General features: G+C 64.8%; 47 protein-coding genes and 3 tRNA genes (1 of these 50 running past the window's edge). 19 read left to right on the top strand and 31 right to left on the bottom strand.

Features of this window, described 5'->3' with window-relative positions:
• Window positions 1-498: 498 nt before the first annotated feature.
• On the top strand, window positions 499-1428 hold the full coding sequence (locus tag VFZ97_14445; GenBank protein ID HEX6394634.1) for a glycosyl hydrolase: 930 nt from the start codon (window positions 499-501) through the stop codon (window positions 1426-1428).
• A 36-nt stretch (window positions 1429-1464) separates the two neighbouring features.
• On the opposite strand, the gene VFZ97_14450 is transcribed toward VFZ97_14445, so the two are convergent.
• The 3 genes from VFZ97_14450 to VFZ97_14460 all read right to left on the bottom strand — a co-directional run bounded on the left by VFZ97_14450 (window position 1465) and on the right by VFZ97_14460 (window position 6639).
• Window positions 1465-3057: a glycosyltransferase family 2 protein gene (locus tag VFZ97_14450; GenBank protein HEX6394635.1), complete on the bottom strand. Its 1593-nt coding sequence runs from the start codon at window positions 3055-3057 to the stop codon at window positions 1465-1467.
• Window positions 3054-5351 (bottom strand): glycosyltransferase, encoded by a 2298-nt coding sequence (locus VFZ97_14455; GenBank protein HEX6394636.1) that lies wholly within the window; start codon window positions 5349-5351, stop codon window positions 3054-3056. The genes VFZ97_14450 and VFZ97_14455 overlap by 4 nt, the downstream gene beginning before the upstream one ends.
• A gap of 220 nt (window positions 5352-5571) precedes the next feature.
• The gene (locus tag VFZ97_14460) at window positions 5572-6639 is read right to left on the bottom strand and encodes a cellulase family glycosylhydrolase (protein HEX6394637.1); all 1068 of its coding nucleotides are present in this window, start codon (window positions 6637-6639) and stop codon (window positions 5572-5574) included.
• 310 nt (window positions 6640-6949) lie between these two features.
• Here VFZ97_14460 and VFZ97_14465 point away from each other — a divergent pair, with 310 nt between their 5' ends.
• Window positions 6950-8272: a lysyl oxidase family protein gene (locus VFZ97_14465; protein ID HEX6394638.1), complete on the top strand. Its 1323-nt coding sequence runs from the start codon at window positions 6950-6952 to the stop codon at window positions 8270-8272.
• 174 nt (window positions 8273-8446) lie between these two features.
• On the opposite strand, the gene VFZ97_14470 is transcribed toward VFZ97_14465, so the two are convergent.
• The 9 genes from VFZ97_14470 to VFZ97_14510 all read right to left on the bottom strand — a co-directional run bounded on the left by VFZ97_14470 (window position 8447) and on the right by VFZ97_14510 (window position 22423).
• Window positions 8447-8713, bottom strand: a complete 267-nt coding sequence (locus tag VFZ97_14470; protein ID HEX6394639.1) for a hypothetical protein — start codon at window positions 8711-8713, stop codon at window positions 8447-8449.
• Window positions 8714-8940: 227 nt separating this feature from the next.
• On the bottom strand, window positions 8941-9960 hold the full coding sequence (locus VFZ97_14475) for a putative zinc-binding metallopeptidase (GenBank protein ID HEX6394640.1): 1020 nt from the start codon (window positions 9958-9960) through the stop codon (window positions 8941-8943).
• Window positions 9961-9970: 10 nt separating this feature from the next.
• Window positions 9971-10873, bottom strand: coding sequence for a transglutaminase family protein (locus tag VFZ97_14480; GenBank protein ID HEX6394641.1), 903 nt, complete (start codon window positions 10871-10873; stop codon window positions 9971-9973).
• Window positions 10874-10877: 4 nt separating this feature from the next.
• Window positions 10878-13403 (bottom strand): circularly permuted type 2 ATP-grasp protein, encoded by a 2526-nt coding sequence (locus tag VFZ97_14485; GenBank protein HEX6394642.1) that lies wholly within the window; start codon window positions 13401-13403, stop codon window positions 10878-10880.
• A gap of 22 nt (window positions 13404-13425) precedes the next feature.
• Window positions 13426-16662, bottom strand: coding sequence for a transglutaminase family protein (locus VFZ97_14490; GenBank protein ID HEX6394643.1), 3237 nt, complete (start codon window positions 16660-16662; stop codon window positions 13426-13428).
• Between the two features lie 15 nt (window positions 16663-16677).
• Window positions 16678-17634: an alpha-E domain-containing protein gene (locus VFZ97_14495; protein ID HEX6394644.1), complete on the bottom strand. Its 957-nt coding sequence runs from the start codon at window positions 17632-17634 to the stop codon at window positions 16678-16680.
• Window positions 17635-17674: 40 nt separating this feature from the next.
• A complete protein-coding gene (locus VFZ97_14500) occupies window positions 17675-19183 on the bottom strand; it encodes a circularly permuted type 2 ATP-grasp protein (protein ID HEX6394645.1) in 1509 nt (502 codons plus the stop codon).
• Between the two features lie 638 nt (window positions 19184-19821).
• Complete coding sequence (locus VFZ97_14505) at window positions 19822-21309, bottom strand: carboxyl transferase domain-containing protein (protein HEX6394646.1); 1488 nt, start codon at window positions 21307-21309, stop codon at window positions 19822-19824.
• 679 nt (window positions 21310-21988) lie between these two features.
• Window positions 21989-22423, bottom strand: coding sequence for a type II toxin-antitoxin system VapC family toxin (locus VFZ97_14510; GenBank protein HEX6394647.1), 435 nt, complete (start codon window positions 22421-22423; stop codon window positions 21989-21991).
• A 651-nt stretch (window positions 22424-23074) separates the two neighbouring features.
• Here VFZ97_14510 and VFZ97_14515 point away from each other — a divergent pair.
• A tRNA-Arg gene (locus VFZ97_14515) sits at window positions 23075-23147 on the top strand.
• Between the two features lie 15 nt (window positions 23148-23162).
• Here VFZ97_14515 and VFZ97_14520 read toward each other — a convergent pair.
• A complete protein-coding gene (locus VFZ97_14520) occupies window positions 23163-24347 on the bottom strand; it encodes a ScyD/ScyE family protein (protein ID HEX6394648.1) in 1185 nt (394 codons plus the stop codon).
• Window positions 24348-24534: 187 nt separating this feature from the next.
• On the opposite strand from VFZ97_14520, the gene VFZ97_14525 reads away from it, so the two are divergent.
• The 5 genes from VFZ97_14525 (at window position 24535) to VFZ97_14545 (ending at window position 27897) form a co-directional block, all read left to right on the top strand.
• On the top strand, window positions 24535-24900 hold the full coding sequence (locus VFZ97_14525) for a hypothetical protein (protein ID HEX6394649.1): 366 nt from the start codon (window positions 24535-24537) through the stop codon (window positions 24898-24900).
• Window positions 24901-24965: 65 nt separating this feature from the next.
• Window positions 24966-25670: a sugar phosphate isomerase/epimerase gene (locus VFZ97_14530; GenBank protein ID HEX6394650.1), complete on the top strand. Its 705-nt coding sequence runs from the start codon at window positions 24966-24968 to the stop codon at window positions 25668-25670.
• A gap of 144 nt (window positions 25671-25814) precedes the next feature.
• Entirely contained in the window at window positions 25815-26009 is a 195-nt protein-coding gene (locus VFZ97_14535) for a hypothetical protein (protein ID HEX6394651.1), read from the top strand.
• Between the two features lie 62 nt (window positions 26010-26071).
• Entirely contained in the window at window positions 26072-27100 is a 1029-nt protein-coding gene (locus VFZ97_14540) for a Dyp-type peroxidase (protein ID HEX6394652.1), read from the top strand.
• On the top strand, window positions 27097-27897 hold the full coding sequence (locus VFZ97_14545; GenBank protein ID HEX6394653.1) for a family 1 encapsulin nanocompartment shell protein: 801 nt from the start codon (window positions 27097-27099) through the stop codon (window positions 27895-27897). The genes VFZ97_14540 and VFZ97_14545 overlap by 4 nt, the downstream gene beginning before the upstream one ends.
• A 12-nt stretch (window positions 27898-27909) precedes the next feature.
• On the opposite strand, the gene VFZ97_14550 is transcribed toward VFZ97_14545, so the two are convergent.
• The gene (locus VFZ97_14550; GenBank protein ID HEX6394654.1) at window positions 27910-28512 is read right to left on the bottom strand and encodes a hypothetical protein; all 603 of its coding nucleotides are present in this window, start codon (window positions 28510-28512) and stop codon (window positions 27910-27912) included.
• Between the two features lie 916 nt (window positions 28513-29428).
• On the opposite strand from VFZ97_14550, the gene VFZ97_14555 reads away from it, so the two are divergent.
• A complete protein-coding gene (locus VFZ97_14555; GenBank protein HEX6394655.1) occupies window positions 29429-30208 on the top strand; it encodes a hypothetical protein in 780 nt (259 codons plus the stop codon).
• 128 nt (window positions 30209-30336) lie between these two features.
• On the opposite strand, the gene VFZ97_14560 is transcribed toward VFZ97_14555, so the two are convergent.
• The 6 genes from VFZ97_14560 to VFZ97_14585 all read right to left on the bottom strand — a co-directional run bounded on the left by VFZ97_14560 (window position 30337) and on the right by VFZ97_14585 (window position 33247).
• Complete coding sequence (locus VFZ97_14560) at window positions 30337-30675, bottom strand: type II toxin-antitoxin system PemK/MazF family toxin (protein ID HEX6394656.1); 339 nt, start codon at window positions 30673-30675, stop codon at window positions 30337-30339.
• Window positions 30676-30684: 9 nt separating this feature from the next.
• Window positions 30685-31023, bottom strand: coding sequence for a hypothetical protein (locus VFZ97_14565; protein HEX6394657.1), 339 nt, complete (start codon window positions 31021-31023; stop codon window positions 30685-30687).
• Between the two features lie 65 nt (window positions 31024-31088).
• Window positions 31089-31162: transfer RNA gene (locus tag VFZ97_14570), tRNA-Val, on the bottom strand.
• Between the two features lie 20 nt (window positions 31163-31182).
• Entirely contained in the window at window positions 31183-31638 is a 456-nt protein-coding gene (locus tag VFZ97_14575; GenBank protein HEX6394658.1) for a DUF523 domain-containing protein, read from the bottom strand.
• 10 nt (window positions 31639-31648) lie between these two features.
• Entirely contained in the window at window positions 31649-31984 is a 336-nt protein-coding gene (locus tag VFZ97_14580; protein ID HEX6394659.1) for a WhiB family transcriptional regulator, read from the bottom strand.
• A gap of 480 nt (window positions 31985-32464) precedes the next feature.
• Window positions 32465-33247, bottom strand: a complete 783-nt coding sequence (locus tag VFZ97_14585) for an inositol monophosphatase (GenBank protein ID HEX6394660.1) — start codon at window positions 33245-33247, stop codon at window positions 32465-32467.
• A 123-nt stretch (window positions 33248-33370) separates the two neighbouring features.
• On the opposite strand from VFZ97_14585, the gene VFZ97_14590 reads away from it, so the two are divergent.
• Window positions 33371-33934 carry a hypothetical protein gene (locus VFZ97_14590; GenBank protein HEX6394661.1) on the top strand — a complete coding sequence of 188 codons (564 nt, stop codon included), beginning with the start codon at window positions 33371-33373 and terminating at the stop codon, window positions 33932-33934.
• 11 nt (window positions 33935-33945) lie between these two features.
• Window positions 33946-34761, top strand: coding sequence for a hypothetical protein (locus VFZ97_14595; GenBank protein HEX6394662.1), 816 nt, complete (start codon window positions 33946-33948; stop codon window positions 34759-34761).
• An 18-nt stretch (window positions 34762-34779) separates the two neighbouring features.
• Here the strand turns inward: VFZ97_14595 and VFZ97_14600 are convergent, their stop codons facing one another.
• Both VFZ97_14600 and VFZ97_14605 read right to left on the bottom strand, forming a co-directional pair.
• Window positions 34780-35691, bottom strand: a complete 912-nt coding sequence (locus VFZ97_14600; protein ID HEX6394663.1) for a phenylalanine 4-monooxygenase — start codon at window positions 35689-35691, stop codon at window positions 34780-34782.
• An 83-nt stretch (window positions 35692-35774) separates the two neighbouring features.
• A complete protein-coding gene (locus VFZ97_14605; protein ID HEX6394664.1) occupies window positions 35775-36245 on the bottom strand; it encodes an Lrp/AsnC family transcriptional regulator in 471 nt (156 codons plus the stop codon).
• Window positions 36246-36335: 90 nt separating this feature from the next.
• Here VFZ97_14605 and hppD point away from each other — a divergent pair, with 90 nt between their 5' ends.
• The 4 genes from hppD (at window position 36336) to VFZ97_14625 (ending at window position 40989) form a co-directional block, all read left to right on the top strand.
• A complete protein-coding gene (gene hppD / locus VFZ97_14610) occupies window positions 36336-37463 on the top strand; it encodes a 4-hydroxyphenylpyruvate dioxygenase (protein ID HEX6394665.1) in 1128 nt (375 codons plus the stop codon).
• A gap of 3 nt (window positions 37464-37466) precedes the next feature.
• Window positions 37467-38633 carry a homogentisate 1,2-dioxygenase gene (locus VFZ97_14615; GenBank protein HEX6394666.1) on the top strand — a complete coding sequence of 389 codons (1167 nt, stop codon included), beginning with the start codon at window positions 37467-37469 and terminating at the stop codon, window positions 38631-38633.
• 126 nt (window positions 38634-38759) lie between these two features.
• Window positions 38760-39680, top strand: coding sequence for a DUF6065 family protein (locus VFZ97_14620; protein HEX6394667.1), 921 nt, complete (start codon window positions 38760-38762; stop codon window positions 39678-39680).
• Window positions 39681-39714: 34 nt separating this feature from the next.
• Window positions 39715-40989, top strand: coding sequence for an MFS transporter (locus VFZ97_14625; GenBank protein HEX6394668.1), 1275 nt, complete (start codon window positions 39715-39717; stop codon window positions 40987-40989).
• A 4-nt stretch (window positions 40990-40993) separates the two neighbouring features.
• Here VFZ97_14625 and VFZ97_14630 read toward each other — a convergent pair whose 3' ends face one another.
• From VFZ97_14630 to VFZ97_14650, 5 genes are all read right to left on the bottom strand, one after another.
• Window positions 40994-43741, bottom strand: a complete 2748-nt coding sequence (locus tag VFZ97_14630; GenBank protein ID HEX6394669.1) for an EAL domain-containing protein — start codon at window positions 43739-43741, stop codon at window positions 40994-40996.
• A gap of 33 nt (window positions 43742-43774) precedes the next feature.
• Window positions 43775-45487 (bottom strand): S8 family serine peptidase, encoded by a 1713-nt coding sequence (locus tag VFZ97_14635; GenBank protein ID HEX6394670.1) that lies wholly within the window; start codon window positions 45485-45487, stop codon window positions 43775-43777.
• Window positions 45488-45625: 138 nt separating this feature from the next.
• Complete coding sequence (locus VFZ97_14640; protein HEX6394671.1) at window positions 45626-46987, bottom strand: pyridoxal-dependent decarboxylase; 1362 nt, start codon at window positions 46985-46987, stop codon at window positions 45626-45628.
• A 106-nt stretch (window positions 46988-47093) separates the two neighbouring features.
• Window positions 47094-47525, bottom strand: coding sequence for a hypothetical protein (locus VFZ97_14645; protein ID HEX6394672.1), 432 nt, complete (start codon window positions 47523-47525; stop codon window positions 47094-47096).
• Between the two features lie 98 nt (window positions 47526-47623).
• Window positions 47624-47830: a DUF3565 domain-containing protein gene (locus VFZ97_14650; protein ID HEX6394673.1), complete on the bottom strand. Its 207-nt coding sequence runs from the start codon at window positions 47828-47830 to the stop codon at window positions 47624-47626.
• A 177-nt stretch (window positions 47831-48007) separates the two neighbouring features.
• Here VFZ97_14650 and VFZ97_14655 point away from each other — a divergent pair, with 177 nt between their 5' ends.
• A complete protein-coding gene (locus VFZ97_14655) occupies window positions 48008-48217 on the top strand; it encodes a hypothetical protein (protein HEX6394674.1) in 210 nt (69 codons plus the stop codon).
• A gap of 41 nt (window positions 48218-48258) precedes the next feature.
• On the opposite strand, the gene VFZ97_14660 is transcribed toward VFZ97_14655, so the two are convergent.
• A tRNA-Ile gene (locus VFZ97_14660) sits at window positions 48259-48331 on the bottom strand.
• A 151-nt stretch (window positions 48332-48482) separates the two neighbouring features.
• Window positions 48483-51152 carry a GH92 family glycosyl hydrolase gene (locus VFZ97_14665; GenBank protein HEX6394675.1) on the bottom strand — a complete coding sequence of 890 codons (2670 nt, stop codon included), beginning with the start codon at window positions 51150-51152 and terminating at the stop codon, window positions 48483-48485.
• 579 nt (window positions 51153-51731) lie between these two features.
• Between VFZ97_14665 and VFZ97_14670 the strand changes: the two genes are divergently transcribed.
• Together VFZ97_14670 and VFZ97_14675 are read left to right on the top strand one after the other, a co-directional pair.
• The gene (locus tag VFZ97_14670) at window positions 51732-54014 is read left to right on the top strand and encodes a DUF4062 domain-containing protein (GenBank protein ID HEX6394676.1); all 2283 of its coding nucleotides are present in this window, start codon (window positions 51732-51734) and stop codon (window positions 54012-54014) included.
• A 269-nt stretch (window positions 54015-54283) separates the two neighbouring features.
• On the top strand, window positions 54284-55015 hold the full coding sequence (locus VFZ97_14675) for a hypothetical protein (protein HEX6394677.1): 732 nt from the start codon (window positions 54284-54286) through the stop codon (window positions 55013-55015).
• A 217-nt stretch (window positions 55016-55232) separates the two neighbouring features.
• Here VFZ97_14675 and VFZ97_14680 read toward each other — a convergent pair whose 3' ends face one another.
• Window positions 55233-55916: an AbiV family abortive infection protein gene (locus VFZ97_14680; protein HEX6394678.1), complete on the bottom strand. Its 684-nt coding sequence runs from the start codon at window positions 55914-55916 to the stop codon at window positions 55233-55235.
• Between the two features lie 198 nt (window positions 55917-56114).
• On the opposite strand from VFZ97_14680, the gene VFZ97_14685 reads away from it, so the two are divergent.
• The gene (locus VFZ97_14685; protein HEX6394679.1) at window positions 56115-56714 is read left to right on the top strand and encodes a TIR domain-containing protein; all 600 of its coding nucleotides are present in this window, start codon (window positions 56115-56117) and stop codon (window positions 56712-56714) included.
• A gap of 298 nt (window positions 56715-57012) precedes the next feature.
• Here the strand turns inward: VFZ97_14685 and VFZ97_14690 are convergent, their stop codons facing one another.
• Window positions 57013-57671 carry the 3' portion of a DUF1670 domain-containing protein gene (locus VFZ97_14690; protein HEX6394680.1) on the bottom strand. 139 nt of this gene lie beyond the right edge of the window, so the window shows 659 of its 798 coding nt (coding positions 140-798); the start codon falls outside the window, past its right edge; the stop codon is at window positions 57013-57015.

Raw genomic sequence — 57671 nt, forward strand, 5'->3', positions numbered from 1 at the left:
CCCACACCCGCCGCCTCGTCCGCCAACTCGAACAACTCGGCCACCACGTCACCCTGACACCCGCCGCCTAACCAACCACAAACCATTCGGGGCTCCGCCCCGACCTAGGCGCGCCCGCCAGAAGAGCTATTTCGTGTCAGAGCTACAAGCCCCCGTCCCCCGTAGCTCAGAGGATAGAGCGTCGGTTTCCTGACTCCGTTCCGGACTTCCAACTCAGTGGTTCCAGACGGAAAATCCCCGGTCAAGTGGCGTTGCGAGTCCCGTCGCCCCTCACTGTCCCCCACTTTCGGGCAGACTGATTGAAAGTGCTTCGTCGACGGCCCCCGGGTGAAGGGAAAGTGAACCTCAGTTAACCGTTCGCGGGACCTTCTTCAATTTCCCCTGTTGCGGGTTACGGTATAGCAATAGGCGGCCGAGGTCGACGGAGCATGTATGAGGCGGACCCAGAGAATCGCTTTCCTGTGCGGCACGCTATTGCCAGTCACGACTGGGACGATGATGGCCACTCCGCAGTCCCGCGTTGCCGCTCAAACGGCCGCGGCCAACTCCGCCGCGCTCACTGAGCTCCACGGAGCTCTCCACGGCAGCTCGGATAAGGTCTTCGGTATCTCCCCCCAGGGCAACAGCAGCGGGATCTCGACCGTACCGCAGCTGGAGTCGGCGTTGGCCCACCCGATCGAGGTGGTGAATGTGTTCGTGGGATGGGGTGAGACCTTCCCAACGACCAGCGTGAACGCGATCGTGCAGGCCGGCGCGGTCCCCGAACTCTCCTTCGAACCGTGGAACTACACCAAGGGCGTCAACCAGCCGGCGTTCTCGGACAGCGTGATCGCGTCCGGCACCTATGACGCGTACCTCACCCAGTTCGCCCAAGGCGTCGCCGCTTGGCACGGAGAGCTGCTTTTCCGTTACGCGCACGAGATGAACGGGAACTGGTACCCCTGGGCGGCCTCAGTCAATGGGAACACTCCTGCTGCCTACATCGCTGCGTGGCGCCACGTGCACCAGATCTTCTCCAACGCGGGTGCAACGAACGCGCTGTGGGTGTGGTGCCCGAACGCCGGCGGGCCAACGCCGGTAGCGAGCGTCTTTCCCGGAGCGAGCTACGTGAACGTGGTCGGCATGGACGGGTACAACTGGGGCACCACGAGCACGACCAACGGGGGATGGCGGAGCCCCTCACAGATATTCTCTGGGCTGCTCAGCACGGTCAGGTCGGTCGGCCCGGGGCTGCCGATCCTCCTAAACGAGACCGGAAGCGCCGAAGCCGGAGGCAGCAAGGCCACCTGGCTGAACCAACTCTTCAGCTTCGTCGAAGGTCAGTCGGGGCTCGCCGGGGTGGTGTACTCGAACTTCGGATCGCTCTGGCCGCTTACGACGTCTTCAAGCGCGCTGGCCGCGGCAAAGGTCAGCCTCTCGACATACTGATACACGGTCGACTGACCGACCTACCGACGCTGACCGTTAATCGATGAGCGAGATGATCGGGTCGCGCCTGGCTCCCTGGGCCCGGGAAATCAATGGCATCACCACATACACGAGGGCGTACAGGAGGCCAGTCGCCTCCAGGAAGACGAAGTTCAGGGGGCGCATCGTCAGCATCCGATAGATGCCGAGGACGAGCCATAACCCGACGGACGATCCGCCCCATACGGCGATGCCGCGCCAGATCCGCGAGGTCCGACGGGTTGCCGACTTTGCACCGGTCGTCTGCCATCCCTGGCGGCGCCCGCGGAGGATGTCGATGATCGCGAAGAGATGGGACCAGCCGTACAGGGTCTTAGCCATGAGCGCCGACGGTCCGAACCGGCCCTTGTTCCAAAGCGGGAAGATCACGAGGGTGTACGCAGCACTTGGCGCGATCCACAGGTAGTTCTTGAGCTGCACCTGAGCGGGCATGAACGCCAGAAGCAGTATGGGTATCAAGGGAACGAAGAAGGTCGCTGCCGCCGTGTGGATGTAGTAGCAGAACCCCGAGAGATAGCAGCAAAGCTGCGCCGGACGGAGGCGGGCGGACCAGAACTTGCGTGACCGGAGCAAGCTCATCGAACCGGCGCACCATCTGTACTGTTGGGTAAAGAAGGCATCAGGCTCTGAGGGGCACATGCCGGTGGCTAACGGAACCGGGATGTACACGAGCGACCATCCTTTGAGACGGAGGTCGAAACCGGTGTGGACGTCCTCGGAATGCTCTATCAGCGCGGTCCCGCCAATCGTGTCGAGCGCTGCGCGTCGGTAGACCGCGCAGGATCCCACGCAGATGGCCGCGTTCAGCCGGCCTCGGGACACCTGAATCATGCGGTAGAACAGCTCCTGGACCGCTCCGGCGCCGTGCTCCATCCATGTTTGGTGCTTATCCCACCGAAAGTATTGAGGGGTCTGGACTATCCCGACGGTGGGGTCTCTTTCGATGTAGGGCAGGGTCTCCGTTAAGAAGTCCTCCCTCGGCGCGAAGTCCGCGTCGAGTATGACGATGAACTCGCCCTCGGAGTTCTGGTAGGCGTGACGCAGGTTCCCTGCCTTCTTGAACCAGCCCCGGTTGGGGCGCACCAGATACTGGAATCCGTGCACCGAAGCCAGCTCAGCCGCCTCGGGGTCGTCTCCGTCGTCGAGCACGTAGACACTAAGGACGCCTGGATAGCCAGCTTGCAGCCGGGCGACGTTTTGCCACGTGTTGGCAAGGACCCCTAGTTCTTCGCCGCAGATCGGCAACCACACATCGACCGTGGGGAACGCCCGGGGCGCCCAGGACTGGACCAGAGCCCGGTGGGTACTCAGATCAAAGTTCCGGCTGGTCAGGTTCACCCGCAAGGAGATGAGGTAGTAGAAGAGGGTGAACCCCAGAAACGGAACCAGGGCCCACAGCCACAATCCCAAATGGATCAGGTGGACTTGGCTGATGGTCAGGCAGGTGAGGCTCAACATCGACGCGATGAGCAGCACCGCGACCTGCCGATGTACGTAGCTGTACTTCTCCTCGTCGCTTGGCGGGCTTGGCAGAACAAGTGTGCTGACCACATCGCGGGCCGGCGGGCGGTGGATTTCGAGGGATGTCATGACTGGACCGGACGGACCGTCCACACCACGTAGGCGCTACGGCCGTACTCGTCTCTGGTTGCGAAGTTGCCAACCCATCTGTAACGACCGCTGTCGTGAATGGCTTCGGCGACCGCCGTGTCGACTTGTTTTCGTTCTCCGAAATCGAGCGCGATGACGTTGAATGAGCCGTTGTCGACGGCCGCGACATAGGCAGGGATGCCCACCAGGCGGGTTCCGCCGGGGGGCGTGTAGGCAAAGTAGTAGGTGTCCACCCAATGAGACAGCTGGACACGGTCCTGCAGGTAGTAGCGGCCGACGGGGGCGTCGTCCATGAGGACGCGACCGTTCGTGGTGCCGAGAGCCGATCGGATCGCTGCGACGACCGGGTGCGAATTCGGCCACTCGTCAAAGTGACGGTTGGCCTGGGCGATTCCTGCAGCTCCCATGGGGACGAGGATCGTCGACGCCGCCGCGCAGCGGGCGAGGTCGAGTGGTCGCCGTCCGGTCACCCCCGCGAGGATCCACCCCGCCGCGACGGCTCCGAACCATCCCCCGAAGGTCACGTGCTTGGACAAAGACGTGGCGGTGTGGATCCGAGCCTGGTTGGCGGGGGCAAGCAAGACGCTGGAGGCAAGGACAGCCAGAACGCCAACCTGCCACCACGCTGACTTCCGTCTCACCGCAGTAAGGACCGAAACAACCAAGGCCAACGCAGCGAGGCTGGCAATGCCTCCGACCCAGAGCCAGGACAAATGCAACACCCGGTGAACGGAGGCCGTCGAGGGAGCCCGGTTGAGGGTCGTGCTCGCGACCCCGGTCAGATAGGAGCGCGGCGACGCCGCTAGCAGCACCGCTAGTACCATGATCAGACCGGCAGTCAACGTGCCTGAGGCTCTGGCCGCAGCTCGGAGCCCGACCCGTCCCCAGACCGTGAAGAAGGCAAGACCAATCACGACCGGATCGAACAGAGCCGACGCGTACTTGGTCGCGTTCGCAAGGGCGAGTACAGGTATCGCCAGATAGAACCAGCTGCCGGTTCCTGAGGACTCGGCGTTACGCACGACGATCCAGGCCGTACACGCGACGAGCATGAGCGCCATCGCGTCAAACGTGGCGAACGCCCCAAGGAACTGTGTTCCCTGGCTGGTGACGAACACCGCGGCCGCGAACCATCCGGCAGGACGTCCGAACAACCGCGTCGCGGTCAGGTAGCAAAACGAGGTCGCCAAAAGCATGAACACGAGCGACAAGACCCGGGCACCGACCAGGCCTCCGATCGAGTCTGCGATCCCAGCCAGGACCGGGTAGATGGTGGGTGCGCCGGAGAAGTAAGTCGGGAAGTGCAAGTCCGGCGTGCGGTGGAACCACGACCTGACCACGTACTTGCCCGCGGAGATGTAAGTGGCCTCGTCGAGGAAAGCGGTGTTGCGCGCAAGCAGCCGCGCCGAAAGCCACGCCTGGACGGCGAGGATCGCTGCTAATGGCACGTGGTTTGGCGCCCGCCTCAGAGCCGTTCTGACCAGGCCGTGGCGGGACCTCGTCAGCCGAGCAAGGTGCCGAAGGAAGCGTGCCCCTTCCTTGAAGCCTGCCTTGGAATCGCCATGGACGCGCCGGTCGAACCGGAACGGAATCTCGATAACCCTTTGGCGGGGTGCTCGGGCCAGCAGCTCGAGCAGGATCTTGAAGCCCTCGCCACGTAGATCTAGCGCGTCGATCGTCCGGCGTGAAACAGCGAAGAATCCCGACATCGGATCCCGGACTCCCCTCGACGGCGGTACGAGGACGTGCACCATGGCGACGAAAAGACGGGAGACCATGCGCCTGGCCTTGCCGCTGAGACCGGCTGCGGAGGCGCCGCTGACATAACGGCTCGCTATCGCAATGTCAGACTCCTCGCGCAACACCGGACCGACGAGTTCGCGGACAACCTCTGGTGGGTGTTGAAGGTCACCGTCCATGACGACGATCACCCAGGCGTCCGATTGCTGAAAACCGGCTGCTACCGCGCCGGACAGACCGCCCCGCCTTTCCCCGGGAAGGCGATGCAGCAAGGACAGGTTGTCGTGGTCGGCGCGCAGGTCGGCGACGGTCGCCGGCGTTCGGTCGTCGCTGTCGTCGACGAAGAGCACGCTCCACGACCAGCTCGAGTCGCCGAGCGAGTCTTCCAGGCGTTCGATGAGCATCGGGATGTTCGCCGCCTCGTTGCGGGTGGGGACGACGATGCAGAGATCCGCCCGCTCGGTTTCGCTGACCCTCGCGGTGAGCGCGCCCGACCCGGGGCGTGTAGGTGCAGAAGATGCGGCTCCTGTCAAGGTGGCTCCGTAGGGGGTGGTCGGAGAGTTAGGACGACTTCTGGTGGTGAAAGGTGGCGTTTGTCGCTACCCCGTTTTGGTTGCGGCGAATGGGTAACACAACGTCAACCCAGGCATCAAGCAGATCCGCTACGAATTGAAGACTGTTAGCGAAGCCGTAACACACGGTGATATCTGTGCGTCGTTGGACACGATCCGGAAACCGAGACTTATAGACCGTTTAACTTCCGGGGCTTGGAAAGTGGCTTTGAAAGTGCTTCATGACCGCCGTGCCGTAAGCACCGTGCGGGCTGCCGGAGTAGTCGGTGATCAACGAAGGACCATGGCATCCTGGCCAGGTGTTCCAAGCCCAGGCGAGGTAACCGATTCGCCGCGCGTCGAGCCAACTCATCAGCGGACGAACGTAAGCCGACCGGCAATCGGTCTCGCCGAACTCCGTGACCGCCACCGGGGTGGTCCCGGTCTGGGAGAGTTGCCTGGTCCAGCAACTCGACGCGCAATGCTGCGGGCCGTAGATGTGCCAGGCAGCCGCGATCGACCGATCCGGATCAGCAGGCCTGTAAACCGACCACTGGCTCAGGTCGGCCCCACGGGAGAGGCCGTCGAGGAACAGTACGTTCTTGGCGCCCGCCCCCCGGATCGTGTGGACCAACGACTGCATACCAACGGCCTGGTACTGCCTGCCGTCCTCTGCCGACGTGGTGCAACCGTCGCGCCAGCACGACCAGCTCACACCGTAGGGCTCGTTGTAGAGCTCGAACACTACGTACGGATCGTTGCCGTACGTAGATGCCACCTGACGCCAAAAGGCGACGGAATGATCGGCGTCGGGCATCCTTTGCTGGCTCCGCGCCTGAACATTCGCGGGGGCCGACCAGTGAAGATCGAGGTCGACCACTATCCGCCTGCGTTGCAGCAGAGTGACGAAGGCCTCGATGGCCGCCCGGTAGCTCGATGCGGGCAAGCCCGAGGGGAGGCCGTTGATCCCTAGCCAGCAGTCCTCATTTATAGGGATCCGCACGATGTCGATGTGCCAGCGATCCATGGCACCGACGGCGCTCGCGGAGCTCGGACCGGCGAACACGCCGCCTCGATTCAAGCACTCGTACTCGGTCCCAGAGACCGACACCCCGCCGAGTTGAACTGGGCTTCCCGCGGCGTTCACTAGCCGAGCGCCGGCGACGCGAACACCGCCAACCGGGCGGGCGACGGCCGGGTCGTGGGAGGCTCGGACGAAACCGAGGATCGCCGCGACAGAGCCGAGCAGGGCAATGGCCGCGGCGGCCACGACTGCTCTGGACGATCGAGCCCTGTTCTGTCGAGAGACGGCATTCAACAGTCCCCAGTTTGTCGGCGCAGCGCGGGACCGACGAACCGGAGCCCCAAGGCATCGCTTCTCAGTGCATCGGCACGTGGGTGCGCCCCAGCTGTCCCGCGTGTTGCGGGCGGGCAAGAAAAAGCACAGGCGTGCGACTCGAATTCCCCGCTGTTTATGGACCGGAAACCGGTTCGAAATACGAGCGTAGGAAGACTGACCCCGCAATACACATCGAAATAGCGCCGGCGACGCCGCCGGAGGCCAAGGAGAATTCACAACGGTGCTGGGGACCAGACTCTTTCGGTTCAGCCTTGTCGCGGTCGTGCTCGTCTTCGCTGGCGGACTGTCAGCGGCCGCCCGTGCCTCCTCAACGACGCGTCAGCTCGGTCTCGGTCAGTCGCTGTTTTGGGACGGCGGATACGTGGGCAGCTCGAATGTCGACCTCCCGGGATCGGCCGCGTGCCATGTGGAGCACTGCTTCGATTATCCGCTCAAGGTGGCCGCCGGTGGATGGCGGCTGCGCGTGGCCATCGACACACCCGACCGGGCCAACGAATTCGAGATCGATCTCATCGATCCGTCCGGCAAGACTGTAACGAGTCAGAGCAACTCGGCCCAGACCCAGTTCGACATGGAGCTCTACGCCCTGCATCCGGTCGCCGGTACCTGGACGGTCCAGGTCGTGCCGCAGATGGTTCAGAACGCAGCGTTCAAGTTGAGGGCGATGCTGGAGACCGGACCGCTGGTCTTCGAGCACAAGACCTTGCTGCTTCCCAACCTCAAGGTTACGCCACCCTACGGGTTCACATTCGTAGCACCAGCGAACCCCGCCAATGCCTATGCCCCCGACGGGGTGAACCCACCTCTCGAGGTGGCCGGCGAGGCGCCGCTGTCATGCACGCCCGACGAGACGCTCAACATAGGCCCGAACGACATGCCCGGCTCCGACCATCCGATGCGATGCCTGCGTTTCACGACCGGGCCCCGCGACGCCGGGCCGGGGACCTTCGAGATCGACTACAACCCCAGCGCCGGGGCGGCCAACCTCAACGACGTCCCAGCGTTCCAGCGGCTGTATTACAGCGACGGGACCTCGTTCGTGCGGCCTGCCGGGCACGTCGAATTCCACGACACCCATGGCCACTTCCACTACGACGGGTTCCTCAAGTTCCAGCTCTACCACGTCGGGGCGAACCACACGCTCAGCCGCGCCGGATCTGGGACCAAGGTGGGGCTTTGCCCGGCGGACGAGCTCTTCGCCGACTGGCGCACCTTCAACCAAAATGAGATCCCGGCGGAGACCTTCACCGCGAACTGCGGGTACACCACCGGACAGGCCAGCCTGGGTCTCAACGTCGGCTGGGGTGACGTGTACAAATGGCAGCGCCCCGGCCAGTACGTGGACTTCACCGGCGACGGTGACGGTTACTACCTGCTCGATGTAGTCGTCAACGCATCCAACCAGGCGCAAACCGTCTCCAACGACCAGAACGTCGGCTATGCCTACATCCACGTAGTAGGTGACAACGTCAGCATCATCGAACGAGGCCAGGGCAACAGCCCGTGGGACCCCGACAAGATCGTCTTCACCGACCAATCTTGACGACCTCCTCCAGGAGGCCTCGTCCCTACTCGGTACCGTCACGATGAAGGAGACCGTCAACGAGGCCTTGGAGTCGGTAGTCCTGGCGGCACGCCAGCGCCGACATGCCGACCGCCTTGCGGCCATGCGTGGACTAGATCTCAACAAGCCCAGGGTGATGGCTGGGGCGTGGCGCTAAGCGCCTCGCATCTGGCCGACAAGAGCGCTCTGGCTCGCATCACGCTGCCAGCGGTCGCGGCTCGACTCCGACCGCTGCTGGAAAAAGGCTTCGTCGCTACCTGCGCCATCGTCGACCTCGAAGTTCTCTTCAGCGCGAGAAGCCTGGATGACTACCAGGCCCTGCTCCAAGAGCGTCGGGCCTTCGAATCGGCTCGGATCACTCCCGAAGTGATGTCGGATGCTATTGATCTCCAGCATCGCCTTGCCCGCAGAGGACAGCACCGCGTCCCGATCCCAGACCTAGTCATCTCAGCAGCTTCCAGGATGGCCGGACTGGTCGTACTCCACTACGACCCCAACTTCGAACGGATCGCTCAGGTCGGCGGTGACGAACAGTCAGGGTCAGTTGACTGCGACCCGCAAGTCGATCGCGCCCGGGCGGCAATTTTCGGTGGGCGACCTAATGTCAGATGGGCGTCTCCGACACCGCAGGGCGCAGAGAACCGGTCTCAGGGAAGCGGGCTCGAAGGCCGGATCGAGCCCGTCACAGACCGGACCACCTCGTGGACGAACGCCAGCTTGTCGATCACGACCGGGCTGAGCACGAAGGGGTACAGGTCGCTGCGGCCCATGCTGCGGGTCACCCCGTTGAGTGCATAGGTCAGCGGCAGCCAGCTGGAGAGAATTTCCTCAACGTCGTCGTCGGGCCACGAGTGCGGGGTGGCCATGAGTTGTGGATCGAGGGTCGGTCCGATCACGACGAGGCCGAACGCCCCTGCCGTCTGAAGCGTGTCGCGGATGTGGAGGTAGTGGGCGAACGCCTCGGCCCAGTCCTCCCACGGGTGGGCAGCGGCGTAGGCGCTGACGTAGTTCGACTCCCAGCCAGCGGGAGGGCCGGCCGAGTAGTGGCGCTCGAGGGCCGGCTCGTAGGGGATCTGCTCGTCCCCGAATAGGGCACGCCAGCCTTCGAGGTGGCTGGGCGAGGGCTTCACCGAGGTCCACCAGTAGTGATGGCCAACTTCGTGGCGCAGATGCCCGAGCACGGTACGGTAGGGCTCGCCGAGCTCTTGGCGCATCCGGGTCCGGTGGGCGTCGTCCGATTCGGCGAGGTCGAAGGTGATGACACCGTCCTCGTACCCGATCCGGACGGGCTTGTCCTGAGCCCACAGCAGGTCGAAGGTCAGGTGGGAGAGTGGCAGCCTGAGCTCGGTGAGCTGGAACAGCAGTCGGCGCTTGGCCGACTCGGCCCGGATAAAGGCGGCCGCCGTCGGGTTGCCGGTGGAGAGGTCGACGTCGTGGGGCCGAGTGCGGGTGAGGACGCAAGAACGGCACAGCAGCCCGTCTCTGTCGACCAGCCAGTTGCATCCGGCTATCCCCGCGTTGGCGCACCGGAAGAGAGGGGTACCGGCTTCGAGCATCACGAGAGAACCCGCCTCGGGCGAGTATCCGATCGGTGTGCCGCACCGCAGGCACACCGAGTTTTCGAAGAACAGCAGATGGTCGCACCGTGGGCAGAAGAATGCTCGCATCGCAGCCGTTCTACCCCGTGGCGAGGCGGTCGACGTCGACCACCACATCCAGGTCGTGGGCCGATCCCTCGGTGAAGATCACGCCCTTGAGCGGCGGGACGTCGCCGTAGTCCCGGCCCCACGCCACCGTTGTGTAGCGGTCGTTGGTGTACTGGCGGTTGGTCGGATCTACGTCGAGCCATCCCTCCCCTGGGACGAACAGCGCGGTCCAGGCGTGGGAGGCGTCGGCGCCCCGGAGCCGGGCCGCTCCCGGCGGCGGTGTGGTCTCCAGGTACCCGCTTACGTAACGGGCGGCCAGGCCCAGCGAGCGTAGGCACCCGATCACCAGATGGGCGAAGTCCTGGCACACGCCGACCCGCGCCTCGAAGGCCTCCTCCGCCGTCGTCGCGACGGAGGTGACCCCCGGCTCGTAGCGGAAGTCGTCGTGGACCCGAGCGGCCAGGTCGAGGAGCGCGTCCCGCGTCGGGCGGCCCGGCGTGAAGGACATGAGCGCGTACTCCCGCAGCTCGGGAAAGGGGAAGGCGAGCGACGACCCCAGCACGAACTGCGTAGCGTCCAACGTCGCAGCTTCCGGAGCGCCGCCTCCCGCCGCCGAGTCCCTCAGTTGGTCGCGCGCCGCTTCCCACGGGACGTCACCGTTCGGGGCCGGGAGTCCGCCCCTGTCGATGTCGACCTCGGACGCGGACAGGACGGACAGCTTCCGGTGGGGCTTGAGAATCTCGAAGTGGATGACCCGGTTGCCGAAGAAGTCCCGGTGCTCAGCGTAGAAGTCCGGGACCGGGTCGATGACGATCGTGATGGATCGGCATGTCTGGCCGGGAAGGTCCCGGGGGATCATGTGGAGCAGGCCGTAGCTCTGGGTTACCTCGTCCTCGTAGGTGTAGGTGGTGCTGTGGTTGATCCGGAACGTCATGGCGTCATCGCAGCAGCGCGTGGAGAGCTCGGGCCGCCAACGGGTCTGCTGGGGTGAGGATGCCGCGCTGGGGAAGCAGGTGGGTGAAGTGGGCCGCCCGGATGGCCTCGTCCGTGGCGTGCAGGCCGCCGGTGACTCGAACCAGGAGGGCGTCGAGCTCCGGGCGGGAGGCGGCGGGTCCTGCCCGGGCCAGATCGAGGGTGTCGGCGACGCGCAGGGCCGTCGAGGTCTCCAGAAGGCGGACCTCCGCCGGCGACAGCCGGGACCCGCCGTCGGCTCGCGGCATAGCCTCCAGATCCTCCTTCAGCCGATCGAACTGGTAGACGAGGGAGCGGGGGTTGTCGGTGTCGAGCAACACGAGTTCGAGCAGCGTCGCCAGCTGTGCGCGCGAGCGGTAGCGGCGGCGGTAGGTGATGATGCTCTCGGCTGCGATGAGGACCGACTCCAGCAACAGGCTGTCGGTCGGCTCGTCGCGCTCGACGGTCACGGTGGCCCGCAGCAGGGCCGCTAGCTGCAGGGCGCGCTCGATCCGGCGCCCGGCGTCCATGAACCGCCACCCCGGGTCGCGCACCATGCTCTCCGCTCCCAGGCCGGCGAGAGCCAGCAGGCTGGACAGCACGTGGCCCAACGTGGCCCGCCCCAGCGTTGGCTGGTCGAGCAGATCGCGCCGCAGGGAGCTGACCACCAGCCACGTGTCGAGTGACAGCTGGTCCCGCACGGCGTGGGCGTTGTCAAGGACCAGCTGCACCGAGTGCGCCAGCGTGCCCTTTCTTCCGCTGTCAACCGCTACCGACTGCAGCTCGTCTCCTGGGTGGGCCAGACGCTCGGCGGCTCCTTCCCCGACGAAGCCGGGGAAGGTCTCCGTCACATGGGTCAGGGCCGCCAGGAGCGCGTGGAGGCAGGCCGTTCCGGCCGGGTTGGGGGCGTGCTGGAACTCGGCGCGCCGGTCGTGCACCACCCGGAGCAGCCGCACAGCGTTCTCAGCTCGCTGGGCGTGGCGTCCGAGCCAGAACAGGTGCTCGGCCGCCCGTGAAGACATGGAAGCGGCCGGCTCGACCGGGACCACGGCCGGACCCGACGTGATCCACGTAGCCGTCATCGGCTCGGGCTCGGAGGCCAGGACCCAGGTGTCCTTGCTGACTGTCCCGTTGGTTGCTGACGCGGCGCTCTCGGCGTCGGCGGAAACCCGCGCCAGGCCCCCGGCCATGGCCACGTAGGAATCGCCACCCCTCACCGCAAAGGTGCGAATCACGCCGCTGCGGGCCTCGAGGCCGCGGTCTGTGAGTGTTGGGGTGGACGCCAGGTCGACCCGTTCCTGGCCGACCCACGCACCGGGCTCGGCCTCGATCCGGCGGCGGAGGTCGTCGAGCGCGCCCTGGGGCTGCTGCCAGCCCCGGATGACCTCCGAGGCCCCGTTGCCCGCGATGGGCAGGACCATGAGGTCGCGGAGGTGGGTCAGGACGTGGCTGCGAGCGGCCCGCTCTCCGCACCACCACGTCGGCACCGTCGGCAGGCTCAGCTCCTCCCCCAAGAGGTGGTGTGCGATGGCGGGGAGGAAGGGCAGTATCCCGGGGTTCTCCAGCACGCCGCTTCCCAGGGTGTTGACGACCGTCACTGTGCCCCGACGGCACGCCTCGGCCAGGCCTGGCACGCCGATGGTCGTGTCGGCTTTGAACTCGAGCGGATCGCAGTGCCACGCATCGACCCGGCGGAGGATGACGTCTACGCGCTCGACTCGGCCGAGCGATCGCACCAGCACCTGTCCGCCCCGGACGGTGAGGTCCTCCCCCTCAACCAGCGAGTAGCCGAGGTTGGTGGCCAGGAACTCGTGCTCGAAGGCGGTAGTACTTTGCGGGCCGGGGCTGAGCACGACGATGCGGGGTTCGCGCGTCGTGTCGGGTGCCACCGACTCCAGGCCTGCACGCAAGGCCCGCATGAAGGGTGCCAGCCGGTGCACCTGAGCGTTGCGGTGCAGGCTTGGGAAGACTCGGGACGTGACCGTCCGGTTGGCGATGGCGTAGCCGACGCCCGTCGGGGTCTTGGCACGGTCGGCCAACACCCAGGTGCTGCCGGCGCGGTCGCGCACAAGGTCCACCGCCAGTGTAAACAGCTGCTGGGCCCCGGGGATGAGGACCTGGTCGCACGCCCGCAGGAACCCCGGGTGTCCGTACACCACCTCCGGGGGCAGCAGCGCTTTGGCCAGCAGGTCGCGCGGCCCGTAGAGGTCAGCCAGCACCAGGTTGAGCAGCTCGGCCCGCTGGACCACCGCACTCTCGATGCGCGCCCATTCGTCGCTTGTAACGAGGATTGGCAGCGGGTCGAGTCTCCACCGCGTGATTCCTAGGTCATCGAGCAGTGATCCGGCCTCGGCCTGGCGCCGCTGCAGCTCGGCCATCCCGAGGCCCTCCAGCACCGCGCCGACGTGCCCCCAGTGCTCGCGCAGCTGGCCGGTCCCATCGACCATCTCGTCGTACACCCCGGGAAGTGGGTGGTACGCGGACAGCAGGTCAACGACGGGGGCGCTGGTCATCTCGGCTAGCAAGGGGAGTCGTTCAGGACCTGACCGTTCGGAGATCGAGAGTCCGAGGGTAGCCGTAGCCCACCGGGAAATCGGCGATCCCGGCGACCTCAAGCGTGCCTGGCGGACTGCCGAAGGGCTCGAACCGCTCGGCCCGCCGGGCCTCCGCGGAGTTGACGTTGACTGGGAAGTCCTCGTACGCCCTGCCGCCGGGGTGGCTGACGTGATAGGTGCAGCCCCCCAGCGCCAGGCCGTTCCGCTCGTCGACGAGGTCGAACACCAGGGGGGTGTGCACTCCGATGGTGGGATGCAGGCAAGACGGGGGCTGCCAGGCGCGGTAGCGGATCCCGGCCACTGAGACGGCGGAGTCCCCGGTTGGATGGAGCGGCACACGCACGCCGTTGCACGCCAGAACGTGGCGGCCTTCCCTGGCTCCCTCGACGAGTACCTGCAGCCGCTCCATCGACGAGTCGACGGCGCGCGCCGTGCCGACCGCGGTCACCTCGTCCCCCAAAACCGGCCACGGCTCGATAGCCGCCCGCAGCTCGATACCGACGCCACCGACGTCGACGGCGCCGATCCGGGGGAAGCGGAACTCGAAGAACGGCTCGAGCCAGCTGCGGTGAAACTGGTAGCCGTGCTCCCGGAGATCGTCCACCACCTCGGTGATGTCGGCCTCGATGAACCACGGTAGAAGGAAGCGGTCGTGCAACTCCGTTCCCCACCGGATTAGCCGCCCGCGGTAGGGCTGCTGCCAGCAGCGCGCCACCAGCGCCCGTACCAGCAGGGCCTGGACCAGCGCCATTCGGGGATGGGGTGGCATCTCGAAGCCGCGCAGCTCGACCAGCCCGAGCCGGCCTCGTTCGGTGTTGGGATCGAACAGCTTGTCGATGCAGAACTCAGCCCGGTGTGTGTTGCCGCTCACGTCAACCAGTAGGTGGCGCAGCAGCCGGTCGACCAGCCACGGTGGGGCGTCCGCACCGAGCCGGTCCAGCTCGGCGAACGCGATCTCGAGCTCGTCGAGCGCGGCGTGGCTGGCCTCGTCGACCCGGGGCGCCTGGCTGAACTGGCCAACGAAGCGCCCAGAGAAGAGATAGGACAGCGCCGGGTGATGCTGCCAGTACGTCACAAGGCTGCGCAGCAGGTCCGGCCGGCGCAGTAGCGGGCTGTCGGCCGGGGTGGGCCCGCCGAGGGTGATGTGACATCCCCCGCCCGTCCCGCTGTGGGTGCCGTCGAGCGAGAACTTTTCGGTGCCGAGGCGCACCGCCCGGGCCTCCTCATACAGGCCGGTGACGCTAGCGACCAGCGCTGGCCAGGAGGCCGCCGGATGCACGTTGACCTCGATGACCCCAGGGTCGGGGGTGACGCTGAGGCGGCAGAGATGCGGGTCGGCCGGCAGCGGGTATCCCTCGACGACCACGGGCCGGCCGTACGCGGCCACCGCCTCTTCGACAACCGCCACTAGCTCGACGGCGTCGGCCAGGTCGGTCAGCGGCGGGAGGAACACGTGCAGCCGCCCCTGCCGAACTTCGACGCACAGCGCCGTAGGCGGGGCGTCCCGGGCGGGCACCACCCGCGCCGGCCCGGTGGGCGTCCGGTCCGCACGCGGCGGCTTTCGGGGGTCAAAGAGGGAGCGGTCCGGGTCCGGGTGCGCCGGGGACCACACCAGCGACCCCAGCGGGAGACGCAGCCCTATCGGGGAGTCCCCGGGAACGAGAAACAGCTGCCCCCGGCGGGTCTCCCACCGGCTAGTGGCCCATCCCCCGACCCCATCGTGGTGGCGATGGACCGGTACGACCCACCCCACCGGTTCGGCCCCGTCCCCCGCCAGATCGGCCAGCAGGGCGGCCCGCTCGTCGCCGGGCGGCGGCAGGCCCGGGGGGAGGGCCGCCTCTCCGGCCAGGCGCGCGACCGGATCCTCGTACACCGGCAGGCAGAACTCGTCTCGGATCCCCAGGCGCCGGGCGATGCCGAGTGCCAGCTCCCGGGCCTCCTCCGGCTCGCTGTCCCCGGGTCGGGCGGGATCGGCCAGGCGCGCCGCGTCCCGCCACAGCGGCGTGCCGTCGCCGAGCCAGCAGACGTCGATTTGCCAGCGCGGCAGCACCTCCCCCGGGTAGCTCTTGCCCTGGCAGTGCTGGATGAGGCCCGAGGGGGCGAAGCGGCCGCGCAGCCGTTCGGCCAGCTCCCAGGCCTTGGCCCGCTTGTCGGCTCCGTCAGCGGCGAATGTCCACTCCAGCGCCTCCATGTCGTCGACCGATACGAAGGTCGGCTCTCCCCCCATGGTGAGGCGGGCGTCGGTCCGCAGCAGATCGTCGTCAACGAAGTGGCCGAGCGCGTCGATGGCGGCCCACTGGTCGTCGCGGTACGGAAGGGTGACCCGGGGGTCCTCGTGGACCCGGCGGACGCTGTTGGTGAACTCGAAGGCCACCTCGCATGGTTCGGTGGAGCCTGTGATCGGCGCCGCGCTCTCGGGCTCCGGCGTGCACGCGAGGGGGAGGTGGCCCTCGCTCGCCACTAGGCCCGACGTCGGGTCCAGCCCGATCCACCCGGCGCCCGGGACATAGGCCTCGGCCCAGGCGTGAAGGTCGGTGAAGTCGGCGGCCGGGCCCGGTGGGCCATCGAGCGGCGGCCGGTCGAGGGCCAGCTGCACCAGGTACCCCGACACGAAGCGCGCCGCCACCCCAAGGTGGCGCAGGATCTGAACCAGGAGCCAGGCGGTGTCGCGGCACGACCCGAGCGCCTTTTCCAGGGTGATGTCGGGCTCCTGGATTCCCGGCTCCATCCGCACCGTGTACGCCACGTCGTTCTTCAGGCGCTGGTTGAGCAGGACCAGGGCATCTACCGTCCGTAGCCCTACGCCCGTGGTCTGCCGGGCGTCGGCCACCCACGCTTGCAGCAGCGGACCGGCGGCGTCCACAGCCAGGTACGGCGCCAGGTCCCGGCCCAGCCCGGCCGGGTACCCGAACGGGAAGCGCTCGGCCGCCTCGTCGAGGAAGAAGTCGAAGGGGTTGATGGTCGTCATGTCGGCCACCAGCCCCACCGTGACCGCCAGGTCCGTCACCGGTTCCGGGAACACGACGTGGGCCACGAAGTTCCCGAACGGGTCCTGCTGCCAGTTGCGGAAGTGCGGCCGCGGGAGGACGTCGAGTGAGTAGGAGAGCACGGGTGTCCGGCAGTTGGGCGCCGGACGCAGCCGGATCAGGTGGGGGGAGAGACGCACCCGCCGGTCGAAGCGGTACGCCGTGCGGTGCTCGATGGCGACCTTGATCACGTCGCGGCGGGAGGGTCAGCGGACGGCAAGGACGCCAGGGTCGGTCGAGGCGAGCGGGAAGTAGGACTCGGCTACCAGATCGTGGACCCGGCCGATGCCCTTCTGCAGGTCGTCCACGAAGTGGTGGAGGGCTGGGCCGTCGAGGTCGCCAACGTCTACGTCCTCAAGCATGGCCTGGACCCAAGCGCAGGCGGCCATGGGTTTGTCGTGGTTGGGCAATTCGATGAGCGCCCTCGAGACCTCGATGAGGCAGTGCTCGACCGAGCGCGGGAACTGGGAGTCGCTGATCAAGAATCGCAGAGCCGCAGGCCCGGAGGCGCCGCCCGGTACCCGAGCCCTGAAGGACTGGGCCGCGGCCACCGACCGCAGCACGCTCATCCACGTCACATCCGCGTAGGGGTCGTCGTCCCGGCGGCTCATCAGCACCTCGGCCTGCACGTCGAGGACCCGGGTCGTCATGTCGGCCCGCTCGACGAGACGACCAACCTCGAGAAACGAGTAGCTGGCGTCGTGGGTCATCGTCCCTGAGATCACCCCCGCCAGCAGCTGGCAACGGCGGATCACCTGGTCGGTCCAGGCCAGGCGGGTCCGGCGGTCCACCGCCCGTGAGCAGGTGTCCAGCATCCAAAGATGGAGATCGTTGACCTCCTCCCACGCCTGGCGGGGGAACACCCCCCGTGTGACGCGCATGTTGTGTCTCGCCATCGCGACTGAGGTCACAATGGACCCGGGATTGTCGGCGTCCACAACTAGGTAGCTCACCACGTCGTCCTCGCTGGCGTCGGCGTGGCGGACGGCATAGCGGTCCCCGCTCCCGGTGACGGCGAGCAGCGGCGTCCACGTCACGCCGGCCGAGCGCGGCAGGTCGAGGAAAAGCTCGGTGTGCACCTTCACGAGGCGGGCGCCAGCCTCGCTGCGCTCGAGGTACCGCCCGGCCCAGTAGACACACTCAGCCAATCGCGACAGCAACACCCCGGGTCCTCCTTTGGTTCTCTGTCTCACCGCTGCTGGCTCACTGCTGCTGGCTCTGGGACTGGCTCGCACGATTCGTCGCCATCGGCTCGACGACCCAGGTGTCCTTGCTCCCTCCGCCTTGAGAACTGTTGACCACGATCGACCCCTCGCGGAGGGCAACGCGGGTCAGCCCACCCTGGGTAACGTAAGGACGCTGCCCGGAGAGGATAAACGGTCGGAGGTCGAGATGCCGCGGGACCACCTTCCCGTCGCACAAGGTGGGGGCAGTGGAGAGCTGCAAGATCGGCTGGGCCACGAAGTTGCGGGGGTCGGCCTGGATGCGCGCCCGCATTTGCGCAATCTCGGACCGCGACGCGAAAGACCCGATGAAGATCCCGCGGCCGCCGGACTCGTTGGTCGGCTTGATCACCAGCTCATTGAGGTGGGACAGGACGTGGCGGCGCTGGAGCGGGTCGAAGCACACGTAGGTCGGCACGTTGGCCAGCTTCGGCTCCTCGGACAGGTAATACCTAATAATTTCCGGCATGAAGGCGTATATCGCCTTGTCGTCAGCTATCCCGGTGCCCGGAGCGTTCGCCAGCGCCACCTTCCCGGCCCGCCAGGCTCGCAGGAGCCCGGGCACGCCCAGGACCGAGTCGGAGCGGAATGCCTCGGGGTCGAGGAACAGGTCGTCCACCCGCCGGTAGATCACGTCGACACGGACCGGGCCCCTGACGGCCAGCATGTAGACGCAGTCGTCGTCTCCCACGACCAGGTCCTGCCCCTCGACCAGGTGCGCCCCCATCTCCTGGGCCAGGATCACGTGCTCGAAGTACGCCGAGTTGTAGACGCCCGGCGTCAGCACGCAGATGCACGGTTCCTGGCCCGGTCGAGGAGACAGCGAGGCCAGGAGACCGAGCAGACGGTGCGGGTAGGAGTCGACCGGGTAGATGTCCAGATCCCGAAACAGGTCGGCGAAAACCCGCTTCGTCACCATCCGGTTCTCGAGCATGTACGAGACGCCCGACGGAACCCGGAGGTTGTCCTCAAGTACATACAAGGTGCCGCCGCTGTCGCGCACCAGGTCGGTCCCCGAGATGTGGGCCCACAGCCCGTGGACGGGTCTGACCTCCCGGCACTCGGCCCGGAAGTTGGAAGCGCTCTCGAGCAGGGCGCGCGGCACCACTCGGTCGTGGACGATCTTCTGGTCCCCGTAAACGTCCTCGAGGAACAGGTTGATGGCGGTGAGGCGCTGAATCAGCCCGACCGAGATGGAGTGCCACTCCTGGGTCGTGATCACCCGCGGGATCACGTCGAATGGCCAGGGCCGGTCGATGTTGCCGGCATCGGAGTAGATCGTGAAGGTCACACCCATGGCGCGAAGGGCGGCCTCGGCGGCGCGCTGCCGCTCGACTAGCTCGTCCCCGAGGGCCGTCAGGTGGCCGAGAACACCGGCGCAGCCGGTCCGGGGACGGCCCTCGTGGACCATCTCGTCCCAATAGCCATGGTTCGCGTAGCTCTCAAGGCGCATCCTCGAACGCGCCACGGGCACGGGCGCGACCTCCAAGCGGTTAAGGATCCACGACGCGGTGCCCCAGTTGGTTTCCGGCGTGTGAACATCCGCACGCTGCCGCGCGCGATGGCCAGGCCGTTACGTCGTTGTTACAAACAAGGTGGTACAAAGACGGTCGGGGGTCGGGCGGTTGTACCGACGGGAGCAGGAAGCCGAGGGGAACCTTTGGCCTGGGCGTTGAACAGTTTGCCCAGGAGGGTGTCCCGAGAAACTCGCGCACGGCTAGGTCTGCCCTCCGGAGAAGCCCTGGCCCGACGAGTCGCCCTCGAAACGGACCCGAACACAAAGGAATAACAGCCGTGATCGAGTTGTCCACCACTATCGACATCAACGACCCCATCGAGGAAGTGTTCGCCTTCCTGGCCTTACTTCCAGAACATGCCGCGGTGGAACTACCACTTCACCAGCGTCGGTTTCCTAAAGCGGGGAACACCTGTTCAACCCGGGCGAACGTGTACGACTCAAGCACGTTCCGTCTCCCCTGTTTTCCATCTGGTGCCATCCAACAAGAACGAGTACGCCTCAGATGAGACAGGGAATGAGACACAGAAATCATGCAAGATAATCTCGCCTCGTATTTTGGCGTCCTTGAATCGCGGGTCGTAGTACTTCCACCCGTCGGCGTCTGATGGTCAAGGAGTGATGGCCTTGCGCAGCACGGGGGCTGGAGGCTTCTGACGGCGGTTCAGCGAATGGCCCATTACCGTCAGGAGAACACGGCGGGTATCCCGCGGATCGATCAGTTCGTCGAAGCCCAACCACTTGGCTGAGTTGTAGGAGGCCTCATCTTCAAGCTGCCTGAGCTGTCGGGCCGTCTCGTCGCCCGCCCCGGTCGCGCGGCTCATGGCCGACGCTCCCATCGCACCCAGCGTCGCGCCGGGGAAACCGAAAATGCCGGATTGCCGTTCGAAGCTCGCCATGGCCATGACCATCGACCCGAACCCGTACGCCTTTCGCATGGTGATGTTGATCTTGACGGTCGTTGCCTGAGCCTGAGCTGCGTACATCCGCGCGCCGCTCCGCAGGACCCCATCCGCTTCGGATTTCTGCCCGGGGAGCATGCCCGGGTTGTCGGAGAGAAATATCAGCGGCAGGTGGAACGAGTCCGCGACCGTGATGAAGTGCGCGGCCTTGTCCGCAGCGTCGGCGTCGACAGAACCCGCCATGACCTGAGGCTGGTTGGCCACGATCGCAACCGGGTGGCCATCCAGCCTTGCGAGAGCCGTCACGATGGCCTTGCCGTAGTGAGGCTGCACCTCGAACCAGTTCCGCTCGTCGGCGACCAGCTCGATCACCTTGCGCATGTCGTAGCCTCGCCGACCGTCACGCGGAATGTGGCGGACGAGTTCCTCGATCGGAGACTCTTCGCCTTCAGCCCTCGGCTCCGAAGGCGGGTAGCTCCAGGCGCTCGACGGGAAAAACGAGAGGTACGTCCGGATCTGGGCTAACGCGTCGCTGTCGTCCCGGGCCAGATTGTGGATCAAACCACTGCCCAGTGCTACCGAAGGGCCGCCGAGCTCCTCTTTGGAGATCTCTGCACCCATAGATTCTCTGACCACCGGCGGGCCGGCGGTGAAGATGGCTGCCTGACTCGTCATCACGGTGAAGTCAGACATGGGAGCAACTAACGCGCCGTGACCCGCGGATGCCCCGAGCACGCCGGTGACCAGGGGGACCTCGCCGCTGCACTTTGCTTGCAGGTTGAGGTCAACGGGGCTCTTGCCTCCGGGGCTTTCGCCTGGCCTGTACCCGGCGCCTTCGAGGAGCATGATCAATGGAATCGACTCCTGCAGCGCCAGGTCGGCTGCACGGATCCGCTTGCTGTGGCTCCCCCGCCCGATGGATCCGGCCACCGTGGTGAAGTCCTCCGCCACTACGACCACGGACCGACCTTGGATACGGCCCCATCCTGTGATCACTCCATCGGCAGGGACGTCACCAACCAGCCGGCCGAGCTCAAAGAACGAGCCGGCATCAAGAAGGGCCTCAACTCGAGCGCGAGCATCGAGCTTGCCTCCGTTACGGTGGCGCGCCAGCCTCTCTGGACCACCCATGGCCTCGGCTCGGCTGCGCCTGGTCGCCAGATCCTCCAGGGTCCGTTCCCAGTCAGCGTCGGTCATTGGTCTGAGCCTAAGACCCTGCAAGGGCGCTGTCGGTCGATTGAGCTAGATGGTTGCAGGCTTAGTGGAAGGGCCTCGTTACCCATCTCGACGATCACGTCGGTGTAGGTGATTAATTGCACGTTAACTGTGCAACCGTTCCCAGACCACCGGACCGAACGGCAAGTAGCGTCGACGCATGGTTGATGACGGGTGGATTGAATATGAGTTACTGCTCCCCAACCGACCAAGCCCTTCTCGTTATAGGGAGACAGTCGCGCAGGCACGTTCGTACGTATCGCAATGCGAGCCCGCACCCTGTCCAGCATGTCAAGCGCGTTCAAAAGCGTTAGGGCGAGCGAGCCGGCGAAAGAACGACACGGTGCAATCAGTTTTGCAGTGACTTGCGTCGGTCTGATCGGACGGTGGAGTTGTCGACACCTGGTCAAGTGGCCTTGCGAGTGTGACGGGAGAGATCCAGACCCTGTGAGTTGGTTTCAGTTCTAGACGCGAGCTAGACGCGATCCCTGCCCAAAAATCGCGGGAAACTCGCCGCATGAGATCGAATCGGACCCGCTGAGTGGATGGGCCTTCGATCCAGTTCTGGAGTGGTGGGGTGGCGTGATCAAGCTGGTTGCGTAGGTGCCGGCCATAACGGGTCTAGAGCACCCACGTGGCTTCTCTCTTTCCACCCCGTGACCTACGAGCTCAGTTCGAGGGGCGCCACGCGAAGACGTGCTGAGCGCGCACCGGCGTGAAGTCGCTGGTCCCACACGGCGACGACCAGTTCGGGATCCCCAATGGCTATCGCACTTGCGAGGTGCACAGCGTCGGCCCCTCTCAGTGCGTGGCGGCGGGCCAACTCCCCGGCCCGACGCTCAACTATTGGGGACAGCTCGACCGGCCGGGTAGCCGTCCAGTATTCCTCCCAGGCCGCTTCGGCTGTGGCTAGGTCGTCCTCGTCGAGGTCATGGTTGCGACCAGCGGCCGCGAGTGCTGCCCGAACCTCGGGATAGGCGAGGCGGCTGGAAAGGGCGGCGTCGCAACCGTCCCACATATCAGCCGCCAAGTCGCTGCCGGCTTCCTCGACCACAAGCTTCACCAAGGCGCTTGAATCGAAGTAGACGAGCGGCACAGCCTTAACGCCGCTGTTCGCTTACGCGTGCTGAGACCGAATGGCGAGGACGAGGACGTGATCGCCCAGACGCTGTCATTCTTTGAGTGCGTTCTGGGCGACCGATCACCCCCTCCGCCACCAAGCGCTCCAGGGTCGCCGAGGCATTGATGCCCAACAGTCGAGCGACAGGGACTCCCCGATCGGTGACGACAACTTCTTCGCCCTCTCTGGCTCGTTCTAGCCACTCGCTCAAATGTGCTCTGAGGTCACTTACGGCCACGTCCATCAGACTATTGTACAACTGGAAAGGGCTGAAGTGTACTATTTGTTGCCTGACCCGGCCGAGCGCTCCCACAGCCCGAATGCCAGGCCTGATCGCCGCGTTCAATGGCGCGGCGAGTTGGGCCACCAAGGTGCGATCCCCACCGCTGCCGGCCGGTGGGTGACTGCGGCATACATCGAGGTCCGCGACCGGCCCCACTTCCATGGGAGCACTCGGAGTTCGTTCGGGTGGTTGATCTCCCCAGTCGGCGAGTTCTTCACTGGACGGTTCCTTGAATGAGACACGAATTCCGGCCCCTCCGCGAGGCGAATGAGAGACGGAATGAGATACTGTGACGGCGACCAGAGTCTCAAAAACCCCCTTTCACCAGGGGTTTTTAAGACCCAGCCCCCGTAGCTCAGAGGATAGAGCGTCGGTTTCCTAAACCGTGCGTCGCACGTTCGAGTCGTGCCGGGGGCGCCCTACTCAGTCGTCTTAGTCGTCGTCGTCCTCGTTGCCCTGCTGCTTGTTGACGGTGATCCTTACGACCTCTCCGGGGTGGCTCGCGCAGGGCCCGTGTTGCGGAGGCGAACCGGGACAGACACTCCAGTTCGAGACGTAGATCGAGTTGCCGCTCGCTGCAAACCCGTTGGGGAAGCTGAGACCATCCGCGACCACGACCGGGGACGAGCTATGGGGTGGGACGCGGACTAGAGCACCAGTCGATGGCGCGAAGTTCTCGAACGGCTGCTGGGAGAACTCGGTGGCGTAGAACTGTCCATTGGGACCGAAACCACAACCGGTCACCGCAGTCAGTCCCGACGCCCAAACGTCAAGGTCCTCGCTTCGAGGATCGAATCTCCACACGTTCGACGATCCCGCAGGGTTCCCTCCTCCGGTCAGTTGGCTCACGTACAGCGCACCGTCTGGACCCTGGGCGATGCAGGTCGGTACTGCATCCGACGATTGCGGGTTGGGCACGAACTTCTCGACGTCGACCCGGCCGTTCTCGACGTGGTCAATCGTGTTGGAAGCAGCGTCGACAACCCACTGACCGTTCTTCTGGGCCAGTATGCCGTAGGGGTTGCAGTCGGGGAACTGATCGGGAACCAGGCTGACGTGGTCCTGGGCCCATTCCCAGTCGACTCTTCCGACCGGTGCAACGGTGTCGAACTTGCCGTGACTGGTCACCTTGATCTCTTGCCCGGCTTGAGCTTCGAAGGCATCAGTGAGGGGGTCGGGGAAGGATCCGGCAGGGATCTGGGCAACCTGCTGAGGACACGATGTGATGATGCCGTACAAGCCACCGTTCGGATCGACCGACACTCCGTCGAGCCCGGTGGCTCCTATCCCGCCGGGATCAGATATCGAGATGAAGCCGGACACGACGCGGTGATGGTTGCCATTCCTGCTTATGACGCTGATGGCGCTGGTCAGTCCGGGGCACAATGAGTTGCCCGGTCCTGGAGATATGCAGTTCGGTCCACCTGTGCCGGCCTCAGCGACGAAGATCTTCCCCTCGTCTCCGATCGCTAGACCGCGAGGGTTGTCAAGACCACTCGCGACGACAGTGAACTTTGACGCAGCGGAGGCAGTCACGGACGCTCCACTAATAATAGTGAGCCCGATCAAACTCATCGTCGCGGCGATGGGAATGGCGCGCGGCCATCTGCTGATCATGTCGGTCCCCTTTTCCTTCAGGCCAAACCGTGCCTGTCCGCAACCTAGCTACGCGGCCGGAAAGTCCGGACGCGAATATGTCCAATCGGACAAACCTCATGGCCAAGTATCAAGGAGGTGTGGGCTCCCATTCGGAGTGATCGCCGTATCACTCATGGTCGCATCGATCCCTGGAAGAATGCCCGCCGTGAAGGAATCGTTGCTGCCGGGGATTTCCAACGAGGTTCACCACACGGTGACGAAAGAGATGTCGGCGCCGCACCTTCCCGTGGTGGTTCTTTCGACCCCGACCATGGTCGGCCTGATCGAGGGCTGCTGCCTTCTTGCTGCGACTCCGCATCTGAGTGAGGGCGAAACGACCGTTGGTACCCATGTATGTGTTAGCCACGACGCGGGGGTGTACGAGGGCGAACAGTTCCTAATCCGGTGCCGGCTTGCATCGATTGAAAAGCGGCGCCTGAACTTCCAGGTTGAGGTCGAAGGACCTCGGGGATCGGTCAGCCGGGGCACCCACCAGCGAGCTGTCGTCGACGTCAGCCGGATGGTCGGCTGAAGCGCGAGGTGCCGGTCGAACTCGGTTTGACCTGTGACCGGCGGTGGCAAGCCGACCTTGTGACCGTGGTTGATGCGGCCGGCGAAGCCGGATTCTCTAGCGTCGGCATCGGTGCAGAGCTGGTCGACGAACGCGCCGCCACGGAGATCTCGTCCCGAGCGCAACGTTGCCACGAGCTGATGGCTCTCGTCGTCAGCAACAACGGACCGGCCACGATCGCGTCCGCTGAACTGCTTGCAAGCAAGGCAGCGTCCGTCGGAGCGCCGTGGGTGCTAACCGTGTTCGCCGCGGCGATGAACAACGACACCATGACAACCATCAGGCGCTGCGCCGAGATGTTTGCCGACGCCGGCGCACGAATGGCAGTTGAATTCAGCCCTCTTGGATCGGTGACATCGATCCGGGATGGTCTGGACATCGTCACTGCGCTCGGCGGGGACCTAGCAGGACTCCTCATCGACACGTGGCACTTTTTCTCCGGAGACAGCACGTGGGAGGACCTGGAGCACGTGCCATTGGAACTGCTCGCCTACGTCCAGTTCGCCGACGCGTTGCCTGCCATTTCTGATGACGGCATGGACGAGACCATGAACCGCCGAACCATGCCCGGCGATGGAATCTTCGACCTCGAACGGTTCGCGTCGGCGCTCCTCGACCGCGGGTGGGCGGGCCTCGTCACCGTTGAGGTTCTCAATCGCGACCTTGCCGTGATGCCGGTGAGCGATTTTGCCCGCATGGCATACGAATCGACGTCGCGGTACTGGCTGTAAGGACCCGCGACGAAGTCGCGAGATGTATCAAAACAGCCGCTTGATCACTACTTCTCGGTAATGAGCAGATTGGGCTATGGCCGATCGTCCGAAGACGAACCATGATTGACATAAGTATCGAGCTACGGCAGGAGGGGTGCCGCGGTGCGAGCAGTGCAGCCTGCGACAGGCTTGAACAAAGAACTCGCGTCGTTGAGGGACACGCTCGACCGAATGGTCAAGCGGCGTCTCCTTTATCCCTTCAGCCCCGAAGAAGCGAAACTGTTCAACGAACTCACCGCAAGGGAGGTCCGGCTCATCGAGATCCTCGAGACCGGCGGAGCCCGAAGGGTGATCTGAAGGTCGAATTTGGGGTGATTCCGAGGCGGTAGGCCGGCTAGCCCTCCTACGCTGGGCGGCGCATGGAAGCGCCCGAGCCCCAAGAGGTCCTCGCACCCATCACCGAGGCTGCGATTTTCCTCGTACTGACCATGGAACCCGGTTCGCAGACCGAAGTCCGGAATGTCCTCGCAGATGTCGGCGGTTTGACCCGGGCGGTGGGGTTTCGCTCTCCGGAGAACGGCCTGGTGTGCATAGTCGGCATCGGAGCGAGGGTCTGGGACGAACTCTACGGCCCGGCGCGCCCTGCGGGTCTCCACCCGTTCATCCCTCTCGTCGGCGCCAAGCACACCGCGGTGTCGACCCCCGGCGATTTGCTCTTCCACATCAGGGCGCGCCGTTTCGACCTGTGCTTTGAGTTGGCGCAGCGGATCGCACAACGACTGTCCGGACTCGCACGGGTGATAGATGAGGTGCATGGGTTCCGGTCCTTTGACCTTCGGGACATCCTGGGATTTGTCGACGGCACCGAGAACCCATCCGGCGGCCCGGCTGTCGAGGCGGTCCGAATCGGCGACGAGGAACCTGACTTTCGAGGCGGCAGTTACGTAATCGTGCAGAAGTATCTCCACGACCTGAAGTCATGGGATGCGCTCCCTGTCGAGGAGCAAGAACGGGTATTCGGAAGGACAAAGCTCTCGGACATCGAGATGTCCGACGACGTCAAGCCTTCGAACTCGCACGTTGCGCTCAACACGATCGTGGATGAAGACGGCACCGAGCACCAGATCGTTCGTTTCAACATGCCATTCGGCCGAGTCGGCGCCGAAGAATTCGGCACCTACTTCATCGGGTACGCCCGCACACCTCGTGTGATCGAGCAGATGCTGGAGAACATGTTCATCGGGCGCCCCGAAGGCAACTACGACCGTGTCCTGGATTTCTCGACTGCTGTTACCGGCAACCTCTTCTTCGTACCCACAGCCGACCTGCTCGAGAATCCCCCTGACTCGTCGGGCTCCGTCGTAGAAGTCACCGTTCCCGTGTCCGACGCGACCGGCTACACGGAAGGCTCTCTGAGAATCGGCGGTCTTAAAGGAGCAAGATCTTGAACCACTTACTACGTTCCCTGGCGCCCATAAGCGACGAGGGCTGGGGCCTCCTCGACGACGAAGCCAAACAACGCTCAATGGTCGGACTAGCCGCACGTAAGTTGGTCGACTTCTCAGGGCCACTCGGTTGGGAGCACTCGGCAGTCAACCTGGGGCGGGCTACTCCTTTGACCTCCTCACCTGCCGACGGCGTCGCTGCAAAGCAACGAAGGGTCCTTCCCCTAGTCGAGCTCAGAGCCGACTTCGACGTCGCTTTTTCCGAGATCCAGGACATTGACCGCGGGGCTCGAGACGTCGACCTCGCCGCTCTGGATCGTGCAGCGCGACAGATCGCAGTTGCAGAAAACAAGGCGGTCTTCCACGGATGGCAAGACGTCATGAAGGGCATCGCCGACTCTTCACCCCACCAGGCCAGCCCGTTGGGAAAGAGCGGAGAGGCCTATCCCGCACGCGTCGCGGGTGCGGTGCAGCTGTTGCTCCAAAGTGGCGTCGGCGGACCCTATGGTCTCGCGCTTGGCCCCGACCAGTACCGCTTGGTAGCCGAAACAGCCGAGCATGGCGGGTACCCGTTGTTCGAGCATCTCGCCAAGATCCTCGACGGCCCGATCGTCTGGTCCCCCGGCGTCAACGGGGCAGTCGTAGTAAGCCTTCGTGGCGGCGACTTCAGACTCGAATCAGGCCAGGATCTCTCTCTTGGCTACGACTCGCACGATGGCACACGCGTGAATCTCTACCTGGAGGAGAGTTTCACCTTTTACGTCGTGACGCCGGAGGCAGCGGTTCTCCTGCCGGCGTAGAGTTGGTACGCGCTAGTCCAGCGCAACGAGCAGGACGTCGGCGATGCGGTCCTGACCGAACGTCACTCCCCGCTCTGCAGCGCGCGACCTGCGCTGCTCGGTTTGCGCAAGCTGGGCGTCCAGGCACGCCTGATCTTTCCAGATCGTGCCCACCCGACCCTCACCGGTGCTGCGGTTCATCAGGTTGCGCATGGACAGGAAGCCCTCGCTGCTCTTCAACTCCGGAACGATCACCTGCTTGAAGAACTCCAGGTTCTCGTCGATCTTCGCCGGATCCATCTTGATCTCACGAATGTGAAGCTTCGACCCCACAGTCGGCCCAGGCGCCTTCACGTCCGCTGCCAACTGCTCGTAACGCTCGACGGTGTACGTGCCTCCGAAGACGTTGGCGGCCTGCTGGCGGATCTTGTCGATCGCGCTCTCGCTCGCATCCATGTCCGCCTCGGTTTCCCATTGACTCAGGATATTGACGACACCCTTCGCCCGGTCGCCGCTGACGCTGAGCCCGCGGAATCCCTTCTGCTGCCGCACTCCAGGGATGACCTCGTTCTTCATATGTTTGATGCCGCCGTCGATGTCGGTGGCTCCGGTGACGATCGTTACGCGAACGTGCATGCAGTCTCCTCCTTCGGTTTGTTGCGAAGAGAGTTAGCACCACGGCGTCCGCCCAGCGCGGGACCTTGAACCTTCGGACAAAATTCCCGCGGTCGGCGCTTGACACGCCGAACATCTGTTCGCTAGTGCTATGGTGACGCCTCGAGGCCGGGCGTTGATGGCCTCCCCCTCTGAAAACGAGTTCTCTCGTTGCGCGCCCTGTGGGGAGGTGGAATGTCGGCACGGATTATCGATGCAGTCGATCGTCTGCTCGAGGCCACCTCGGGTTTCGACGCCGGCATCTACTCCGGTGCTGACTGTGCGCTGATCGCCGAGAAGGTTTCTTTGGCGGAGAAGGCCTGTGCGGGTGTCCGGGCACATCGTCGTTGCTCACGGCCAGCTCGACCACGCCGTCTCAGCCGCCCGCGTACCACGCCCTCCCGAGCAGCGACACCGCTAGCGCCGTCGGGTCGAGCAGCGTGACGTTCTCATCTGGCGGTGGGTGACGCGGTGACGTTCAGTACTGACCCGTCGGCATCGACTCCCACGATCGAGAAGCTGCACGCGAGCAACTAGTCTCTCGAGCGGCCCACCGGCCCACCCCCTGGCGGAGCCCCCGGTCCCGCTGGAAGCCGATCCACCGGCAGTACCGGTTCGACGAGCTCGATCGGCTAGCGCCAGTTGCCACCTCGCTCCCGTTGCGCACGGATCGGGCGTGGCCCAACGGGGCAGCGGGTGCCGCCCATCTCGGCATCGAGTCAATAAGTATGGAAGCGCCCGTCGGCGTGATGACACGCCTGAGCCCCCACTCCCTCCTGTGCCCACAGCCGTCAGAACCGCGAGGTCCACCCCTTCCCGCCCGTACGCCCGTCAGCACGTCAAGCCGAGACGAGGCCGGCGCAAGGGTCGTCGCGGAAGAAGGAGGATGGCGGTCGCCGTGCTGCTGGTTTCCACGTTGGCCGGGTGGATCGCGTGGACGCAGCTTTACTCCGGCAACAAAGCGGTCAGCTCGGGATGCACGGTTCCGTCTGGCGCCGGCAGACAAGCATTCAGGCTCTCGCCCGAGCAGGCCCAGAACGCGGCGATCATCGCTGCCGTTGCCCTGAAGATGGGGCTTCCTGATCACGCGGTCACGGTCGCCCTGGCAACCAGCCTTCAAGAGTCAAAGCTCACCGACTTGACGTATGGCGACCTGGACTCAGTTGGGCTCTTCCAGCAGCGGCCGTCGCAGGGTTGGGGTACCCGTGCGCAACTCCTCGATTCGGTGTACGCGACGACGGCGTTCTACCGCCGGCTGGTGCAGGTCGCCGGGTGGTCAACGATCCCCGTCACCGAGGCCGCGCAGACCGTGCAGCTGAGCGCGGCGCCCACGGCGTACGAAAGGTGGGAGGCGGAGGCTCGCGCGCTTGCAATCGCGCTGACCGGAGAGCAACCGGCGACTTTCTCCTGCGAGCTGTCGACATTCACCGGAGGTGTGCCTAACCCGGCAGCGCTCGACGCAGCCGCAACCCACGAGCTCGGATCTCCGATGTTGGGCGTACCGCTGAGTCTCAAGACCGGATGGCAGGTCGCTTCTTGGGCGGTGGCGCACGCCTGGGAGTACCACATCGCAGCGGTGACTTTCGGCAACTGGACCTGGACGGCGTTGACCGGAAGTTGGCAGCCTGGTCCGGCAGGCAACTCCGCAAGCACTGTTCAAGTGACGTATGGCAAGTAGCCAGACGTTGAGTTGTGGTACTGCGTTGTCGTTATTTCGAACTCAGAGGACTTGCTTCACTGGCTGCAGGGAGTCGTCGAGTTATCGCCAGGTGCAAATGAATTAGCCCCGACCGCCTGGCACTTGGTTCACGGCATGCCGAGTACTTCTCTGAGCGCTTGGTCAACGGCGGCAAGGTCAGCAGCAGCAAGCGCCCCGCGTCTGCTCGAAAGGAGGCGCTGTTCGATCACTTGAAGACGACCGACCCGGACGACTGAGGGCCTTAGGAGGCCCGCTCCTTGCCAATCCCGTACGACCACATCGCCAAGCCGCGGCGATGTCAACCGTGCTCCGCTGGTGATCATGCACACGACGACGTCTGGCCCCGCGTTGTAGGCCGGTGCTGACACCACGCACACTGGCCGTCGTTTCGAGCCCGCCAGATCGGAATAGAGGAAGGGACCGAGGTAGATCTCGCCGCGATCCAAGTTTATTGGTTACTGGTCGAGTTCGGCCTGATCGTCGTAACCGGGATCGTCTTCGAGGATCCAGTCGCTAACCAGCGTGGCCGGAGGTGCCCACGGAGGGCGCGCCCACCCGAGAAGGCGCTCCCGGAGATCCCACAGCCGTCGCTCAGCGCTCTCGATCCGCTCTTGAGCACTCTGAATCTCCTCCGCCCTGACGACGGTCACGGGTATCCCAGGCTGCAGTTCCCTTCCAAGGAACGCCTCGTACGCGTTAACCGCTGCGCGGAGCTCGCGATGAGCTGCTTCAAGTGCATCGCGCTCTGCCACACTCAAATCAGCTTCCGAGCGGGCAGGAACCGAAGAACTCACGCTATCCAGGGTAGTGGCTGCTGTTGGGCAGCCGGTTCGAATGGAGTTTCCAACTTCGGTGTCGGTGGGCGCTGAGGGACTCGAACCCCCGACCACTGCGTTGTAAGCGCAGTGCTCTAACCATCTGAGCTAAGCGCCCGATGTATCGGGGCTCCCATGCTAGAGGTCTTCTTCGGACACCACCTGAACGCCGGCCTCGCGCAGCGCCGCTGCGGTCAGGCCCTCGCCGTCGACAAGAACATGGCGATGGGTGCCGTCGTAGATCTGATGGCAACCACAGGACGGCGATCGCGCCTTCAGGACCGCTCGCTTCACGCCGGCGGCGATCGCGACTTGGACCGCGTGGCGGGCTCCTCGCTCGTAGAACTCGGTCACGTCCTCGCCGGCTGCGGTTCGGACGCGGCGATCGGCGCCTACTTCCGCGGCAGGCCGCGGCGTCGGAAGCCCCCCAACGACCTCCGGGCAGATCGGGATGAGGCGGGCGCCGGCGGCAAGCGCTTCTACCGCCGGCGCCGAACGCCCTTCTCCTCGGTGGTTGCATTCCACGCCGAGGAGGCAGGCCGAAACCAGGATGGTCTCCCCTCCCGAACTCACCGATTCCCCGCCGGCTCGCACGGGGTTAAAACTACGCGGTGAGCTGAATCCCCGGCGTGGGGTTCTTGGGCGGCCGGCCTCGCCGGCGCTTCTGGGCGAGGATCTTGCCGTTCAGGAACAGCTGGCCTCCCCACACTCCCCAAGGCTCCCGACGATCGAGGGCACCACTGAGGCAGGGGTCCACCAGCGGGCAAGTAGCGCAAAGTCCCTTCGCCCGGATGATGTCAGGGATCTGATCGGAGAAGAACAGCTCGGTCAGGCTTCCCGTCTCGTCACGGCAGCTCGCGTCGGCCCATTCGTCGGCCCACCCGTCGGTCCGATCCTCTGTCTCTTCGTTGAGACTATGGATTGTGTCGATGGCGAACATTTCGCCCGTTCCTTTCTGGGTTCTGCGAATCGCTATTCGAAGTACTGCTCTGCTCGAACTTCTTTCTTGGCCTTGGCCCGGAAAAGACAGAGGCCGCCGGGTTTCCCGGCGGCCTCTGAGCCCTTCTGCGGAACTTTGTTCAACTGTCTATCCAGTTGACCAGTCCTTAGGGCTCAGGGGCCACACCTTCGTGCCGTTGTGGTCAATGACGGTCATGGCGAGCTGCTCGGAGGTCCCCTTAGCTGCGTAGAAAGCAGCAAAAGCAGCGGCCGGTCGCGCCGAGGCCGCGGGCGCGCCAGAGCGCACGCGGAGGGACGGCTTCGATGCGAGGCAACTCAACACCAAGTCATTCCTTTCATGTACGCCTCCGGCAGAACGCCGACGAACAGGGTCCTTCCCTGCCGCCCTTAATCCCACCACGGGACGCCGGGCAACGCAAACTATTTATTTTTCCGGGCTCAGTTATTGGTCAGGGCTCGGTTATTTGTCAGGGCTCAGGTTCGGTGCAAGATGCTCGAGTCCGAGCCGGGCGGCGACCGCCTCTTCCAGCAACCCCGGGGTTGCCGCGGCCACGGGTGTCCGCCGAGGTCCGTACTCGAGGAGCAGTAGATCCTCGCCGAAGGCGTCGACGACCTGCGCGCCCGACTCGCGGCAGACCAGCACGCCCCCGAGGTAGTCCCAGGGAGCCAGCGCGTGGAAGGCGCAATCGATGAACGCGTCGATCTGCCCGCACGCCACCGCGCACAGATCCAGCGCCGCCGCCCCCAGCACCCGGTACTGCGACCAGCCGAGCCAGCGGTGGGAGTAACCGGAGAGGGCGACGATCGCCTCGCCCATCGTCTCGCAATTAGTGGGAGTAATCGTTTGGCCGTCGAGCCGGGCGCCGCCGCCCCGGATCGCCTCGAAGCGCCGGCCGATCGCCTGATTGGCGACCACCGCTGCGACAGGACCCTCGGAATCGACCGCACATGCGCTGGTCGCCCACCAGGGCACGTCCCGGGAAGCGTTGGTGGAGCCGTCGACCGGGTCGAGCACCACAAGGATCTCCCGGTCCCGGTCGTGAAAACCTGACTCCTCCGACAGCGCGCCGAACCCCGCGGCGCCTATGACCTCGAGGGCCGCCCGGTCGGCGACCAGGTCGCTGCGGTACTGACCGTCCCGGGTGCCGGCGAGGCCCCAATCGTCGAGTCCCTTGAGGCTCGCCGCAACCGCGGTGACTACATCATGGAGAACATCCAGCACCTGTTCGGGACGGCGGGGCACGAAGGCGAAGCTATCTCAGCCCGCGCCCAACCCAGGCCGGGCTCAAGCCCAGGCCGGGGCCGAGCTCAAGCCCGGGCCGAGGCCCAAGCCGGGACCTGCGTGGGGCCAGGTAGGGTTGACCAAATGGCGGTCATCGACGTCGCCGGGTACGTAGCCGAGCTGAAAGACCACGCCGTGGACCACGGTTTTCATGTCCACGACGAGAGGCACTTCGTCGAGACCTACTCGTTGCGCCAGGCGTGGGAGGTCGACCTGCATCCCGAGGAGGGTTGCAACGGCCCGCTCGACCTGCACCTCGCGCTCGAGGTCGACCCTCGGGTTCTCCTGGCGTTCGAGGACGTGGTCGTGGAGTTGGAGGAGGGCGAGGAGCCGCCGGACGAGTTCCGTTTTCCGTTGACCTTCACGTGGGCGTTGCCTCCGCTGCCCAACGGTCCTGACCTGCTTCGCCTTGCCATCGACCTCGCCGGAGTCGGCGGGATCGAGCTTCCGCTCGAGTCGTCCGCGATCGACAGCTACGCGACTGCGACCGATCCGGCCGAACGGCGCATCACCATCGTCGCCCGCCAGCAGGTTTCGCTGGCGAGGGTGCTCGCCGGCGAGGAGCTGCTCTGCGAGACGTTCGACAAGGCTCTCGCAGTGAGCCAGTACCTCCTCGAGCGCGCCCCCGCCTGGCTCGCCCAGGAGTAGTCTCGGCCCTCGTGTCCAAGCAGCAGACGGGTGTTCCCGCCAGGGGCGGAGCCAAGCCACCGCCTCGGACCGGAAACCGCGGCGGCGGCAACCGCCGCCCCCCTAAGAGGCGGCCCGCCAGGTCGCAGGGGCGGTTCTACGGTCTTCTCATCGCGCTGGTCGTGGCAGTAATCGTCGCGGTGGTCGTCGTCATCGTTACGAGCGGCGGCGGCACGTCCAAGAAAGCCAACCCTCACCAGCCCCTGGTGGGTTACGTCTTCAACGGGCACAAGGCCTTCGGGGGTCTGGGGCCGGAGAACGTCCCGCTCGAGCTCGGTGACCAGCTCGCCAGCCCCAACGCCGGGCTGACCGGAGCGGTCATCGCTGGCGTCCAGTGCAACACTGGCGAGCAGCTCGTCTACCACCACCACATCCATCTGTCGATCTTCATCAACGGGGTGCCCAAGTCGGTCCCGCTCGGCATCGGGATGGTGCCGCCGGCGCTGGTCGAGAACACCACCAAAGGTCAGTTCGCAACCGGCAGCGGCTCGACTTCGAACCCCTGCCTCTACTGGATCCACGTGCACGCCACGGACGGCATCGTCCACCTCGAGTCGCCCTCGGCCCGGAACTTCCTCCTCGGGCAGGTCTTCGGGATCTGGAACCAGGCTCTGTCCCCGACCCAGATCGGCTCGAACACCGGGACCGTGACCGCATACGTGAACGGACAGCTCTGGACCGGCGACCCCACCCAGATCCCCCTCGACGAGCACACCGACATCGCCCTCAGCCTCGGTACCCCGGTCGCCCAGCCGCCACTGCTCGATTGGAGCGGGACCAGCCTCTAGGCCACTCGGTCCGGCAAGCTAGCTCGCCTGGCGGACCAGCCTCGCCGGCGTCGAATCGTCGTAGCTCTCCAGAAAACGACCCAGCCCCTCCTCCAGCTCCCCCGGCGACGACCACGCGTAGATCACCGGCTGGAAACGGGTGATGTCGTAGAGAGCGTTGCCCATCGCGAGGAAGTCCACCGGCCGGACATCCGCCTCGGAAAAGGCCGCCGTCTCCCCCACCGACGACAGGATCCCGGCACCGAACGCCTTCAGTTCGGAACCTTCGTACACCACGCCGAACTCCATCGTGTACCAGAACACGTGCGACAGGAACTTGAGCGCGTGCTCGCTCCGGGTCCGCTCCACCGCCGCGCCAACCATGCGGTACAGATCGGCGTACCCCGGACCTGCGAGCTGGTTGGCGTGGCCGATCACCTCGTGGATGACATCCGGCTCTGGCGTGTAGAGAGGCACCGACGGGTGGCGCAGGTATTGCGTCGACCAGAACACGCCGCCGGCGAACGACCCGTAGAAGTCGCGAAGCGGAGCCAGTCCCGCGACCGGGTGATACCGGAAGGCGGCCAGCGGTTCGAGCAGGGCGGTCACCTCGCTCAGCTGCGGCACCCGTTCCGACGGCAGCCGCAGGTCGTCCTTGCCTTCGAGGTAAGCCGTGCACGCGTGGCGTTCGTGCAGCTCCTCCAGCGCTGCGCTGACCTCCGCCCACACCGAGTGCTCGACGTCGGTGTACTCGGGGGTCGGGATCGGCTGCCCCGGCAGCCACGAGGCGGCCAGCGCGGCGAGCTCGTCGCGGCGGGCTCGGTAGTCGGGGTCGGTGACGCCGGGATGGTCGCCCGCAAGCTCGACGGTGACCTTGCCGCCAGGGCCTTTGCGGACCGGTGAGTACCGGCTCGGGATCACACCCCGATCATGGTCCCGTTCGGCCGTCACGTCCAGTACCTCACGGCTTGCCTTCTGAAATGTCCAGTACCCCCTGCGTCGGCCCCATCAACCGGCCCAATCAATCAGCCCAATCAATCAGCATGGATCACGTGCCGCTCCCGCCGGGCCACCCGGGTGGCGAGGATGAGCGAGGTCGTGGTGCGGACGACGCCGGGCACCTCGAGGATGAGGTTTATGACCTGGCCGAGGTGGTCGTTGTCCCGGGCGACCACCCGGCACAGCAGGTCGGACGGGCCGGTGGTCATGTACGCCTCCACCACTTCGGGGATCGCCTGCAGGTGCTCGTCGACGGCGGGCCCCCGCCCCTGGGCGATCTCGAGGCTCACGTAGGCGGACACCCCGAACCCGAGCCGCCGAAGGTCGAGGTCGGGACCGAAACCGGTGATCACGCCGGCCTCGACGAGACGGTCGAAGCGGGCCTGAGCGGTGTTCCGGGCGACGCCGACCTCACGGGCGAGCTGCAGCATCCCCGCCCTCGGAAAAAGGGCAAGCGCCGCGATCAACCGCTCGTCTACCGCATCCAGCTCGTATGGCTGCATCATATGCACAGTCTAGTGGCCGTTTGCTGATCAATCTGCTCAGCCTTCCAGCGGTATCTTGCAATATGAGCGCACTCGCGGTTCGCTGTCTGTATGGCAACCACCGAGACCGCGCCGGCACCCACCGTCGCCAGCCTCATCACGGGCTGGGACCACCTCGAGTGGTGGGTGGGGAACGCCCGGGCGGTCACGGCGTGGCTGTGCTCGGGGTTCGGTTTCGAGGTGCTCGCCTACTCCGGTCCCGAGACCGGCGTCCCCGACCGGGTCTCCTACGTGCTCGGGCAGGGAGAGGTCCGGTTCGTGGTGACCGCGGGGCTCGGCCCCGACAGCGAGATCACCCGCCACGTCCGCCAACACGGTGACGGCATCCGCCACCTGGCCTGGCGCACCGACGATGCTTTCGTGGCTGCCAAGGCAGCGGCAGCAAAGGGAGCGACGGTCGTGGCTGAGCCCACCAGCGTCAATGGCGACGCGGGATCGGTCACGACCGCCGCCATCGCCACCTACGGCGAGACGAGGCACCTGTTCGTGGATCGCAGCGACTGGGCCGGCGACGCGGGTTGGGGACCGGGCTTCACCACCGAACGGCTTCCGGGGAGCCCCGAGGGCCGGCGATTCGGGCTCTCCTACATCGACCACGTCGTGGGCAACGTCGAAGAGGGCCGGCTCGACGAATGGGTCGCCTTCTACGAGGATGTTCTGGGGTTTACCGAAATGCGCCACTTCGACGCCGAGCAGATCTCTACCAGGTACTCGGCGCTCCGCTCGACGGTCATACACAACCGCGCAGGTGTGGTGATGCCGATCAACGAACCGGCACCCGGTCTGCGCAAGAGCCAGATAACCGAATACCTCGAGGCGTACCGCGGCCCCGGTGTGCAGCACGTCGCTCTCGGCACGCCGGACATCGTCACGTCGGTTGCCGCGATGAGGTCGCGAGGTGTGCGCTTCCTCGAGATGCCGGCCACTTACTACGAGGACGCCAAGGTGCGGGTGAAGGGTTTCGATCTGCCTTGGGGGCAGTTGCAGAAACTTGACATCGAGGTGGACGTTGACTCCGGCGGCTACCTGCTCCAGATCTTTACCGAGACCGTCACCGACCGGCCGACGCTGTTCATCGAGATAATCCAACGGGAGGGCGCGAGCGGCTTCGGGGAAGGGAATTTCAAGGCGCTGTTCGAGGCGATCGAGCGAGAGCAGGCTCGACGAGGCAACCTATAGGCGATGACTTACTACGTCCGCACCGGTGACGTGCCGCGAAAGCGGCACACGTGGTACCGGTCAGCAGACGGGTCACGGCTGCACGAGGAGCTGATGGGTGAGGAGGGCTTCTCGGGCGCGTCGAGCCTGCTCTACCACCTGCGGTCGCCGAGCGCGATCACCGCGGTGGAGCCGCTTTCGGTCGCGCGAGCGGCGCTTACCGCGAACAACCCCCTCGCGCCGTGGCACCTGCGGGCGTCCAAGCTCGCCCCCGGCGGAGACCCGGTTCTCGGGCGCCACGTCCTTCTCGGCAACGCAACACTGACGATCTGCTGGGTGGAAGCGTCAGCGTCGAGCGACCTCTACCGGAACGCTGCAGGTGACGAATTGGTGTATGTGCAGTCGGGCGACGCCACCCTCGAATCGGTGTTCGGAACTTTGCGCGTGAGCGCCGGGGACTACGTATCGATACCGGCGTCAACGACCCACCGGTGGGTGCTCCCCGACGGCGGAAGTCTGGGCGCGCTGGTGCTCGAGGCCGCCGGGCACGTCGAGATCCCCGCCCGCTACAGGACGCCGACGGGACAGCTGAAGGAAGGCGCGCCGTTCTGCGAGCGCGACCTACGGGCGCCGGAAGGTCCGCTCGTAAGTGCCGACACTGGCCCTACGGCTGTTCTGGTGAGGACTCGCCACGGATGGGCCAGGCACCTGCATGCCACCCACCCGTTCGATGTCGTCGGGTGGGATGGCTGCGCGTACCCCTTTGCTTTTTCCATCAGAGACTTCGAGCCGATCGTCGGGCGGATACACCAGCCGCCGCCCGTGCACCAGACGTTCGCGGGGCCTGGTTTTGTCGTTTGCAGCTTCGTCCCCCGCCTGTTCGACTTCGATCCCGGCGCAGTGAAGGTCCCCTACCACCACGCCAACGTCGACTCCGACGAGGTGCTGTTCTACTCCGACGGTGACTTCATGAGCCGGCGGGGGGCGGGGATATCGGCGGGTTCGATCACGCTGCACCCCGCCGGCTTCGTCCACGGACCCCAGCCCGGAAGCGTCGAAGCGTCGGCCGACCAGACCAGGACAGAGGAAACCGCCGTCATGGTGGACACGTTCGCACCGTTGTCGATCAGCGCCGACGCTCGCTCCGTCGCCGATGCCGACTACCCGTGGAGTTGGGCCCAACCGCTGTAGCCGGGGTGGCATGAGGGGGCGGGGCATTCAAGGCTAATCTTGTGGGGGGAGTAGCGGGCTCGGCGACTGCCGGACGGCGGAGACCGGAACGGGGTGTAGCGCACGAGGCGCGAAGGGAGATCGGACATGACGGACGCCATCGATCTGGGTGCTCTTGAACAACATGCACTCGAGCAAAACGGGAGCCAGGCGAACACCATCGAGCTCGCCGCGCCGGAGATCGAGTTCTTCCACTATCTGCGCGAAGCGCCGATGCCTCGACCGATCATGGACATGGTCCCAGGGTTCCTGCCCCACCGTGCCCACCAGTACTGCCCGCCCGTCAGCCAAGCCTCCAGTTACGGATGGGCGATCTTCCCGCCTCTCGACTTCGCGCTCCGGTGGGACGGCAAGGAGACGCACCTTGCGTTTCTTGTGGACAACGAACCCGAGCACTGGCACTCGCTGTCAGGCGCGCGGGAGGTGTGGATCCCGGAGGAGTATCGCGACTACGGCGACCTGACCGAGCAACGACGGGCGCAACTCGGCGAGATCACCGGCCCTGGAGGCATCCTTCTCGCGAACTGCGATCCCAAGGCGCAGGAGAACGTCGAGCTGATGTTCGGGGTCATCGCCCGTACCAGCCCGGGATGGGCTTCACTCGTGCGGAGCACGCCGAACCTTCCCACCCAGGGGTACCAGGTGCTCGAAGGGCTCCTCGAAACCTCGTGGTACCAGTCGTGGGTGCCGGTCATCATCCGCCTAACCGACCGCGACAGGGTGGTGCGCTTCTACCGCGACCTGCCGGCGGCAACTCTGAGCCTGGTCCCCGAAATTGCTTACGCCCCGAGCACCATTCGAAAGGCGAAGGTGATCGCCGGGGGCATAGCTGCGATGCCCGACGATGTGTGGGCCGACCACGTCGACATAAAGGGAGCGCGCCACCGCCACGCCGCGCCGGGGAACTACAAGACCCGGCAGGCCCGCAACCGCAAGGGCCAAGCCGAGTCACAAGTCGACGTATCCGACATAACAGTGACAGCCGGCGTCATCGACAGCGACGACTAACGACCCTGGGGATCCCGGTCGAAGGGCCGTCCGTTTGAGCCACACCGCCTACCGCGCCAAGCACCTCCGCAAGCGGGGGATACAGGCAGTTCTTCGCGACCCAACCTCGGCCCGGCTGCTCGGCGCACAGACGATCTCCGAGATCGGTGACTTCGTCGGGCTCGCCGCCCTGCTGCTTCTCGCGTACCACAAGAGCGGATCGCTGGTCGCGACTGCCGGAATCTTCGCGGCGCGCAGCCTCCCGTCGCTTTTGGTCGGCACGGTTTTCTCCGGCTGGCTCGACGTTCCCCCGCGACGCACCGCGCTGGTTTGGTTGACGCTGGCCGGCGCCGCAGTCACGACGGCCGTCGTTGTCTTTCCCACGACTGCCGCAGCGCTGGTCGCGGCGGCGTTGCTCGGCGCGATTCGCACGGCAGCCTCGTCGGTCACAGGAGGAGCGGCTGTAGACGGGCTCGACGACGAGGTGCGGGCCAGTTACTTCGCGCTTTCCAGCTCGGTGAACCAGGCCTCCCAGGTGATCGGCTTCGTCGCGGGAGCCACGGTGACGTTGCTGATATCGGCGCGAGCCGCTCTCGGGTTCGACGTCGTCACCTACTTGTTCGCAGTCGTCGTGTTGTGGACCTTGCCGGCGATCGCGTCGCGGCCTCGGAGGCGGCGCCCGCCCCCGTTCCACGGCGTGAAGATCATCGCGTCGACACCGATCCTCGCCTTGGTGACGCCGGTGGTTTGGGCAACGGTATTCGCCACCGCGGTTCCCGAGACATTCGCGGCGAGCCTCAGCCACGGCTCGCAGTTGCCGGTGCTCATGGCGGCCTTCCCGTTGGGGACGTCTGTCATGGCCGGTTTCCTCGCGCGCCGCGAGTTCCTCGACCGCGTCCTGAACCAACTGATGCTCGCGCTCTTGTTCGCAGTCGGCTTCGCCGGCGGTGCGGTCGTGCTGGGTGTGGGAGTGAGCAGGTGGCTGCTCGTCCCCGCCAACTTCGTGGCCGGGCTCGGCAGTACATGGACCGTCGGGGCAAGGACCACGTTCGCGCTCAACACGCCGCCCGAGCACATGGCGCAGGTCGAGGCCGCGGCCATCTCCTCGAACGTCTTGCTCGAGGGTCTGGGAGTCCTCGCGCTGGCCGCGATCGGTCAGCAGGTCGGACCGGTCGGTTCGTACGCGTTCGCCGCAGCGCTCGTGTCGCTTGCGGTTGCTGTTGCGCTCGGTGTCGTCCGCGCACGGTTCCGTGTCGAGTCCAGTGTGCAGCGCAGCCATCGCCGGACGCCGAAGAAGCGCGAGGCCCCCGAGGTCGAGCTGGCTGACTAACCGACTAGCCGACTAAGCGCCTAGTGTGCAACCGAAGGGGCGCCTCCGGTGGCTGCTCGGCAAGCGAGTCGAGCCTCGGGGCGAACCTGGAGGTGATCAGGTCGAGGAATTCCGCCGGCGGCAGCGGTCGCGAAAGGAGGTAGCCCTGGGCCACCGGGCAGCCGAGCATTTTCAGGCCGGCCAGCTGCTCGGGGTTCTCCACTCCTTCGGCGACGGCCTCGATGCACATCGCGTCGGCGAGACGGACGATCGCCTGCACGATCGCCGTGTCCACCGGGTCAGTGGCCACGCCCTGCACGAACGTACGGTCGATCTTCACCTCGTCGACGGGGAACTGCTTGAGGTAGGAGAAGGTGGAGTGTTCGACGAGGAAGTCGTCGATCGCGATCTTCACCCCTAGCCGGCTGAGCTTCTTCATGATGTCGGCGGCGCTGGAAATGTCCTCCATGACCATCATCTCGGTGATCTCGAAGGTGATCGCCTCCGATGGGAGGCCAGCCGAGTCGAGTGCGCTGGCGACCTCGCTCAGCAGCCCGCTGTGCTGGAACTGCCTGGGCGAGAGGTTCACGCTCATGGCGAGCTCCACGCCGATCCGGTCGCGAATGAGGCGGGCCTGCTCGCACGCCTGCTCGAGGACGATGCGCCCAAGCGGAAGGATCAGGCCGGTCTCCTCGGCCATCGGAATGAACAGGTCGGGCCGGATGAGCCCGTCCGTCGGGTGCCGCCAGCGGACCAAGGCTTCGGCACCGACGATCTCTTCGTCCTCGACGGAGAAGAACGGCTGGTAGTGGACTTCGATCTCGCCCCTGTCGAGACCCTTCCGGAGGGCCGCCTCCAGCTCGAGGCGCTTCCGGGATCGCGGTCCCATCGCGGCGAGGTCGAAGACCTTGTAGGCACCCCCGCGGCCCTTTGTTTTCGCCTCGAACATCGCCACGTCGGCGTTGCGAAGGATGTCGTCCGCCGACTGCCCGGGCTCGGTTAGCGCGATCCCAACCGACACGCTCGCCACGTGCTCGAAACCGCCGGGGAGGATCAGCGGCTTCTCAACCACGGCGCATATCCGCCGCGCAGATGCGACCGCTTCCTCGATCCCGGCGACGTCCTCGACGAACACGACGAACTCGTCACCGCCGAAACGGGCGACCAGATCCCGCTGGCCGACCGCCGATCTCAATCGGTCTGCCACCTCTCTCAGGAGGTCGTTGCCGGTTGTGTGGCCGAGGTTGTCGTTGACCGCCTTGAAGCGGTCGATGTCCACGAAGATCATCGCGTGCGTCTTGTGATCCAGGGAAGCCCGGCCGAGAGCAGCGGCCAGGCGTTCCATCAGCAACCCGCGGTTGGCGAGGCCGGTGAGGCTGTCGTAGTACGCGTGACGAACCAGTTCTTCCTGCATTGCCCTGCGCTCGGTCGTGTCCCTGAAGGCGATGACCGCGCCGACGGCTTTGCCGTGGTCGCGAACGGCCGATGCGCTGTACTCGACCGGCATCTCTTTGCCGTCCCGGCCGACGAACCGGGCGTCGTCCTCGCGAATCACGCCCTCGGTTCTCATCGCTTCCCTCGCAGGCCCGAGCAAGAACTCCGGCGCCAACAAGGTGTCGCCGCTGATCCCGTCGTCGATCGCCACACTCAGGCTGGGGACGTCGATCATGTCGGCGGCAGCGGGGTTCACGAAGGTAATGCGGCCATCGGCGTCGATGGCGCACACCCCTTCGCCGATGTTCAACGTGATCGAAGAGAGACGCTTCTGCTCGAAGCGAACCTGGGTGAACAGCTGGGCGTTGGTCAGCGCACCCTTGCCGATAGCAGCCACGGCATCCAGCAGCATCTGATCCGCCTCGTCGAAGGGCTCCTCTCGCCGCCGGCCCGAAACGACGAGCCATTGCTGCTTTCCGTTGACGTCGAGCCGTGCTGCCATCTGCTCCTCCGCCGGCGCTTCGTCGGTGACGACCGCCTCGGGGCAACGCAGCAAGTCTTTCGCCGACGACAGAATCGAATCGACGATCTGCTGTGTCTGAAGGCTCCTGCTTGCGTCCAGCGCGACCTCGAACAGGCCCTTCATTCGAGTGCGGTCGTGCTGGGCGCTGAAGCGGCTCTTGACGAGCCCGAGCTCGACGATGAGGGCTGGAATCACCGCTGCAATCAGCCAGGGATGCGCCTGCATGGCCAGAGCCACCACGATGCCGACGACCGCGCCACCCGCGGCCAGCGGAACCTCGACACCGACACCTATCGCTGTCCAGCCGGAGCCCATGGACAACATCACGCTTGCCAGGGAGGCCTTGTTCACCACCAGGTAGACCGCTGCTCCGAGAAGGACCGCAGCCCCTTCCTTGGCGGTGATCGACTTCGATGGGACCGCTATCGCGCGGCTTACGGCCAACCCGAGCCCGGCGGCGAGGACGGTCTCACCGACGTTGAACGCAGACTTGACGAACTGCCGTCTCCTCACCACCTGAGAGACGATCGCAGCCGCGGCGTAGGTGCCCAATGTAACGACAGGCGGTACCAGGAGGGCGAGGATCACGAAGAATCCTTCGTCCATCTGGAAAGTGTCGATGCGGTTGCCCATGTAGACAACGACCGGTCGCACCCAGTTGCCGGCGATCAGAGCTCCGATCGCCACCGCGATTATCCATTGGTTTCTCGTCAACCCGTGTGAGCTGGACGGTGCAAGGCTGGCAACAACCAAAGCGGCCATTCCACCGACAACCCACAGGGCAACGATCGTTCGAGTCTTCGTGGGAAGGTTCAACAGCTCAGCCCCCTGTGTGCGAGCGACCGGCTCCTAGTTCCACGAATTGCCGTTCCAGGAATTACCGTTCCAGGCGGCACCGTTCCACGAGTTCCCGTTCCACGAGTTCCCGTTCCACGAGTTCCCGTTCCACGAGTTCCCGTTGAAGGCGGCACCGTTCCAGGAGTTGCCGTTCCACGAGTTCCCGTTGAACGTGAAGCCGTTCCAGGAGTTGCCGTTCCACGAATTGCCGTTCCAGGAGTTGCCGTTCCACGAGTTCCCGTTCCACGAGTTCCCGTTGAAGGCGGCACCGTTCCACGAGTTCCCGTTCCACGAGTTCCCGTTCCACGAATTACCGTTCCAGGAGTTGCCGTTCCAGGAGTTCCCGTTCCAGAGGGGAACGGTCGTGCCGTTCGAGGTCGAAGTCTCGCCTGTGGTCGACTGGTTGAAGTTGACCGAGGACGGGGCGATGGAAGCGGCGTAAGCGTTGAGAGCTCCGTGGCCGTCCACGAATGGGTTGCCTATGGGTCCGGGACCTGCCCCTCCAAGGAGGTCAGCCTTGATCTGGTTGGGGCTGTAGGAAGGATTGTTGGCAAGTACCAGCGCGGCCGCGCCGGAGGTGATCGCGGCACTGAAGGAGGTGCCGGAACCGACGAAGTTGCCTGACCCGATCCGCGCGGACGGGTAGTTGTTGTAGATCGTCGATCCGGGCGCCGCGAGGCTGACGATCGACCGGCCCGAGGTCACCAGGTCCGGCTTCACCCATCCGTCGGGGGAGGTCGGCCCGACGCTGGAGAAGTTGTTCATCTCGTCGTTGGCGACGGTGGCCTGGGCGAGATCGTCGAGAGCGCCGACAGTGATTACGAGGGGATCGTCACCTGGCGAGGTGATGGTGCCGTTGAAAGGTCCGGAGTTGCCGGCGGACACCACAATGGCGAGTCCGGAGCCCCAGGCCCGTTCGACCGCGAGGTCCAGAGGGTTGTTGACGGTGGACCGGTCGGGCTGGAATCCCAACGAGATGTTGAGGACCTTGATGTTGTAGGTGCCCTCGTTGTTGACCGCCCACTGCAATCCCGAAATCAGGGTGCCGAGCTTGGTGGTGCCATCGGCGCCTGCAACCTTGATCGAGACGAGGTTGGCGCCTGGGGCCTCACCGCTGTACTGACCATTCGACGATGCGCCGTTTCCGGCGATCAGACCGGCAACGAACGTTCCGTGGCCGTAGCTGTCCTGGAAGGCGTTCTTCTCGCCGCTGAGATCCACACCACCGACGAGTCGGCCGGCGAAGTCGGGAAGGTTGGAAATGCCCGTGTCAACGACTGCAACGGTGACACCCCTGCCGGTGTCGCCGGCTTGGGCCAGTTGTGTTGCGCCCGTTTGAGCAAGGAATGCGTCAGAGGGAGTGTGCGGTCCCGTCGAGGGTGTGGTGCTCTGAACATTGACACTGATGTCCGGGGTGACATTGACCCCGGGCATCGCGGAGAGGACAGCAACCTCGCTGCTGAGAACCGTCGCCTCGACGCCGTTGATGATGGAGAACTGTTGGATGACCGTGCCACCCACGCTGGCGACGTCGCCGACGATGTTCTCGCTCCCCGTCGTCCAGACGATGACCTGAACACTCGTGTCTGCAGTGGCCGCGGACGCGCCGAAGAGCGCCGCCGACCCCATTGTCAGCAGCGCTCCGGCGATCGCTAAGGCCTTACGCTTCCAGCTGAAGAATCCGCTTCGACGTTCTCCTGGAACACCGCAAGACGAAAGCTCCATCTATTGGCCCCCCTCCCCTGAGTGGTCTCCTAACTACTTATCGTAAACAAACTCGGGGGTCTTTAGGAAATTTCTTTGCGTGGTTATTACCGGAAACTGAACGACCCGATACGGTTGTGCCGAATGTCTAGTTGTGGCCTATTTCATCGATTCGAGGACTTCGTCCACCATGGCCAATGTGGTGTGAGGATGAAGAAACGCAAGCCTAGCAAGGGTTTCTCCTTGCCACTTGGTCGGCGTGACGAGACCGACCTGGTCGGCGACCAGCTGTGCCGACCACCGGTCATAGTCCTCGGGTGACCACCCATTACGCCTATAGAGCACCACGGAAAGCGGTGGTTGGTGAAGGAGTTGAAGGTGACTTTTTGTCTCTATTAGGTCGGCTGTTTCGCGCGCAATGCGCAAGGAACTCTCCACAGCGTCACTGTAAGCGTCCGTGCCGTTGACGCTGAGTGAGAACCACAGCGCCAGCCCCCGGGCCCGCCGGGTCAAGTGGTATGCGTAATCGCTCGGGTTCCATTCGTCCGGCGCGCCGGTGTGAACCACGTCCAGGTAGCTGGCGTTCTGGGTGTGCACCGCCCGTGCCAGGTGGGGCTTCCGGTAGATCAACGCTCCACAGTCGAACGGCGCGAATAACCACTTGTGAGGATCGATGACCAGCGAATCGGCCCTTTCGATCCCCGCGAACCGGCTGCGCGCCGAGGGGGCGAAAAGTGCCGCCCCGCCGTAGGCGGCGTCTACGTGGAACCAGAGGTCCCGGTCGTTGGCGAATCGCCCCACGGATTCGAGGTCGTCGATAATTCCGGCATTGGTGGTGCCGGCTGTCGCTACGACTCCGATCACGCTGGTTGGGTCAGGGTCGGCAGCGAGCGCAGCTTCAAGTACGTCACCGGTCAAGCGATAATGCTCGGTCGGCACAACGAGTGCTTCCATGCCTGTGACCATTAGCGCTTTCGTCGCCGACGAGTGTGCCTGGTCGCTCACCGCGATTCGCAAGGTCCGGTTCCTGTCGCGTCCGAGCTTGTGCCGCGCTACTTCTCTCGCGACGACCAAGCCGGACAGGTTGGCGGCGCTGCCACCTGAGACGAAGCATCCACCAGCCTCCTCGGGAAGACCGGCAAGGTCGGCAAGGAGTCTCAGGGCCTGGTTCTCTGCTGCGATGGCGCCAGAGGCCTCGAGCCAGGACGTCCCCTGGAGAGACGAGCAGGACACGACCATGTCGAATAGCAAAGAGGCCTTGGTCGGAGCGGCCGGGATGAAGGCGAGAAACCGCGGGCTGTCGGCGGAGAGAACCGCGGGGGCGAGGGTGTCGGTGAACACGCGGAAGACTTCTTCGGGATCCCGTGGTTCTGCGCCGATCAGTCCCGACAACGCCTCGTCGAGAATCCTCTTGTCACCGGGGAGGTCGAGCGGGACCGGGTCGAGAGACAACCGCCAGCGGCAGTACTCGAACACCATGGAGACGAGCTTCGGATCAGGCTCGAACATCGGGTTTCCCACTACGCCAGCTTGCCGCAGGGCAGTTCCTGGATCGGTGAATGGTTTCCGGAGGCCGGGGTTGTCAGGTTGCGGCTTGTCGGGTTCCGGCTTGTCAGATTCCGGCCTGTCAGATTCCGGGTTCTCTGCCCCTGCCGGCGCGGTATTCGGTCGCCGCGCGTATGTCGGGGACCCAGCGGGGGTCGTAGTACGCCAGTCCGCCGTCATCGCCGATCACGACCGCGAGCTCGCCTCGCCTTCTTCTCTCGACCAGCCAGCCACCGTCGAAACGGTGAACCCGGCCCAGCTCCTGGCTCGGGTAGCCGAGGGCGGACAGCCTCTGCGACACCGAGGTCTCGACGGTCGACGGATCAACGCGGCGCAGGCCGGGATCCGGCGGGACGATGATGTCGCCTCTGTCGACGGCGGCGTTGTGCCGATCGGTCCGGTTCTTCACGTATGTGGCCGTAGCCACGCCGGCTCCTGCTGCCAGCACGGCGGCCGCGACCCCTGCTGCGACACTCGCTGCGAAGAGCCCGCCGACGAGGGCGGCGGGTGGCACGATCAGCAGGATCCGGGCCGCTTTGGGAAGTCGCTGCCACTGCACACGAACCGGCGGAAGGCGCCCCGGGTACGGTTCACCCTTGCGGAGGGGTTCGATCAACGGGACCCCGGTGGCTCGCCCCGGTCACACAGCGGGCACTCGAGAGGGCTTCCCAACCGCTCCTCGCGGCCACTCGCCTCGACGACCCACGGACGGAGTTGGAAGGGGGGCTTGTGACGCACATGCTGGTTGTGGCCGCACGAAAGCTCGGCGACCCAGTCGCGGGCGTCGTCCTGGTGGAACCCGGTGATCGCTCTTTCCACGGATGTTCCAGGCTAGAAGGTCCTGCATGGTGCGGTTAAACCCGTGAGCGCTCCAACTGCACGGCAGAGAGATTCGCAAATGGCTGTTCGGCTGCCAGATGGGACCAACGGGACATACGGCGAAGTCGAGGAAGGGGACTTCTCAGCGCCTTGTGGCGGAATGTACCGTTGCCCGACATGGGGGCAGCAGCTACGTCTATCGAGGGATATGAGGCCGCGGTACGGCATCGGGCTTACCGCTGGGCAATTCAGATGCACCATGAAGCAGCGCTGATGCACGAGCGCGCCGCGCAGCTCTACGACTCGATTCGCCAGATGGACCTGGCGGAGCGGGAGAAGAGACTGGCACGGGCCGAACGACTGGCGGCGGTCACCACCCAGGCTTGAGCCTGAGGTACGCCTGGGCTACCGCCAGCTTGGTGAGTGAGTGGGCCCGGTGGGGATCGAACCCACGACCAAGGGATTATGAGTCCCCCGCTCTAACCACTGAGCTACAGGCCCTTGGGCGCTTGTACGGGCGCTTTATGTGGATTCCGACTGTAGCGAAATCCCGCTGACGCGAGATCCGCTCCACCATTTCAAATGCACACCCGAACCAACGGTCAAATCACGACGAACTCGTCCTAGGTCGAGCAGCGGCGTGGCTGGCTGGTCAGGGCTGCACTTCGACATCGACAACGACCGAAGGTAGCCGGGTACCCGACTCAGTTGTGAAGGTGAACGTCAAGCGGTGCGGACCAGGAACCAGCTCCCTCACATACACGGGCACACTAACCGTCGACCCCGGAGCAGTGGACAATTGCAGTCGCCCGTTCGCGGGGGTGACCGCCACGCCGGCATCGGTGAACGAGGACCAGCTAACGCCTCCGACCGCGGTGTCGAGGCTTCGCACCGACAGGTCGATCGGCGTCGCTTTCCCGACCGGAACGGAGATCTGCCCTGACGGCGTCGTGAATCCAAGTGCAGGGGCCGCGCCGATCGTGTACGAGGGTGGCGCCAGCGAGCCGTCGGTACCCCAAGCCGAGGCGGCCGATCCGCTGAGCGAGTACACCCAGGTGCCGCCCTCCTGCAGGGTCGCGGCGGGCACCCACGGAGCGGCGTGATCCGCGCCGTCGATCGCGAGCGACGATACGTACCTCTGCCCTTCGGACGCCCCGGGAGCTGCGATTCGCAAGGTCCGGCCGCCGACATGGAGCGTGGCCGAGTCGAACATCGGTGCGGTCAGTACGACGGTGCCCGCGGCTGGGTCTAGCGGGTACATCCCGAGAGCGGCCCAGACGTACCAGGCCGACATGGTCCCGAGGTCGTCGTTGCCCGGCTCGCCGGCGGGAGTGTCCGTGTAGTAAGTCGTGGCGATTTGGTGGACTAATTGGGCGGTACGCCATGGTTCCCCGAACGCGTCGAACTCCCAGGGAGTGCCGAGGCCAACCTCGTTGCCCACCCACAGTTGGTCGGATTGGGGGCCGGACTCGAGCGAAGCTACGTGGGTGTCCAGGGCGGCGATCGCGGCACGGGTACCGCCGAAGGCGTCCGCCAGCTGCCCTAGGTCGAAGGGCACCATCCAGGTGTACTGGCTGCCGGAACCTTCTTCGAAACCGGGCTGGCCGTAAGTCGGGTAAGGCTCGTATGTGTCCGGTCCGGCAGGGAATGATCCGTCCGGCGACCGAGCCGCCATGGTGCCGAATGAGGGATCGAACACCTTCTGCCAGTTGGCCGCCCGGTTCTGGAATTCGCTCGCGACCGCCACGGACCCATGGGCCGCGGCGAAACGCGAAATGGCGAAGTCGTCGTTTGAGTACTCGAGGGTCTGGGAGCTCCCCCAGTAGGTCTCGGTGACGGGCACACCACCGCCCTGCGGGTTGCCCATGAGGGTGGGTACGTAGCCGAGCGTCTCGTAGCTCAGCAGGTCCTTTCGTTCCACGTACCATCCCTGGCCCGCTCCCGACGAGGTTGCCCCCTTCACCATGGCTGCGAGGGCCGCGGCGGCGTCGAAGTTCTTGGCTCCGAAGGTGTCCGCCTCGGCGATGAGCACGTCTGCAGAGTCGCCGTCCTGGGTCGACGTGTAGCTCGCCGCCACTGGCCATTTCGGCAACCACCCGCCCTGCTCAGCGTCAGCAAGCAGCGAGGAGACCATATCCGATGTCACGCCCGGGTCCAGGAGAGAGATCAGGGGGAACTGGGTGCGGTAGATGTCCCACCCGGAGAAGTTGGCGTACTGGACTCGCCTGCCGGCGTTGTGTACCAATCCGTCGAAACCGATGTAGCTGCCGTCGGCGTCGGAGAACACGTTCGGGTGGAGCAGCGAGTGGTAGAGGGCGGTGTAAAACACGGACTGTTGCCGGGGTGTCCCGCCGGCGACACCGATCCGGTCCAGTTGGTCGTCCCACGCCTGGTGAGCCCTACTGGCTACAGCGCCGAGGTCCCAACCGGGGTCTTCGGTCTGAAGGTTCTTCTCCGCCTCGGCAACGCTCGTGAACGACACGCCCACCTTCAAGCTCACCGTCCGCGACCCGGATGTGTCGAACGTTACGAACTCGCCGCGGTCACCAGGAGCCTGACCTGGGACAGTGAGAGAGGTGGGCACCATGCCGTTGGTGACCCACTGGCCCGACCCGCTGAACGGCCGGGAGAACTCGGCCGCGAAGTACACGGTGTAGTGGCTGGGCGATAGGCAGAAGGCCCCGTCTCCGACCGAACCGATAACGGTCCGATCACCGATGCTCGTGACAGCCGCGGCCTGAGAAGGGAACTGGCTCGCGGCCACCTTGAACAGCACGCTGGCGGAGGGCCCCGAAGGAAAGGCGAAGCGGGCGATTCCCGTTCGCTGGGTCACTGCAAGTGATACCTGTGTGCCCGGCTCGAGCGTGGCGGAGTAGGAGCCGGGGGCGGCCACCTCGCTGCCGGGTCGGATTGTGGCGGTCGCTTGACCGGGCGAGGTCGGGACTCCCGGAACGGGCATGATCGGAACGTCGCCGAACACCGGGCAACCGGGGCCCGACAGATGCGTGAGACTGAATCCGATGGTGGTGCCGTCCCCATACGCGTAGCCGCCTCCGAAGGGTCGGTTCGGGGTGGTCTCCGGGCTCCACTGCAGCATTCCGAACGGCACGTCGGCGCCGGGGAACGTGTCAATCGGCCCGATCTGGCCAGGCCCGGAACCAGTCCCAACGAAAGGATTGACGAGGGCGGCCGGATCACCCGGAGGCTGGGCGGAGTCGGACCGGGGCGTCGCGGCGTACGTGGGAGACAGAAGGGACGCGAGCAGCCACCCCAAGACGACCAAAGTCGCGGCGGCACCGCGCTTACGCAGATGCTTCCGCATTGCATTGGTTGTTCGGCGGCGAGGACTTCACCTCCTGCCGGCGGCGCTGCGCTTCCACTCCCCTCCGACAACCCGCTGCGCAGGATCGAGGGAGAGATTGCGCGGACAGTAGGGCCGCACCGTCAGGTCATCAGACTGCCACGGTCGACTTGCCGCGAGGGCAGCGTGCTTACGCGCTGAAAGCAAACCACACAGGGTGTGTCGACGGGCGAGCTGAATCCGGATCAACGCCGGCTCTGGTCGGCTGACTGACGCTCCGGGGTCGTGATTATGCATTCGGTGCGTGAAGCCCACCGATGGCGACGCCTCGTGCCGCGGGATCGCCGGTTCGGATCGGGCTCGAGCCAGTAGCCAATTCGTGATTATGCGCTCGTCCGCGTCGACCCGAGGGCAGTCAGCGTGCATCTCGCGGGATCGCCAGTGGTAGACGGACCGAAGCCATCATGCCCCTCGGGTCAGTGGCATACTGCGCCCTAGGACCCCTAGGTGACGAGGACCCTTGGCCTGCCGTTCCGGCCGCATGGCTAAACATTGGGAATCGACTCCATGAATGCGATTGTTCGTCGTAGGCCAACTGTGATGATTTCGTCGACGATCGGCGAATTGGCAGCCGAACGCGAAGCCATCAATTCGGCGCTGGATGGGCTGAGCCTTGCCGATGGCTGGCTTTTCGAATTCCACGCCACGGCAGCAGGAGAGACTGCCGAAGAGCACTACCTCGCTGTTGCAAGCAGTTGCGACCTCTACGTGGTGATCGTGGCTGGCCAAGGCTCGGAGGCTACGGAAGCGGAGTATCAAGCCGCCTACGCAGACACATCCCGGAAGATCTTGCCGTTCTTCGTGGGCGAGCCGACGAAGGACACCGAGTCATTTCGGTCGCTGATCGAGTCGAGGCATGTGCGCGTACATCGGGGGGACCACAGCGACCTCGCGAGCGCAGTTGTGAACGCGATCGCTGCATCCGTTAGGTCAGGTGAAATCGTCCGTTCTGGGTTGCTCGAGGAATTGGATGAACTGCTCCGGCGACGAGAACGAGTTGTGCGAGAGGACCTCCCGCTCGGATTCGTCCGATATCTTCATTCGGCAGCCGACCAGGCTGGCGAGCACCACTCGGTCGCGGCAACCAGCATTGCGGACTTAGAAGTAAATGTAGTGCTCGAGGGGATCGGTGGGTCAGGCAAGACCTACACCGCTTTGGCAACTTTGAGGCGTCACAACGCGCACGGGCGCTTGCCGATCGTCATCGTGCCGACTCGGTCGTCTCTATCAGCAGAGGGCCTCATCCTCGGGGCATTTGAGAGCGTTCGCTTCTTTCCAGGGGAGGAGCTACTTCATCAGCTCGCTCGTGATGGGCGAATCGCTGTCGTCGTCGATGGTATCGACGCGCTTGCATCCGATGACCGACGGATCTTCCTGGCCGATCTCGATCGCTTCTGCTCTCGATTTCCTCGCTGCCGTACAACCTGTTGCGTCCGCCGGGCGATGGCGAGCGAACTAGCTTCCTTCGCTCGCTACACACTTGCGGCCCTATCGGATGTACAGACGCACGAGATGTTTCAAGCAGTCGGTGCTCCTGAGGTTCGACGTTTCCCCGAGCAGGTCTCTGATCTTGCCCGATGGCCGCTCTGGACGTGGGCCCTGCTCGAGGTCGGGCCCGTCGCATCAACGGGTTTGGTTCTCCTAGAGAAGTTGATAGAGCATCGAATCAAGATCTCCGGGTCGTATTCGCCTCTCGAACAGCGGATGCTTGTCCATGCGGGAGGGGCGCTCGCGTTCGCGGCCTGGCCGGAACCGAACCTGTCTAGCGACCAAGCCCTTGAAGCGTTGGTGCGGTGGGCTGCGAGTGACTATGTCCTGGCCAGATACTCGCTGCCTTCCGCTGATGTCTTGATCCAAAGACTCAGCGAGGCCGGAGTTGTACAACTCACACCCAGTGTGTCATTCGCACATCCCCTCTTTGCCACCTATCTCGGGGCTCTTCACGCTTCACTCACTCGACAGGTAACGGACCTGATGTCAGCAGATCCAGAGTTCGCAGTCTTTGTAGCGGCGATGTCGGGCAATGATCGTCCTGAAGAAACCGCTCTGACGCTCCAACGTCACGGTGCTGTGGGCCAAGCGCGATATCTCCGGCTGGTTCCTCTGGAGAGCCGCACCCCCCAGGCGGATGATGTGGCGGTGTTCGGCCTAGCTCTTCAAACGTTGGACGGTAGGTCTGCGGAATGCATTGTCGCGGACGACTGGACTGCGTGGCGCTCTGCCGAAGTTCCTGGGGTCGGGTCGCCAACCGCGATCACGGAGTGGATGTCGGCTGGTGAGGTCAACTTCTTGCCGGGCAACGCCTTCGCCAGCCGATCTCCTCTCGTATTGGCAACGATTGAATCGCTCGCTCGCTACAAGCAGCTAGTGGCAGAGGTCCAACCCTTCGGGGACCGATTCGATCGGCTCTCCGAACGGGAACTCCTTCGCTTGAGGCGGATGCACCAAAGGCAGCGCGATGACCTCGTTCTAGAGGCAGTGCTGAACTGGCGGACCGACTGGCGTGACTTAGCTACGACTATGAAGCTTGCGGAACTGCCGGAAGCTGCGATCGGCGAAGGGGATCCCGTCGTGACCGTGTTCGAGACCTGGCCAGACCCAATGCTGAGCGTCGATTGGAATGGCCCGCCTCATGTGACCTGGGTGCAGGGTTCGCCAGATCCCCGCTCCGGGCGTTACGAACGACTGTCCACGTACCTCGATCCCGGTCGAAAGGCTCGGGTGTACCAAGATCTCATCCGGCTTGCCGAGCAAGCGCTTGGCTGTTCTTTCAGTTCCCAAGCCTGGAGCAGGCCTGAAACAGTCGCTTCATGGGCATGGTGACACCGTTAGAGCAGGCGATCTGGGACAGCGCAGAAGAGCTCAACGAGAGCCGATTCGGCCAAATTCTGCGCAATCAGTTTCGGTCTGAGCCAGACCCGACGTTGCCAGCGCCAGGTCAGGCGTTACAGATGTGGCTCGTCTCGAGCGACCCCGCCATCCAGCGCACGCTGACGGCTGTAAGCGCAGAACACATGATGCGACCATCGCAAGGGTCCCCCGACTCACCGTGGCTCCAATGGACGCTCCTAGCCCGAAAAGCAGCTGCTCGAATGGCTGCAAAATGCTGGGCCGGCATCGACTCTCAAAGGCGATTGTTGCTCGTGGACGAGGACAATCTTCCTCCGCCGCTGAGTCGCCATTACATAACGGATCTCCGATCCGACGAGTCAGGCATGCACCTCAACTTTGAAGGTCTCAACGCTCCAGACCTGAAGCCCAAGTTGAGGCACATCTTTGAAGCTGCTCGGTCCACCCCCTCGTATGAGGGCGCGCTCAGAGCTGATACGGAACTTGGCCGTTCGAGAGCACTAACGCTTCGGTGGGCAGAGCTGGCCAGAGGAGCTCACGAACACCTCCGGTCTGGCCTCCAGGGTTCGACGGTGTCCGACGCGCGAGAGCGTGCGCTGACCTTCATCGATGGCCTTTACGCCGGCACTCCCGTGGAAGCGATCGCGACTGCCTTCCGGCAACACAATCGACTTGTCCACCGGATCTTGTGGTGCATTCTGGGGCTCGCGGAGAGCCACTTCGGTGGACCACTGGTCGAAGATACCGTCGGCACCCTTCGACTGAGGCCGGATAAGAACGGCATTCCAGTAATTCGGATCACCACGGCTCAGCCGGCAGTGGTGATGTCCCGTCCCACGCATCCGATCTGGCTCAAGAGCGGAACTCCTTTGGATGGCTTGTGGTTGATCGAGGGGTACACGATGAACCTCGGAGCCTTGAGCAATGATTTCTCCCTTACGCCACTTCGGTGGTTCGCCGAGTCTTGGCCGTAGCCACAGGAGAGCTGGCGGCTAGAGCTGAGCGACGCCTTGGCCGATGTAAGCGAAGATGTTTGTGATGGTGACGAGTTGGATCCGGCAATCCAGAACGTCCATGACGGCACGTTCGCCATTGGCTATGTCGCGGGGTGGCGGGTCATGTACTTCTAGCCCGTCTCACGCGAGCGCTGCCTGCAGCGAGCGCGAGCGTTCGACTCAGGAGCCGAACGGCTCAACCCGCGGGGCCGAGGAACTTGAGCATGGAATCGAGTTCGTCATCGTCGAGGCCGCGGTCCGTGGTCTCGAGCCATACCCGGCGAATCTCCTCCCGGTCACGTGACTCGATGGCCTTTCGCATGCGCAACGCTTCTGGGCGCGCTTGGGCGAACGCGTCGGCCAGAGGTTTCTCGTCCGAGAAGATCGCTGAGTAGAGTTCGAGGATCGCGCCAATGGTGTCGAGCGCACCGGTTGCCTCCGCTCCGGTTATCCGCTCATCGGGCGTGAGTGCGACCCCGTTCACGACATCGACATATAATCCCGCCTCCCGGCGCTGCTGCTCAAGGGCCGGTTTGAGCACACCTACGAACTGGGCCACGAGGTCGTGCGGAAGCCAGCTATACATGATCTGCGCGGCACGAGCGAGCTTGTCGGCGTGGCCGTAGAACGACCTCCAGAAATCCCTCCAGTAGGCGTCGCCAGCGTCGACATGACCAACTGCGCCGATGGCGATCTGGCACTTCCCGAACTCTTCACCCGCGAGGATCGCCATCGAGTAGGCGCTCGCGACGGACCCAGCTTCCGCTAATCGGCGAGCGTCGGCGAGCAACACCACGGCGTTGGCCAAACTGGCCTCTGCCACGTCCCCGAGCTGCTCAGGAGTCAGAGGACCACGTACCTTCGAACTCCTGCTGGGCACGAGCACATGGTTGCGTCTGGACACTCGTATGGCAAGCGGTTGCCCGCGTGCCGGCGATGGGCACAGTATGGGGACGGCCGCTTGATCGTACGACGATCGACCCTGATGTCGACGCGGTCTACGAGGAGTCGGTGGAATGACCGCACGTAGTGCAACTGTCTACCCGGGATCGTCGCTTGCTCTCGCTATCCTTAAGACGTGACCACAGGCCCCGGATTGCGGGTGTTCTTCAGCCACAGCAGTCGGGACGCCGAGTGGGTGAAGCGCGTGGCAGCACAGGCGGTTGCCGCCGGTGTAGAGGTCTATCTTGCTGAGCATGATGTCCAGGCCGGACGCCATCTGAGCGACAAGATCAGGGCGGAGATTCGGGCGTCTGATGCGATGATCGTGTTGCTGTCCCCAAACAGTCTGGAGTCGGTCATCGTCCAGCAAGAGATCGGCGTGGCTCACCAAGCCGAGATGCTGGTCATCCCGATCCTGATGGAAGAGGTCGCCAGCAAGGACCTTGGGCTACTCAACGGTCGGGAATATGTACTGCTCAATCCTGCAGATCCACATGAAGGACTTGCGCGCATCTCTGTTGCGCTGATCCGGCTGATCGACAAGCAGCGTGAGCAGTTACAGGCTGAGGATATAGCCAGGCTTGAGCGGGAACGGCAGCAGCAGGCTGAGGCGCTGGCGAAGGCATACGCGCAAATGGAGGCTCAGCAGCGCAAGACTCAACAGGACATGCTCGTGGCCGGTGCTGTCTTACTGGTCATTGGCCTGATAATCATCGCTGGGCAGAGCGGATCCTAGAGTAGGGCTCACGCTGGGGTACTTGGGAGGGATCGTGAATATCGCCGGTCTGATCGCTTACGAACAAGCGGCGGCAACGTCTGGATACGCCAGAACGCGCGCCCGAGATAAGTTTCGTATGAGCCGCACTTCGTGCGGAGCGTTGTCTTGTAGGCCCGCCCTGGCGGGCGGGCGTTTTCTATTGTGCTTGATGACAATGCCCGTCGTTGTAAAGGGCCTGCGCTTCGCTTCGGTCCCTTCGGAACGGCCTATCGGCCGCCCTTGACAACGACTGAATAGTTGTTCCTCGAGATCGCGTTCAGCCATGGCGGACCAGCTGCCGGGATCGCTTCGAGCGCCTGAGCATGTTGTGCTCGCTGAGGATGTCGAGGTATTGGGACACCAGGTTGGCTGACATCCCGGTCAGCAGTGGCAGTTCTTCGATGGCGTGTTTGCCGGCGAGGAGCCGGACTCGCTCGAAGCCTTGGATGTAGCGGTCGACCGACGGTTTGGAATGGTAGGTGCGGCTGGCGATCTCGGGGGTGCTAAGCCCTTGCAGGTAGAGGCGCACGATGGTCGCTTTGTGGGTGGGCCAGCATCCCATGTCGGCCACATAACCTCGGATGGGCAGCATCTCACCGGCTTTGCGCAACCTTTTCACCGCGGCGGCCACGCCACCGTCGGTGTATCCGGTGACCAGTGACAGATCAAGCTGGGACAGCACCCCTCCTTGTTTGTAGGCCTCATGAGCCAGACGGCGGACTCGCCGATCCCGTCGGGCCAGGGCGCCCATTCCTTCGCGGATGGCCTCGATGTCGTCTTGGGCCACCACGGTCAAGCGCACCGGGACCATCTCGGTGTTCGCCATCGTCCGGCCCTTGCGGGCCCGTTCGGTCGCGGCCGGGCAGTAGTAGACCAGCTGCCCAGGCTCGAGCTGATCGGCTGAGACGAAGTAGTTGCGGACCACGTTGCAGATGT

Source organism: Acidimicrobiales bacterium (assembly GCA_036378675.1).
Taxonomy (GTDB): Bacteria; Actinomycetota; Acidimicrobiia; order Acidimicrobiales; family Palsa-688; genus DASUWA01.

What these genes read in the sequence shown, in the direction of transcription:
- VFZ97_14445 (HEX6394634.1), top strand. Translation starts at nt 499, where the DNA reads ATGGCCACTCCGCAGTCCCGCGTTGCCGCTCAAACGGCCGCGGCCAAC.
- VFZ97_14450 (HEX6394635.1), bottom strand. Translation starts at nt 3,057, where the DNA reads ATGACATCCCTCGAAATCCACCGCCCGCCGGCCCGCGATGTGGTCAGC.
- VFZ97_14475 (HEX6394640.1), bottom strand. Translation starts at nt 9,960, where the DNA reads ATGCGAGCATTCTTCTGCCCACGGTGCGACCATCTGCTGTTCTTCGAA.
- VFZ97_14480 (HEX6394641.1), bottom strand. Translation starts at nt 10,873, where the DNA reads ATGACGTTCCGGATCAACCACAGCACCACCTACACCTACGAGGACGAG.
- VFZ97_14485 (HEX6394642.1), bottom strand. Translation starts at nt 13,403, where the DNA reads ATGACCAGCGCCCCCGTCGTTGACCTGCTGTCCGCGTACCACCCACTT.
- VFZ97_14505 (HEX6394646.1), bottom strand. Translation starts at nt 21,309, where the DNA reads ATGACCGACGCTGACTGGGAACGGACCCTGGAGGATCTGGCGACCAGG.
- VFZ97_14520 (HEX6394648.1), bottom strand. Translation starts at nt 24,347, where the DNA reads ATGATCAGCAGATGGCCGCGCGCCATTCCCATCGCCGCGACGATGAGT.
- VFZ97_14540 (HEX6394652.1), top strand. Translation starts at nt 26,072, where the DNA reads ATGGAAGCGCCCGAGCCCCAAGAGGTCCTCGCACCCATCACCGAGGCT.
- VFZ97_14550 (HEX6394654.1), bottom strand. Translation starts at nt 28,512, where the DNA reads ATGCACGTTCGCGTAACGATCGTCACCGGAGCCACCGACATCGACGGC.
- VFZ97_14580 (HEX6394659.1), bottom strand. Translation starts at nt 31,984, where the DNA reads ATGTTCGCCATCGACACAATCCATAGTCTCAACGAAGAGACAGAGGAT.
- VFZ97_14590 (HEX6394661.1), top strand. Translation starts at nt 33,371, where the DNA reads ATGGCGGTCATCGACGTCGCCGGGTACGTAGCCGAGCTGAAAGACCAC.
- VFZ97_14605 (HEX6394664.1), bottom strand. Translation starts at nt 36,245, where the DNA reads ATGATGCAGCCATACGAGCTGGATGCGGTAGACGAGCGGTTGATCGCG.
- hppD (HEX6394665.1), top strand. Translation starts at nt 36,336, where the DNA reads ATGGCAACCACCGAGACCGCGCCGGCACCCACCGTCGCCAGCCTCATC.
- VFZ97_14615 (HEX6394666.1), top strand. Translation starts at nt 37,467, where the DNA reads ATGACTTACTACGTCCGCACCGGTGACGTGCCGCGAAAGCGGCACACG.
- VFZ97_14620 (HEX6394667.1), top strand. Translation starts at nt 38,760, where the DNA reads ATGACGGACGCCATCGATCTGGGTGCTCTTGAACAACATGCACTCGAG.
- VFZ97_14635 (HEX6394670.1), bottom strand. Translation starts at nt 45,487, where the DNA reads ATGGAGCTTTCGTCTTGCGGTGTTCCAGGAGAACGTCGAAGCGGATTC.
- VFZ97_14655 (HEX6394674.1), top strand. Translation starts at nt 48,008, where the DNA reads ATGGGGGCAGCAGCTACGTCTATCGAGGGATATGAGGCCGCGGTACGG.
- VFZ97_14665 (HEX6394675.1), bottom strand. Translation starts at nt 51,152, where the DNA reads ATGCGGAAGCATCTGCGTAAGCGCGGTGCCGCCGCGACTTTGGTCGTC.
- VFZ97_14670 (HEX6394676.1), top strand. Translation starts at nt 51,732, where the DNA reads ATGATTTCGTCGACGATCGGCGAATTGGCAGCCGAACGCGAAGCCATC.
- VFZ97_14675 (HEX6394677.1), top strand. Translation starts at nt 54,284, where the DNA reads ATGGCTGCAAAATGCTGGGCCGGCATCGACTCTCAAAGGCGATTGTTG.